A 57,671-nucleotide genomic window follows, 5' to 3' on the forward strand; every position below is an offset into this window, starting at 1 on the left:
GAAAACTCTCTTTAAGAGAAATTTTTAAACTTCTACTAGAAGAAAATAATCTTGCGTATGAATACACTAAAAATGTTCTAAAAATTTATGGAAGACAAGTAAAAACTTTTAAAATTCATTATATTAGCTCCATTCGCGAGGGGCAAAGCATCACCAAGGCTTCAGTGGATTCAAGGCCTAGACAAGGAGATTATGATAATGCAAAAGAGGCGGATAATTTAGTCATTAGTACTGATAGGTTTGATTTTTGGGAAAAAATTTCAGAAGAAATTCAAAGTTTACTTGATGAAAATTCAACCCGACCCATCATCAACACTAATGCAGGAATTATTACTTTAAATGCTACGCCATATGAGCTTGAAAGGGTTGAAAAATATCTTAGTGATTTAAACAAAAGGCTTAAAAAGCAAGTTTTAATTGATGTGAGTATAGTTGCAGTGCATTTAAATCACTCTCATTCAAGTGGGATTAATTGGCAAGAGCTGGCCTTTAGACTAAATGGTGATGAGGATGACTTTATAATCAATAAAGGCGGTGTAAGAAATATTAATCTAAAATCAAATATTGAAACTAAAGCTATTTTAAATTTATTACAAGAAAATGGTAAAACTACTGTGCTTTCTAATCCAAAACTTATGGCGCTTAATAATCAGCAAGCTATTATTTCTATAGGAGATACGATTAATTATCAAGTAAAAGAAAGTTCCAAAGGGACTGAAAATGGCACAACTATTAGTGAAACTTATAATAATTATTCTATTTTTGTCGGCATTTTACTTAATATTTTACCAGAAATTTCAGATGATCATAAAATTATGCTTAGGATTAACCCAAGTTTGAGTGATTTTAAATATAGCGTTGATAATCATCGTCAAAATAAGCCAAGAAATATTGCGCCTGATACTATACAAAAAAAGCTTTCAACCGTTGTTGAAGTTGATGATGGGCAAACTTTGATTTTGGGCGGATTAATTAGTAAAAATACCATTAGTAATCATAACGAAGTAAGCGCTTTGTCTAAAATTCCAATTTTTGGTGCTTTGTTTCAAGGAAAACAAAATTTAGAAGATACCAGTGAAATAGTGTTTATTATCAAACCAAGTTTGATAAAAGCAGATAAAAAAATACTTAGCTTGAAAGATTTGGGATTTACGCATGAAGATGATATGTTTTAGCCTTTTTATTTATTTGTCCTTTGTGAATGCAATGGATATTCAAAATGAAAGTTTTGAGCAAAATGTTTTTTATGAAAAATTTATTCATCATCCAAGTTATGAGAACGCTTTAAATTTGGCTAAGTTTTTCTATCAAAATAAAGATTATAATAAGGCTATTTTTTGGGCTATAGAGGCAAATGACTTTGAGCTTTTGGAAAAAGATGCATGGTTGATATTTATCAATGCTAAATTAAAACTAGGAAAACATCAAGATGCTCTAAAAGCTAAAAAAGAGTATGAAAAACTTCTAGGATATGAAAATTGAATTATGCTATAGTTGAACAAGATTTTAAACTTTTAGATGAATCTACTTTAAGGCAAATAGCACTAGAAAATCAAATGTCTTATCTAGATTTACATGAAAATATGGAATTAGAAAAATACCTTAACATCTTGCCTCTTTCATTAATAGAGCAATATCAAATATTATGCTTTAAAGAAGATGAAGAAAGTGTTAGTATAGCTTCTTTTAAGCCTTTGGAAGAAGAAGTTTTGGAAAAAATACAAAATTTACATCGTTTGAAAATTATCAAAATACATCTTTGTGTTTTTACACTTTTTCAATTTTTTCTAGAAAAAGTGAAATTTTTAATCAAATTTCAAAACTATCTTGATCGCTTAGAGCTTCATTTAAGCAAAGATGAAAATCAAGATGAGATTTTATTAGAGCAGTTTTTGGAACTAATTTTATCTTATGCGTGTTTTTTAAAAGCAAGTGATATTCATTTAGAGCCTTTAGAAAATAAAGCCTTAATAAGATATAGAATAGATGGAAATCTAGCCAAAATACTTGATTTTGATTTACGATCTTTTCAAGCTTTGTTGACTCATATAAAGATTGTTGCTTTGTTGAATGTAGCCGAACAAAGACAAGCACAAGATGGAAGCTTTAGTAAGATATTGTTAGAACAAAAGTATGATTTTAGAATTTCTATTATGCCTTTATTATATGGACAGGGGGTTGTTTTTAGGATTTTAAAGCAAGATGAACAACAATTTAAATTAGATCAGTTGTTGATCGCAAAAGATCGGTTGCTTCGATTAAAAACGTATATAAAAGCTCCTTATGGTTTGGTTTTATTTTGTGGACCTACAGGAAGTGGTAAAAGTACTTTTATGCATGCTATTTTAAATGAAATTGATCGCGATAAGAAAATTATCACTCTAGAAGATCCTATAGAGTATAAACTTCAGCACGCCCAGCAAATTCTTTTAAATTCTAAGGCGGATTTTGATTTTCATAAGGCATTAAGGGCGGTTTTAAGACAAGATCCTGATGTGATCATGGTGGGTGAAATCCGAGATGAGGAAAGTTTAGATATAGTTTTAAAAGCCTCTTTGAGTGGGCACTTGGTGTTAAGTACTTTGCATACTAACAGTGCTTTGGAAGCAGTTTATAGAATGAAACATATGGGTGCAAAAGAATACTTAATCGCTTATTCTCTTAATTTGATCATAGCACAGCGTTTACTTAGAAAGCTTTGTGAATGTAAAGAAGCTAGTTTTGAAACATTTTGCTTTCAAAATCAAACTATAAAAGGAATGTTTTATAGGCCAAAGGGATGTGCTAAATGCATGTATAGCGGCTATAAGGGTCGCTTAATGGTGGCAGAGTTTTTGTTTTTAGATCAAAATATCAAAAGTATGATAGAAAATAACTCAAGCTATGAAGGTATTTTGCAATATGCTTTAGAGAATGGTTTTGTTGGTTTAGGTTTTGATGCTTTAGAAAAGGCAAAATGCGGTTTAATAAGCATAGAAGAATTAAAAAAGACAAGTATTTGAAAAAATTTATTATTAATTATATTGTCAAAGAAAAGTCAAAACAACGCATTATTAAAGCAAATAATTTATATGAAGCTAGAATGATTGCTTTAAAATCACATTTTGAAATTATAAGTATTGAAGAGTATTTTGGTGCGGTAAAATATAAATTTAAAGATGAGGATTTGATTTTTATCTTAAAAGATTTAAATATGATGTTAAAAGCGGGATTGAGCCTGCAAGAAGCTATTTTAGAATTTTCACGCTCAAATTATGAAAAACAAGTGGCGCAAATTTTTAATATTATTTATCAAAAATTAAGCAATGGAAGCACTTATGATCAAGCCTTTGCCAATGTATTAAGTGTTAGAGAATGTGCTATTTTAAAAATTTGTGAAGGTAAGGGTGATTTACATCAAGCTTTTGGTATTATTATTGATTTAAAAGAAAAACATCTTCGTAACCTTAAACAATTTAAAAAAGCTATGGCTTATCCATCGTTTGTGTTTGCTTGTATCATTTTAGCTTTTGTTGTTTTGATGGTGTTGGTTTTACCTGAATTTAAAAACTTATTTGCACAGCTAGAGCTTGATTTGCCACAAATTACACAAATCCTTTTTCATATAGGGGATTTTTTTAATCAATACTACATTTATTTTGCAATACTTCTTTTATGCTTTATTTTTGCAGTGTATTTAAGTAGAAAGGCATTGTATTTTCATAAATTGCTTTTTTATTTGCCTATTTTTGGAAAAATCATGCTTTATCAGGAACAATTTTGCTTCTTTTTAGTCTTTTCTTATTTATTAAAATCAGGTGTTGATGTCAAAAGGGCTTTTGGATTAGCTTGCGAAAGTATAAGAAATTCATTTTTTAAAAATACTATGTATGCTGTAAAAACATCTTTTGAATCAGGTCTTAGTATGGATCAAGCTTTTTTTAAGACTAAATTTTTCGAGCCTTTTGTTATAAGAATGCTAAAGTTAGCTTTAAAAAGTTCAAAGTTAGATGAAAGCACTTATGAGCTTGCAGTATTTTATGAATACAAAAAAGAAAGTTATACTCAAAAATTTTTTTCTTTATTGGAACCTTTGATGACTGTTTTTATGGCGATTTTAATATTGATCTTGGCTTTAGGTGTTTTCTTGCCTATGTGGCAAATTAATCAAGCTTTTTAAGCAAGACAATCATAAGCAACTTTGATTATGGTTAGAGCAACTATAGTTAAAAAAAGCTTTTTGATAAAAGTTCCTTGAGTTTTTAAGACTAATTTTGATCCTATAAAAGCTCCTAGAATTTGACCTATACCCATTAAAATTCCAACTTTCCAAAGCACTTCATAAGAATATAAAAATACAGCTAAAGCTACGATATTGCTAGTGAAATTTAAAATTTTGGTATTAATACTAGCATTTTTCATGCTAAAACCAAGAAATATCACACAAGCAAAAATCCAAAAAGAACCAGTACCAGGACCTAAAAAACCATCATAAAAACCGAGCAATAAACCAAAGATGATTTGAAAACTTGTGGTACTCATTTTAGCTTTATTGTGAATATGTCCTAGATCGGGTTTGAAAATTGTATAAAAAAAGATCAAAATAAGACAGATTAAAACAACAATTTTTATAGCATCTTGATTAATAAGTAAAACTGCATAAGTTCCAATAGCAGCACCAATAGCAGTAAATAAAATTCCTAAAGCTATTTTTTCTATATGCATGGATTTTCTATAAGCTAGTACTGCGGTAAATGAACCAAAGGTACTTTGAAGTTTATTGGTAGCTAAGGCTAAATGCGGGGGAATGCCACAGGCAAATAAAGCCGGTATGGTAATAAGCCCACCACCACCTACGATAGCATCTACACAACCTGCAAAAGCAGCAACAAAAAATAAAATCACATAGTAAGTTAATTCAAGCTCCATAAGCTTTCCTTATTTTGTCCGATTCGATATAAAGCAAAATCATATTTAACAGGATCGGTAGGATCTAGTTTTCTAAGATTTTGCGTAAGTTCCATAACACTTTTGAAGTCATAAATCTTACGCTTTAAAAGCTTAAGTTTCAATGAAACTTTATGTGTGTGGGTATCTAAGGGTATAAGTAGGTCTTTTTTGTTGATATTTTTAAATAATCCTAAATCAAGCTCGTCTTTTCTCACCATCCATCTAAGATACATATTGTAGCGTTTTAGAGGTGATTTGGGGTAGTTAAATTCTTTAGAGAAGAAAAATTCATAGCCATAACTTCGGTAATAGTTGACTTTGTAAACTTTTTCCATAAAGGCTTGAATACCTTGAATAATATCATGTTCTTTTTGATAGCCTTGGGTAAAAATATTTTCAATGCTATCCTCATTTTTTATACGCTTGAGTGTGATAAAAATTTGTGCGATATCTTGAGAATTTTGAAAGCGATATTTTAATGCACTGCATTCTTTGATGATGTCAACATCGGCTTTTTGTAGTAAGGAAAAGTCAAGCTTTTTTAGAAAATTGACAATATTCTTGGCATTTCCATATGCAAATAAGGCACAAATTAAAGCAATACTTTCGTCTTTATAAATACTTGCAATTTGCAAAGGATCAGGATAAGAAAAAAGCTCTTTTTGAGTGTTTTTGCTTAAGATAGCCTCATCTAAAAGAGCTTTAATATGCATTAAGATTTTAAGCCAAGTAAGGTTTCAAGCATTTGATCAACAGTGGTTACGATTTTAGCTGCAGCACCGTAGCTTGCTTGGTATTGTATAAGTGCTGCTAATTCTTCGTTGGTATTTACTCCGCTTTTGGATTGATACTCTGCATATGCTGTGTTAAAAATGGTTGTGTTGGTTGCATGTGCAAAATTATTGCTTTCTGCATTTGAAGCAATTTGACCTGTAAATTTTCTATAATAACCATCTAAAGTCATGGTGTCTACAGTGCCATCTTTGTTGTAGAAATTAACTTTTTGGGTTTGTAGTTGCAACATTGCATTTGCTACATCGTTATTACCATCAACACCATTTGAGCTTGCTTTTAGGCTATTTGGATCGTTTCTAATGCTTGAGTTGACATTAATATCATTTGCATCTTGACCATTAAAAAACGAAGATACATTCAAAGCGCCAGGAAAATTAGTTCCATTGTCTTTAAAAGCTATTTTATAGCCTTCTTTTAAGCCATTGATTTGGAAATTTCCACTATCGCTTTGACCATCATAATGGTAAAAGGCTTTAAAATAATCATCTAAATCATTGCCTGGTTTACTATCTTTATTATCATCGATATCAGCATTGATTTGTTTGATCACATCTTCTATGGTGGTATTGACATCGATTTTTATGGTTCTTTTGGCTGCTTCTTTACCTTCATTGTCGTATATGATAATATCAAAACTACCTGCTTGAATGTTTTTATCATAACTCATCAAAGATGTATCAGGTTTTAGACCATTTAGATTGTCTGAGTTTACCTTGTCAGTTGCTGCTTGAGCGTAGACATTATTAGTTTGTGTGATGAGTGTTTTTGTAAAAGTATTTAACATATCTTTGTAATCTTGTAAAATTCCATCACTGTAAGTGTCATGATTGCCATCATAGTTTCTACCTCTAAGATCTAGTTGTGCTCCTAGTTGTCCACCTGAAATTTTACCTGTTAAATCATAGCGATTTTCATCATTGACTTCATAATAAATTTGGTAAAAACCATTAGGATTGTTGTTGTCTAGTTTTAAAGGGTGAAAACTAGATCCATTGACAATGCTAAAACCTTGAATACTTAAGTCATAATATCTTCCTGAATCTGTCATGGTTGATTCTAAGGTGCTATCTTGAGAGCTTTTTCCTTTCCAGGCGACCGCATTAACTAGTTTTGAAAGTCTAAGTTCAAGTTCATCTCTTTTATCTCTAAGTTGGTTGGCATTATCAGTTGGTAAAACTTCCTCGTTTTCAAGTTGTTTGTTGATATTTGCGATTTCTTGACCGATGTTGTTGATTTCATCTACAGTTTGTCTAATTTCTTCATTGACAGTTTGTTGCATTTTATTAAGATCTTGCAAGGTTTTTTGTATGTTTCTTGTGAGAACATTTGCACTTTCAACAAGATCAATTTTACTAGCACCATCACTTGGATTAGAAGCGAAGTTGTTCCAAGCATCATAATAGTTTTTATAATCTTGCAAAATACCAGTGCCTTGCATATCAGGAAATCTTTGACTTGCCTCTTGTAGAATTTGCCCCAAGTAATTGGTGTATTGTTGTTGAGTGGAGGCGTTTTTTAACTCATAATAAGAATGCTCATCGTGCAATCTTTTGATAGTGTCAATTTGCGTTCCTGTTCCTAAGTGTAAGCCACCTCTATCAATGGACATTCCAGAACTTTGTACAGCTCTTTGTCTAGTGTAAAAAACCGCATCTGCATTGGCGATGTTATTGCCTGTGGTGTTGATTTGAAGTTCAGCAGCTCTAATACCGCTAACTCCTGTATATAAACTGTCAAAAATTCCCATAATCTTAACCTTTAAACATTGATCTTAAATAGTGAATCTGGAATAGTTTTTTGATCTCCATAAGCATTATTTGTTCCACTTTGTTCAAACATCGTGTTTAAAAGATTGTCATAAAAGTTTTTAATGATGAGTACTAATTTAGCGTATTCTTTGTTTTTTTGGTGCAAGGTATTTAAATTTTGCTTTAAGAGTGCTAATTTTTCTTTATCCTCTTCATCTAAAAGTTCATCTAAGCCTTTGTTGTTACCTTGATTGCTAAGATCTACTAGGGCTTTATCAAGATTTTTTTTAGCAAGTTGAAAATCGCTCACAAGTTTAGTTTTATCTTCAATGCTTTGACTTACATGTTTGTGGTTAGCAGTTTGAATTTGAGCAATATCTTCTAGAGTAAGATTGATGAGTTTTTCTAAAATAGAATTTGTTTCGTCTAAGTATTGTTTAACCATTTTTTATCCTTTCTTAGGCACTAACCCAAAAAAGGATAAAAACTATAATAAAGAATCTGCTATTGCTTTAGAAGTAGCTTGTAGGTCTACTTTATACTCGCCATTTTTAATTTGAGAAGCAATGATAGATGCTTTACTTTCTTCTGCCTTTTGAGTTTCTTTTGCCTTGTTGTTTTCTTTGTTTTCTGTTTTGTTTATATCATTAGTAGCGACTTGAGCTACATAACTTTGATGTATAGGGTTTATCATTTTAAGCCTCCAGTTCTATTGAAAAACTCTAAGAACTATATCGACACTTAAAAAAATAAATTAACCCCTTTCTTTTAAATAATCAAATAATAATTTTGAAAAACCTAACCCCCCGCTTAATGCTTTACTCATAGTATCATTATACATAGATGAATAGATTTCATCGCTTGCATCTTTTCCAAATAAAGAATTTTCTTGTTTTAAAGAAATATCCAAAACACTTTTGATTAAAAAAGCTTCAAAAGCATCAGTTTGTTCTTTTAAAGCTTTATCTTCATCATTTAATGCTTGTATATGAGTTAAATCATTTTTAAAAGCACTATCTGCATAGTTTTTAGCAGCTTTGTAGCTATTGTTGTTTTTGGTAATGCTTTCATAAAGCTCACTGCTATAATTTTTACTCGCTAAGTAATTATCCACTCTCATTATATTACCTCTAATTCAGCGCTAATTGCACCAGCTCTTTTTAAATTTTGCATAATAGCTATGATATCATTTGGAGCTGCGCCAAGTTTATTAAGCATTCTTGCTATGTTTGCTACGGTTGTTTTGTTGTTTGTGATTTTTAAAGTATTAGATACAGGATCTAAAATTCCACCATCTTTCATATCGATTTCATTTTGTCCTAAAGCTACAGTATTATTGGGATCAATTTTTATCGTGATATCTTTATGGGTGATTAATATAGGTTCAACTTCTATATTTACACCAGCTACGATAGTTCCAGTTCTTTCATCAATAATCACTTTACTTTCAGGAGTATAAGCGATATCTTGCTCTAATACTCTTGCCATAAATTCAACATGAGAAAATTCTTCAGGCTTAGTAAGTTTAATGGTTCTTGAATCTAATGCTTTAGCAATATCTGCATCAAAGATTGTGTTTAAAACTCTTTCGATATTGTTTGCTGTTTTAAAATCAGCATCTTTTAAGCTTAAAATCAGATCATCTGTTTGACTGAAATTTTGAGGTATTTCTCTTTCAACTACTGCACCATTGATTACATTTGCTGAGGTTGAATGCGTCCCTGCAGCACCTGGTCTTGGGCTAAGTCCACCTATAGCTAAGGAGCCTTGAGCTACTGCATAAATTTCACCATCAACCCCTTTTAGAGCTGTCATTAACAAGGTGCCACCTTGTAAAGACTTTGCATCACCCAAAGAAGCTACACTTACATCAAGTTTATCCCCGCTTCTTGCAAAAGCAGGAAGTTTTGCTGTAACCATTACAGCTGCTGTGTTTTTTGATTTTATATCGCCTGGGCTAACTTTTACATTCATACCTTGAAGCATATTTGAGATTGATTGTAGGGTAAATTCACTACTTGTGCCGTCTCCGCTTCCATTTAAACCCACAACCAAACCATATCCTATAAGCTGGTTATCTCTAACACCTACTACATTGGTAAGTTCTTTAATAGTGGCAGCAAAAACACTTAAACTTAGTGCTAAGCTTAAAAATAATATTCTCATCGATTCTTCCTTTAATCTATGCTTTTACATAAGATTAAAGCAAAAAAAGTTCCAAAATCAAGTAAGATTATAAAAACTTAGGGTAGTTGAGCCAAATTTTCTTTCTTTATTTTTTTCAAAATTTTGTATAGCAGCAGGTGTTTTAAAAGTGCTATGGTGTTCTATGATGATGATTTTTACATTGGTGTTTGAGATGTTTTCTATTAACTGAAGTGTTTTTTGATAGATGTCAAAAAAACCTTCTCTAATATCAAAAGGTGGATCAAGGTATAAAATGATATCCTCTTGAGAATTTTGAATGATTTGAGGAGTTTTTTTGAAAGTATCATCGTGAAAACAAATGGTATTTTGATCAATACTAGAAGCGTTTTTGGAAGCAATCTCGTAAGCTTTTTTGTCTTTTTCTATAGCATAACTTTTTAAGCAACCATTACTTCTTGCTTCTAGTGCCATTAAAGCACTTCCGCCAAAAGCTTCTATAAAAACCTTATCTTGCAATGAAAAACGTAAGACATTGAAAACACAAGATTTTACTATACTTTTGGTGCTTCTTGTGGTATCTAAACTAGGAAGTAGAATTTTTTTACCCTTGTAAATTCCGCTTTCTATGCTAGTGTAAATTTTAGGTATTTTTTTGGTGTTAGATTTTTTCTTTTCTTTTTCTTTATAGGAATTTAAAAAATCTTTTACACTTTGATATTCTGGATTTTTACGCATTATTGCTTTCTTCTTTGATGAGATTTTTAAGTTCTGCTTTGTAAAGATCAAACAATGCATCGATTTTTTCGTGACTTTCTTGACGTAATTGTTCTAAGATAGCTTCGCATTTTTGATTCATGATTTTTTTCTCACGCATTGCTATTTTGTAGGCAATATTTTGCAAGCTTGCATTAAAATCATTTAAAGCATTGAGTAACTCTTCCATACTAAAAGGTAAGGTTAGGAAGTTGGATTTTTTATTGATGATAAATTGTGGCTTTTGTGTGTTAATTTTTTCATCACATACTAAAAAATCACAATCTTTCTTTAAAACTAAAAAATCTTTTAAAGCAACTTCTAGAGTTTTTTCTAAAATTAAATCTTTGCATTCAAGAGCGATTTTCATTGATTAAACTCACTTTTAATTTATGTTTTTTTAAAGTGTATGGTACTATACCTAGGGCTAAATTTGCAAGTTCTGCAAAGCTTAAAATATAAAAATCTTCAAAATTTCTATTTGAGCTTACTTGTAGTTCTTTTGCGCATTTATCAAACATATAAAAAGAGTAAAAGTCTTCCACTACTAAAAAATCACATCCGCTATCATATGCATCTAGCACAATAGAGGCGGCGCATTTATATGCTAGCTCTGTGTTTAAATTTAAAAAACTATAACCACAGCTTTTGTATTTTCTTTCAAAATCAATCGTATTAGCCTTGAGAATTTGGGCCAATTCCAAAGAGCACTCCGCGTCTGAAAATCCTTGATATACACCTATATTAAATTGATCAAAAAAGTGTTTAATATGCTCTTGTTTAAGATGATCTAAAAATATTCTTGGAGCATATTGAATTGGTTCGATTTTACTCATAATTTCATAAGATCCATACTCGCATGCTGCGATATTGTCTTCATTCATCATTCTAGAATATTCATCTAAGATATCTTTTGGATCATAATCAATAATAAAATAATTTTTTCCTAAGGGTTTTTCGCAAAGTGAACTTTCAACGCCGACTATATCTAAAGCATTTTTGATAATATCAAAATAACAAAACAAGTCATTGTTGTTATTGGTGTAGATTTTATACATTTTCATTCCTTAAAAAATACTTCTCGCAAGGCCTGTTTTTACAAGCATCATTTTTAGTTCATTGATGTAGGATTCATAATCTAACTCATTAGAAGAAATGAAATTTTTAAATTTTGTATGGTAGTAAATTCCTTTTTCTTCATCTGCTACAAGTTTAAGAAATTGTGGTGTTTTTTCTGGATATTTTAGTAGCATTTTGTATGCAAAGATAAAGAAACTATCACCTAAATACTCAGGTAAAAATTCTCTCACTTCGCTTGTATAATATAAAAAATCATACTGTTTGTATAACTCTACATCGTGAGTGTCAATTAGATCTTTAAAAAGCTCTAGCTTTTCTAAAAAATCGCTTTTATCCATGATCAAATCTTTTATAGCCCTTTTGGTATCTAGCGGTTCTATGATAAGTTCATTGCCAAATCTTTCGATGATATTGTTTAGGTTTCTTCTTTGTCTAATGGAAACTTGATTGACTTTAATGCAACTTTCTGGATTTTCTTCAAAGTCAAAATATATATCATCTTTTTTTACCTGTGTTAAGATATCAAAAACGCTGTTAAAGTTTTTGCTATCATAAACATAGGGTTTATAGTAGGCTAGATAATCACTGTTTTTATCAAAACGAAAAATTCTTAAAGTTATTTGCATAATTTATCCTTGCTATTATTTTCCATTATATACATTTTAAACTTATAAAAATTTGATTATTATATAAAATTAAATGCTTTTTGTATAAAATATTCACATGGATAAAGAAAAAAGAATCATAAGTGCTTTTGCAAATTCTATCAATGGTGATGATGGTGCTATTGTAGATGGATATTGTTATTCTAAGGATTTGTTTTGCGAAGATATTCATTTTAAGCGTTCTTGGATGAGTTTAGAGCAAATTGGTGCAAAAGCAATGCTAGTGAATATCTCTGATGCTATCGTGATGAATGCTACTCCAAAATACGCTCTTTTGGGTCTTTCTTTACCAAAGTGTTTAGATATGAAACAAATTAAGTCTTTACAAAAAGGCTTGTTGGATACTGCTAAAGAATTTGGAGTGCAAATCATAGGCGGTGATACAACTGCTAGCGATAAGATTAATATTAGTATTACTATCATTTCAAAAGTTAATCAAAAGGCAATTTTTAGGAAAGGTTTAAAACGAGGAGATTTGCTTGCTTTTAGTGGAAAATTAGGAGATAGTTTAAAAGGTTTAAATATTTTATTTCGAGGTGGAAAATTGCATTCAAAACACCGTTTTATAAAGCCTAAATTAAGACAAAATTTTTTTTATGATATTGCAAAAAAAGTAAGAGTAAGTATGGATATTTCAGATGGTTTAAATAAAGATCTTTCGAGAATGTTATTTTTAAATCATCTTGGTGTAAAATTTCTAAAAAAAATAGACCGACTAAGTTTAAATAGTGGGGAAGAATATGAAATTTTATTCGCATTTGATAAAAAACATAAAGCATTGATACAAAATTTAGCCAAAAAACATAGAGTTAAATTAAATATTTTTGCAAAAACAACCACAGGAAGGTATAAATTTTATGGAAGAGAACATCATTTTTAAACCCTTATATAGTTTAAAGCACACCCCAATTAATGTGCATTTTTCAAAAAATAGCAGTGATTTTGTGGTTAGAGAAAGACCGCTATATGAATTTAGTGGCAAAGGAGAGCATTTAGTACTGCATTTACAAAAAAAAGATCTTAGTACAAGTGAAGCTTTGAGAATTTTGAGTGAACATAGCGGTATTAAGATGAGGGATTTTGGCTATAGTGGTCTAAAAGACAAGCAGGGTTTGACCTTTCAATATATCTCTATGCCTAAAAAATACGAAGAGAGTTTGAAAAATTTTAAACATGATAAAATGAAAATTTTAGACAGTTTTTATCATGATAATAAGCTTAGAATAGGGCATTTAAAAGGAAATTCTTTTTTTATAAGATTAAAAAAAGTTTCCAAAGTAGATGCATTAAAAATTGATCAAGCTTTTAAAAATATCCAAGAGCAAGGCTATGCTAATTATTTTGGGTATCAGCGTTTTGGCAAATTTCAAGACAATTTCTTACAAGGATTAGAGATTTTAAAAGGTAAAAAAATCAAAAATAAAAAAATGCAAGAATTTTTAATTTCTGCTTTTCAAAGTGAACTTTTCAATAGATATTTAAGTAAAAGAATTGAACTTTCACATTTTGTCAATGATTTTAATGAAAAAGAATTGCAACAAATTTATGCATTAGGTAAGGATGAAATTAAAAGCTTAAAACAACAAAAACAATTTTTTAAACTTTTAAAGGGTGATGTTTTGGGGCATTATCCATTTGGCAAGTGCTTTATATGTGAAGATTTATCAAGTGAGTTGGAAAGATTTTACCGAAGAGATATTAGCGCAATGGGGTTGCTACTAGGATCAAAAGCGTTTGAAGCTGGTGATGGTTTAGTGAAAAAGCTAGAGAATGAAGTTTTTTCTTTTGCTTATGAATTTAAAGATAAAATGCAAGGATCAAGACGCTTTATGTGGTCTTATTTGCAAGATTGTAAAAGTTACTATGATGAGGAAAAAGCTCATTTTACTTTAGAGTTTTTCTTGCAAAAAGGCTCATATGCAACGGTGGTCTTGGAGGAAATTTTACACACGGATATCTTTGAGCAAACTCATAATATATAATTTTAAAATTGATATTGAGTATCAGTTAAAATTTATCTTTTATAAATTATAATAACAATTATCATTTTTATAAAAGGAAAACTCAATGTCAGTTTTGGTTATCGGTGCGGATGAAATCACTCCAATTAAGGCGGTTTTGACAAATTTAGGTGCAAAAAACATAGAGCATTGGGATGCTAGAAATGAAAATAGGGTTAATAGAAAGCCTATCCCTCAAAATACCGAATGCATAGTTATGCTGACTAGCTTTTTAAATCATAATACTATGAAAAAAATCAAAACAGAGGCAAAAAAGCGCAATATACCTTTAGTATGCGCCAAAAGAAGCGTGAGTTGTGTTTATTGTGAGTATTGTAAGGTATTTGGTTTAGATCAAAGCTATGAATGTATGAAAAAGGCTTGAGTATGTTTGGCTTTAATGCAAAAGGAGATCTTGTTCCTGTTATTTTTAAGGATTTAAAGCAAGAGTATATTAATGATATATTTTTAAATTTATACAATGCTTTGGTGGATAATGATTTAAAGGTGTCTTATTTTTATGCTAAAAAAGCTAGCAGTATAAGAAATATTTTTGAATTAAAAATTCAAAGCATGTGTAAAAGTTTTGCTATAAAAAGAACAAAGATAAAATACTTTTGTCCTTACTCACATAAAATCATCAAAGCTTTTATGGAAGGTAGTTTAGCGCAGTTAAATCTTGATGATAAAAGTCCAAAATATACTATGGCAAAGATGATTCAGCATGTATTTTTATCGTCAGAATTTATATTAAATCCACAAGTTGGCTTTGAAAGTTTTGTATATGAGAAAATATGTAGAAGCAATGTAAAAGCTAAAGTAGATATTTGGGGCAAGATGATTGTTATTGATAATAAAATGGCTATAATGCCTTTATTTTATGATGATAATAAAAAATATATTGAAATGGCTTTAAGTTTTATAAGAGAAAATTCTTTTGAGCGATTTTATATTGTGTATCCAAGAAATAAAAATTTCACTCAACATAAAGAAATCAGACATAATTTATGTGAAAATAACAAAACTTTGTTAAAATTAGTTCCCTATACTATTAATAATCAAATTTTAAGGAGATGTTAAATGTCAGTAGCAGTAATTTATGGTAGCTCTATGGGCAATACAGAAGGCGCAGCAAATATGATTGCACAAAAATTAGGAATTTCAGATGTATTTAATATCGCAGATATTGATGCAGATAAAATCAATTCTTATGATAAATTAATTTGTGGTACTTCAACTTGGGGAAGTGGAGATCTTCAAGATGATTGGGACGGATTTGATTTTTCATCACTAAGTCTTAGTGGTAAAACAGTTGCGGTTTTTGGTATGGGTGATAGCGAAAGTTATTCAGATACTTACTGCAGTGCTATGGGAAAATTAGCTCAGGCTTTAAAAACTGCGGGTGCAAATTTGGTAGGTGCTGTTTCTACAGGTGGTTATACTTTTGAATCAAGCGATGCAGTAGAAGGTGATAAATTTGTAGGATTAGCTTTAGATAATGATAACCATGAAGATCTAACTGAAAGCAGAATTGATACTTGGTTAGAGCAAATTAAACCTCACTTTTCTTAATACAAAGATGCCATAAGGCATCTTTTATAAATTTAAAACTTTCTTTTCTTTGTTTCACTGAGTATATCTTGTGCTAAAGAATCCACTTCATTTGCAATGTTATTGGTTTGTATTGCTGTTTGTGAATTTTGTTGAGTTAGTTTTTCTATGGTAGCAACAGATTCGTTGATTTGACTAATATCATCTGCTTCTTCTTTGATTGCTTCTCCCATATCACTAATAGATTGAGCCAAGATATTAGTATTTGCTTCGATTTCTCCTAAAGATTTTTGTGTTCTTTCAGCTAAATTTCTTACCTCTTCGGCAACTACAGCAAAACCTCTACCATGCTCTCCTGCTCTAGCAGCTTCAATAGCAGCATTTAAAGCTAGTAGGTTAATTTGCTCAGCAATATCTGAAATCACCGTGGTTACGCTTTTTATGTCGTTGCTTTGTTTTACTACATCTTGTGCTTTAATAGAAATTTCACTCATAGCCGAATTCATTTGTTCTAATGCTCTAGCGCTTTCTTGTAAAGAAGAGGTTTGGTGGGTGGCATCGTTGGTAAGTTCTTGCATACTTTGTTTTAATGCTTCAGCTTTTTGGTTGAGTAATTCGCCTTGATTGAGTGATTGTAAAAGCATGTTTTTGATCTCGTTTCCAAGACTGTTGATAGCTTTTTCAACATCACCTTTTGGAGTGTCAATGGTTGCGGTGAAATCTAAGTGTTGATAGCTATCAAATACAGCTTGAATATCATTTAAATTGCTACCAATTTTTCTTTGCAAGGTTGCAAGCATACTATTTAATACTTCTATTAATTCTTGAATTTGTGGATTGTTTGCATGGGAAGTGATGTGTAAATCAAGTTCACCTGTTTCTATTTTTTTAGCTACATTAACAGATTCTTCAATAGCTTTTGCATCTTTGGTAAGCGCTTCTTTAATGATCATGATATTTTCATTGATTTCATCTGCCATTTTCCCAAATTCATCTTGTGTTTTTAGTTTAATAGGGTGAGAATGTGCATCTTTGTGGTTTAAATAATTAAAGAAATCATGTAAACCTGAAGAAATGATCGTAATAGGTTTGAGATTATAAGAAATAATCATTCTAATAAACACTATAGTGATAAAAATAGCAATTAAAGAAATAATGATTTGCTCCATTAGTGTTGATCTTGCAGCATCACTATAAAAATCATAATCTGCTATACTACAAATAGTGTATTTTGGATTAATGCTACCATTGCAGATTAAAGCTTTGGTGCCTTCTTCTTGAGTTTGTATTTTAAAAATATCTTTTGAAAGGGTTTTGTTTACACCCTCAGGTGTTTTAAAATAACTTCCTATGATATCTTTACTAATTTGGGTTGAAGTAAGAATTTTTGATGAATCAGTATGAAATAAATATGTACCATCAGCTGCCAAAACTGCTGCATGCGAATAAGGTGTTTTTCCGATTGCTAAAACTTCTTCTGAGAATTTTTTCAAATCATAATCAGCTGCAACGACACCTATTACTTGACCATTTTCTATAATAGGGCTAGCATAAGAAATGGTAGGTTTTTGCATACTAGATGAAATATAAGATTCTGTTACGACAAGTTGTTTTTTCTCTTTGGCTTCTTGATACCAACCTCTAGATCTTGGATCATATCCGCTATCTGGTGTTTGATTGTTGCCATTTGATCTAAATATTCTTCCATCTTCAAACCCTACATATGTTAGATCAAAACCCAAAGAGTCGCCGATAGATTTTAACAAACTGGTATATTGTTCTGGTGTAAGGGAATTTTTGTTTTCTTTGAGATATTTTGTTAATGAGTGAATTACATTGCGTCTATCGCTTGCATATAGGTCAAATCTTTTACTTACATCAAAAGCAACTTTTTGTTGAAACTGAACTAATAAAGTATGACTATTAGACTTGGATTTAACATAGTTGAATGCACCTAAAACACATAGTAGTACCACAACGAAGATACAAACTAAAAAGGCTATTTTGTTTGAAAAATTACCTAATAGATACTTTTTTGCTGAAAAGAGCATATTTTCTCCTTGAAAAGTCAATACTGACTTTGTAATATTTTGGGTTAATTAATAAGATTTTATTCAAAAAATATTTAAAAAATTATAAATATTATTTAAATTTATTAATAAATATTATTTTTTGAGTCATTTTTTAAATAAAAAATTCTAATTTCTTGGAGAGTAAAATTTTATTATCGGTGTATTTTGCCCATTGTATCTTAAGAGTAAAAATAGAAGCTTTGGCTAATCTTGCAAAAGGAAAAGCGTGATAGTAAAGTGCTTCTTGTTCTTTGGATGCAGTTTGAAAATGTGCTTTAATTTGTACGCCTTTGATGAGGTTGATCACATCAGTATCCAAGGCTATGTTAACTCCAACATTGGGAGTTTTAAGAGCAAGTTGAATATGTTTAGTGTGTTCTTCACTAGCAAAAATTAAGGATAAATTTTTATCATCAAAAGCATAATAACAACTCGCGCAATATACCCCTCCATCATCATCAAGCATGCTGAGGGTGAGAAGTTTTTGAGATTGGATAAAAGTTTTTATTCTTTTATCCATTATTGTTGGCTTTTAAATTTAAGATTTTTTGATAGCTTAAATGTGTTAAAAATATTACATAAAATACTTGCAAAAATAATCCAAACAAAGGAATACTTGATAAAGTGAAAAATACCAATGTGCTTATTTTAAAATACAAAGGCGAAGAGTTTTTATAAAAACTATCAAAAGAAGATCGGTCTAAAACATTACTAAGGACATCTAGCAATAAGAGCTTATGAAATAAATAATAAAAAACAGCATAATAAATTACAATGCTAACAAAAGGTATAATCAGTAAAAAAGTTGCCACAGCAAGTAGCAAGCAAAAAATAAATAAAAATTTAAAGCTTTTAAGTAGAACTTCTAGAAAATGAACTTCTTTTTTGATGAGATGATTGTAGTATTTTTGATTGATTTTTTTGACAATATAAGGTGTTAAAAATGAAATAATTAGCATTGTTAAAAATACTGAAGCAAAAACTACAATAAAAAAACCTCCAATTGCACTTAAAAATGCAAGTGAAAATTGCACTATGGAGAAGCTAAAAAACCATGCCATAAAAGAGCCACTTAATGCACTATCGATATAAGAAAAAAAGACATCATAAGTATAAAAAACTAGCAAAGCTAAAACAAGCAAACTTAAAAGAAAAGGTAAAATGGAAAATTTTAAAAAAGGCTTGCTAAGAAAATCTTGCAAGCTTAGGTAAAAGATATTCATTTGATTTGATTGTAAGCTTCTTGAAGTTTTTGGTAAATAGCATTATACTCTAAAGTTTGTTTTAAAATTTGATTTAAAACTTCATTATCCTCTATGCCATTCCATGTTTTTTTATAGCTTCCATCTTTATAACCATTTTCTTGTCTAAATTGATTTAAGATATTTTTTCCAATATAGGTTTTATAAAGCTCGAAGAAATTTAAACCGCATTTTCTAGCTAATACAAAATACACGCTTAAAAGTTCGCCCAAATCATAATCAAAACCACTGCATTTATGGATAATAAGTTCAATATCATTTAATATTCCATAGACATCAGCCTCGTTTGGATTAGGAGTTTCTTTACAAAAATCATCAAAAAAAGTTACAGAAGAAACTTCTTCTGCGATAAAATTTTTATCAGTGATTTGTTTTTCTTTGTACTCTTCTAAGATTAAACTCAAGATAAAATGCCATATGTCAACAATCTCAATGCGTACATTATCCCAGTTTGCAGGCGTATGTATACTTTTCCAATGTTTCCAAGCAAAAGAATCTACAAGTTCGGCACACTCCATATAAATACATCTTCTAAAGCTGATTAATTTTCCTTCTTTGGTATAGCCATTTTCCCAACCTATACCGTTGGTATCATCATTAAGTTTTTGTTGGAGTTCGAGCATGCTTTTTAAAATATCTTTTACTTCCATTTGTTTTCCTTTTTTATGCATAAAATCCAAATTCTTTGTTTTCTTCCTCTTTTGCTTTCTCTTCTTGACTTTTATACTGTTCCCAAATTTCTTCTAATAATTTTGTGCTATCTTGGAAAATTTGTTTTTTAATGTCCGCAAGATCAGTTTTTTCCATTTCTTTATTTAAACTCTTATCCATGGTATTAAATAATTCGTGTAAGGTTGCTTTTTTATGTTCTTCATCTTTTGGTTCAGGTAAAGCGTTGCCAATCTTCATCGCAGTAGTTATAATTTCTTTTGGTTTTAAAGTTCCTACTCTTGAGTTTTTCATAAACTCATCGATTTGAGGTTGTACTTTTGCAACAGCTTCTTTGATTTCTTCAATTTCTTCTTCTGAAAGCTTGCTTCCACTATATGAAAATGAAAAGCCAAATTGATTTCTTAGGCTTAAAGTAGCAGAGTTACCATCTCTGTCAAATTTTGCCTCTTTTTTGTCATACATTGAAAAAGAAAGATGATTGCCGTTTTTTGTTTTTATATCCATGGAAAAATTTTGAGAATTGTAGCTAGAAATTTGCATATTATTCCTTTCAAATCATGATTAAAAGCTATATCGGCAATTTATTTTAAAATTAAACAAAAATTTGCAAAGTTTTAACTTTGCAAATTTCAAATATTAGGGAGATAAATATTTTAACATTAAGTCGTTAAATACTCGTTAAATCCCAAAATATTTTTAATAATTTTTCATGATGAGAGTGTATGAGAATTTGATCTTTTTGATGCTGGTTTTTACAGGCTTTTAAAGCTTGTTTTAAATGTTCTTTTAAAGAAAAAACCAATCCAAAAGCAATGGCTTCTTTATCTAAACCACCTAAGATGTAGATTAAAGGCATACGCAATGATTTAGATACATCAAGTTTTGCTTGATCGTTAATGGTGGTTTTGAAGTCAAACTTACTTGGGTGTTTAAATTTATAAGCTAAAGCAAGATCTAAAAATTCATCAATATTTTCTAGCTTTTTCCCACTGATAAATGGATATATAAAATAAAATAAGTCCAATACATTTGTGCTAGTGGTGCTTTCATCGCTATAATTTTCTTGTATGAAGTTATAATGTGACTGAAATTGTTCTTGAAAATTTTGCACTAAACTCATCGCTATTTTAGTTTTTGCAAATTGATTTAAAAAAACCTTAGGGTTAGCTTCAAAGCTAAAATCTAGAAAGTTATTTTTATTTTCATTATAATAAAAAATTCCACTGCTATCGCTACTTAAATCTAATAAGATATTTTTAGAATTAAGTTCGTTAATAGAAGCATTATGAACTACTTCTGTGGCGAGTATACTAGAAAAGTCATTATATGCAAATTCATTGCTCATGGGTTTTTCATAAAAACCAAAATCGTCCCAAAAATTTTCTTCACTGCAAGCAATACAACCATGTCCTGCAGCAACAGGCCAAGATGTTTTGGAGTTAAATTTAACTTTAGGACAATTATTGTAAGCATAAGGTCCTTTGCAGCCTACTTTAAAAAGGCAATAGCCTTGTTTGATATTCTCATCATCAAAACTTTGAGCGAAATTTCCTGCTTCGAATTTTGCTTTTCTTTCGCATAAGTCATGGAGGCATTTTCCATATAAAGCCAAAGGCCTATTTTGATCATCTAAACTCATATCTTGTTCAAACAGTATATAAAAACAAAGTGCAGCAATAATGTTAACATCACTTGGAGGACAACCCGGGATATTGATCACTTTTTCCTCTAATACTTTAGAAATTCCTATGCTTTTAGTAGGGTTTGGATGTGCTGCTTGAATTCCTCCATAGCTTGAGCAAGTTCCCATAGCAAAAATAGTTTTAGCGTTTTTAGCACATTTTTGTAAAATTTCATAACCATTTTCACCATGTGCTCCTATGGTTAAATAAAAAGGATCTATAGCACAAACTCCACCTTCGACGGCCAAAAGAAAATCTTTTTTTTCTAAAATTGTTTCTAGGTGAGCTTCTGCTTGATGCCCGCTTGCACTCATAAAAGTTTCATGATATTCTAAGGAAATGAAGTCAAAAATTAGATCTAAAAAATCAGGCAATGAAGTCCTAAGTAAACTTTCACTACATCCTGTGCACTCACTTAAATGAAGCCAAATAAGACTAGGCGGAGTGTGAAGTTGAAAATATCTATGTGCTAAAGCACTAAAATCATTTGGTAAGCCTAAAATTTTAACGATAGAACTAACCGCTTCTAGTGAGATATTTTTTTCTTCTTTGTGTGAGTTTTCCAATAGAGCAATTTTATGCTCTAAAATACTTTTTAATTCTTCATTGCTTAAAGACATTTTTAACCTTTGGCTATTTGTATCATATTGAAAAATTCATCCGCTTTTAATGCAGCTGAACCTACTAACACTCCATCGCAATTTTTTAAAGCACAAATGGCCTTAATGTTGTTTTGATTTACGCTTCCACCGTATAAAAGTTTAGCTTGAGTTGATTGTCTTAAAAAATCAAGCACGGTGTTGATATCATCAAGATCTGCACTTACTCCTGTGCCTATTGAGTAAATTGGCTCATATGCAATAATCAGTTTTTCATAAGTTAAATCAATATTGCCAATTTGTTTTTTTAGAAAATCCAAGCTTTGTTTGGAATTTTTAGTTTCTAAACTCTCGCCTATGCAATAAATGATGTTAAAGTCAAGATTTTTTGCAAAGTCGAATTTGGCCTTTAAAAAGCTTTCATCTTCATTTAACGCTCGTCTTTCAGAATGGCCTATTAAAACACTTTTGATATTAAATTCTTCTAAGTGAATTCTACCTATTTCCCCTGTATAAGCTCCATTTTCGCAAGGGTAAAAATTCTGTGCACCTTGTTGAAAGATAAAATTGTTTTTTAAAAAAGCTACATTAGGAGGGAAGATGAAAACTTCATCTTCTTGGTTGAGTTTTTGATTTAATTCTTGAGCGTAAAGTTCAAAGCTTGATCTTGTATGATTGCACTTTAAATTTGCTGCAAAAATCATTCATTGTCCTTTATCGTTAAAGGTTTTACGCCAGGAAGTTCTTTGCCTTCTATAAGCTCTAATGAAGCACCTCCACCAGTTGAAATGAAAGTCATTTCATCAGCATCACCTGCTCTTGCTACAACATCAGCAGTATCGCCACCGCCTATTACGGTAGTTGCGTGAGATTCGCTGATATAGTGACTCATTTTTATACTACCTTTTGAAAATTTATCAATTTCAAAAACCCCCATAGGTCCATTCCACCATATAGTTTGAGCATCAGAAAGTGCTTCTTTAAACAATCTTACACTAGCAGGGCCTATATCAAGTCCCATCCAACCTGCTGGAATTTCTTGCACAGGAGTATATTTCATCACTGCTTCTTGGGAGCAAGTTTGCGCTGCTGTAACATCTACAGGAAGATAAATTTTTACTCCTAGATTTTTACCTTTTAAGAGAATTTTATTTGCTTCTTCAATTAGGTCTTCTTCTAAAAGTGAATTTCCTATATCATAACCTTGAGCTTTTAAGAAAGTAAAGGCCATACCTCCACCTATGATGAGTTTATCTACTTTTGGAAGTAAATTAGTTAAAGCTTGTAGTTTTCCGCTTACTTTAGAGCCACCTACTACTGCCACAAAAGGACGCGCAGGATGTTTGATGAGATTGCTTGCAAATTCTATTTCTTTTTGAAGTAAAAAGCCTGCACCTTTGTGTGTATTGTCAAAGTATTTTGTAATCGCTTCAACACTTGCATGGGCTCTATGGCAAACTCCAAAAGCATCGTTGATATAAACTTCAGCCATAGAGGCAAGTTCTTTAGCTAGGTTTTCATCGTTTTTGGTTTCGCCTTTTTCAAAGCGTAAATTTTCTAAAAGTAAAATTTCACTCGGCTTTAACTCGCTTGCTTTTTTCTTTGCATCTTCGCCTATAACATCTTTAGCCATGATGACTTCTTTGGCCATTAAGCGTGCAAGTCTTTTTGCAACTGGTTCTAAGGAGTATTTAGAAGCTATTTCTTTTGGGCGTCCTAGGTGTGAAGCTAAAATAACTGCACAACCATTATCTAGACAATACCTTATAGTAGGGATAGCTGAACGAATACGACGATCATCGGTGATGTTTAAAAATTCATCTTGAGGCACATTAAAGTCACATCTAATAAATACTTTTTTCTTTGCAAGATCAATATCTTTAATCGATAAAATACTACTCATCTTAAGCCTTTGCTATAAATACTGCCATATCTACTAAACGAGAAGAATAACCCCACTCATTATCATACCAAGCAACCACTTTTACAAAGTCATCGCAAATCACTTGAGTAAGATCGCTTGCTACGATCGCACCATAAGAACAAGTAATAAAATCACTTGAAACTCTTTCTTCATCATCTACTAATAATATGCCTTTTAAGTTGCTTTTTGCTGCTATTCTAAAGGCTTCGTTGATTTCTTCTTTGCTTACTTTTTTCTTTAAAGTTGCAGTTAGGTCTACGGTTGACACATCAGCTACTGGTACACGCATGCTTTGACCGTGTAATTTTCCATCAAGCTCAGGCATAACAAGTTTCATAGCTTTTGCAGCACCGGTTGAAGTTGGAATGATATTTTGAGCAGCTGCACGTGATCTTCTTTTATCTCTTGCTTTTGCATCGATAATGCTTTGACCATTTGTATAAGCATGGATAGTTGTCATTAAACCTTTTTCTATGCCGAAATTATCTTGTAAAACTCTACAAATTGGGCCCAAGCAGTTAGTTGTACAACTTGCATTTGAGATAATACTTTCGCCTTTGTATTCGTGAGCATTTACCCCTAAAACATAAGTTGGAGTTTTATCTTTTGCTGGAGCGCTCATGATAACTTTTTGCACCCCATGGTCTAAAAATCCTTGACATTTTTCTATGGTTAAATGTGCGCCAGTGCACTCTAGTACAATTTGCGCGCCATATTTTGCAAAGTCTAAATCCGCTACATTTCTACTTTTTAAAACTTTTATTTTTTTATTATCAATTATTAAATCATCACCATCATTTTCAACACTACCATCATATACCCCATGAACAGTGTCGTATTTGAAAAGATATTTTGTGAGTTCAATATCAGTGGTATCATTAATCGCTACAAGTTCGATATCATCGCGCTTCATGATAATTCTTGCAACACATCTTCCAATGCGTCCAAAACCATTTATTGCAACTTTTACAGCCATTTTCATTTCCTTTTTATGATTAAGTGGATAAAATTCTACTAAAAAAAGGTTAAACTTTAATGAAAATCGCACTTTTTGGTGGTAGTTTTGATCCACCTCATTTAGGACATAATGCTATAGTCTTAAATGTCTTAGAAAATTTAGAACTTGATCGACTTATAATCATGCCTACTTTTATCAGTCCTTTTAAGCAAGAATTTACCGCAGATGAGCAAAGACGCTTAAAATGGTGCAATGCGATTTGGGGGAGTTTAGAAAGGGTTCAAATCAGTGATTTTGAAATCACTAAAAAAAGACCAGTACCTAGCATAGAAAGCGTTGATTTTTTATATAATCATTATGAAATTTCTCAATTTTATCTTATTTTGGGAGCTGATCATTTGCAAAGTCTTGAAAAATGGCACGAATTTGAAAGATTGCAAAATTTGGTAGAATTTGTGATAGCTAAAAGAGATGGTATTTTTATACCAAGTCACTTTAAGACTTTGGACACCAAGGTGGATATTTCTTCTTCTTTTATAAGGCAAACCTTACAAACAACACAAGTTTGCGAGCAAATCAAAGAAGAAGTTAAGCTTTATTATTCTAAATTTAAAAATATTTAACAAAAGGAAAAAAATGCAAGAAAGAATTAATAGTATTGTTCAAATTTTAGATGATAAAAAAGCAGATTTGATAGAAACTTTTGATATGCAAGATAAGGATTATTTTGTTAAATTTGTAGTGATTGCTACTACTATGGGAGAAAGACATGCGCTTTCTTTGATTGATGATTTAAAAACTAATCTTAAAAGCAAGGGTGAAGAGTTTTTAAATATAGAAAGTAGTGAAGAATGGACTGTACTTGATTTAGGTGATATTTTGATTCACTTAATGAGTGAAACTTATAGAACAAAATACAACATAGAAGAATTTCTAAAAAGCTTAAATAAAGAAAAATAAAACTAGGTTTGAAATTGGATAGTTTAATCACCGAGTTATCAGAATTAGCAAAAGAGCATTTTGAAAATTCAGAATTTGAAAAATGTGATACAATTTTAAGCGAACTTATTGCTTTTTGCAAGGGTGAAATTACGCTTGCGCAAGATGGTAAGATGATTTTTATAGATGATGCAGATAAAGAGCGTTTACTTTTGGAAGCTTACCACAACAGAGCACTTTGTAGATTTAATTGCTTGAAATTTCAAGAAGCACTTGAAGATGTAACTATAGCTATAGAATTTGATCCTAGTAATGTATTTTTATTTAATCTTTTGGGCTTGTGTAATTTTAAGTTAGATTTATTACAAGAAGCACTTTTAGCCTTTAATAAAACCATAGCCTTAGATAATGCATATCATTTAGCATATTTTAATAGAGCCAGGGTTTATATACTTTTAGATGAACATACAAAAGCTTTAAAAGATTTGCAAATTTGTATTGATTTAGCTCCAGAGTATCACATTGCCTATTATACTAGAGCTATTGCCTTGCTTAGTGTTGATCCAAAGCAAGCTTTGCTTGATTTTAAAAAATGTCAAGATTTAGGCTTTGATTCCTCGCAGATTTTTTATTATCAAGGGGTAGCATATGAGAATTTAGAAAATTACTCCAAGGCTATAGAATTTTTTACTAAGACGATTGAGCAAGATGAGAGTTTTGCTGATGCATATTATAAAAGGGCTAACAATAAGCGTAAAGTTGATGATTTAGAAGGGGCTTTGCAAGATTGTTTAAAATCCATTGAACTAGATAATGAAAATGCTATGGCGTATTTGATTTTAGGGCATATTTATAAAGATTTAGAAAAGATAGAATTATCAATAGATGCCTTTAAAAAATCAATCGATTTAGATGAAAATTTACAGTATCCATGTTTTGCATTGGCTAGGGTTTTATATGATATACAAGATTATGAGCAAGCTTTGAAATATTATGATAAAACAATCGAACTTTATGAAGAATATGCCCAAGCTTACATTAATAGAGGTAATACTAAAATCAATCTAAAAATGATTGAAGAAGCGATAGAAGATTTTGATTTAGCAGCTAAATATTATCAAGAAAGAGCAAAAAAGCATGATTTTACTCCATCAGAATTAGTAGAGCTTGAACACGCAGTTCCTTATGGTTTTTACCATTTGGGCAATAGTTTGTACGAGATAGACAAATATGATGAAGCTTTGATAAGTTATGAAAAAGCTTTAAAATATCAAAAAGAATATCCCGATGTATTTTTTAATAGGGCTTATTTAAAATCAGATCTTGAAAAATACGAGGAAGCTTTGGAAGATAGTGAGTTAGCTATAAAGTACTATAAAAAAGAAAATAGCACTCAAGATTATGTTAATTCTCTTTCACAAAGGGCTTGGATTAAAAGTAGACTTGAAAGATTTCAAGAAGCTATGGATGAATATAATGAGCTTATCAAATCATATAAAGATTATATTGATTTAAAAGATGTATTATTTGAAAGGGCATATTGTGCAAAAGAGCTTGAATCTTATGAAGAGCTGATAGCTTATTGTGATGTGGCGCTCAAGGTGGATAAAAATAATTTTAAACTTTATTTTTGGCGAGGAATTGCTAAATATAATTTAAGCTTAGAAGAAGAGGCTATAGAAGATCTAAATAAGGCTTTAAAAATTGATAAGAACCATAATGGTGCAAAGTATTATAAAGGGCTTTGTTATGAAGATCTTTATATGTTTGAAGAAGCTATAAAATGTTATGATAGCGTGGTTTTAAGTAACGAAGAAGATGATGAGTCGTATTTTCATAGAGCAAAATGCAAAAGAAATCTTGAAAAATACAATGAAGCTTTAAAAGATATCGACGAGTGTTTAAAAATAATCGATGATGTTGCGGAGTACTGGATAGAAAAAGCACAAATTTTAAGCTTTTTAGGAAAATATGATGAAAGCTTTGAAGCGGCAAAAAAAGCAAGTGAGCTTGAACCAAAATCATATGAGTGCTATCATTTTATGGGTGCGGTTAAAGTGTATTCGCAAGATTTTAAAGAGGCTATAAAATATCTTAATATGGCTTTAAATTTAGATGAAAATCAAAATTGGACACATTATTATAAGGCAGAGTGTTTAAGAAATTTAGGTGATTTTCATGATGCATTGCAGTGTTATGAAGATTGTTTAAAGATAGTAAATGAAAACACCGATGCCTTGGTGGGAAAAATTCAATGCTTAGAGCAGTTAAAAGAATACGAGCAGGCTTTAGAATGCACAAAGGAGCTATTAAAACTTGATGAGGAAAATGAGTTTGCATTAAAAAATCAAGATATTTTAATGCAAAAATTAAAGCAGCAAAATAAAAAATGGTGGCAAATTTGGAATTAAACTAGAGTTTGTTGATATATTCTTCAATCTCTTTTTTGATTTTATCTTTTTTGTCTTTTAAAGCTTGTTTTTTGTTTTTATATTCTGTTTTACTCATATAATCTTTTTGTTTTTTTAATGCTTTTAATTCTTGTTCGATTTTTTCTATCTCTTGCTCTTTAAGTTTTTTAGCCTCTAATTTTTTATCATAAAAAAGAGGATCTTTTGCACAATCTGCTTGAACTTCTTTTAAGGCTAATTCTAAGCTTAAAGCTTTTTCTTGATGATTGTAATTTTTAGCATAAGCTATTTCTTTTTGAATTTGCTCTATTTTAACCTCACATTGTGTGGAAAATGCAAATGAGCAAAGTGTAAATAAAAATAGCAGTTGTTTCATATGTTAACCTTCCTATTGTTTTTTTGATATTTTAGTTAAATAGAATAAATAATTTGGTTTTTATACAATTTTGACAAATCATTCATTTTTGAAATAAAAATGCTAAATTTATAAAATAAACAGTATTATAAAATTAACTTGACTCAATTTTATAAATATAGTTTGACTTAAATTTGAATATTTTTTATTTTTTCAAGTAAAATAGAAATAAATCCATCAAAATCAGGTAAATTTAAATCCTTGATTTCTCTTTGTTGTTTCCCCCACATGCATTCAGGAAAAAAAGCATCTTCTTTAAAACGTGCCATAATGTGAAAATGTACTCTTGGTACATAGTTTGCAAAAGAAGCTATGTTGATTTTTTCTGGATTGTAGTATTCTCTAAAGCTTGTTTCGCATGCTAGAGTGTACTGAAAGAGTATATTTTGCAAAAAAGTAGGGCAGTCACTAAGTTCTTTGTAGCATTCTTTGGTAAAAATTTTTACCCAAGGAATTTGAGAGTCTTCTTTTTCTATCCATATATAATCATTTTCATAAATCATAGCTATACCTTTAAAAGACTAGGGAAACCCTAGTCTTTGGATTATTTTTTTGGGCCTATCATTTTTGTTGGATCTACAAATTTAGCAAAATCCTCCTCGCTAACTAAGCCAAGTTCCATAGCGCTTTCTTTTAAAGAAATACCTTTTTTGTGAGCGTTTTTTGCAACTTTTGCTGCATTTTCATAACCAATGTGTGGGTTTAATGCAGTTACTAGCATTAAAGAATTGTGTAGGTTATAGTCTATTTTTTCTTTATTTGGCTCTATGCCAACTGCGCAATGGATATTGAATGAATGCATTGCATCAGCTAGTAAGTCAAGACTTTGTAAGAAGTTGTAAATAATAACAGGTTTGAATACATTAAGCTCAAAATTTCCCTGACTTGCCGCAAAACCAATTGCTGCATCATTTCCCATAACTTGCACTGCAACCATAGTTAAAGCTTCGCATTGTGTTGGGTTGACCTTACCCGGCATGATGGAGCTACCTGGTTCATTTTCTGGTATATTGATCTCTCCTAGGCCACATCTTGGTCCTGAAGCTAGCCATCTAATATCATTGGCTATTTTCATTAAATTTGCGGCTAAGCCTTTCATAGCACCATGTGTGAAATTGATTGCATCGTGACTGGTGAGTGCATGAAATTTATTTGGACTAGATACGAATTGAGTGCCAATGATTTGACTTAAGACTTCACTTACTTTTTCGCTTAATTCAGGGTGAGCATTTAACCCCGTTCCAACGGCGGTGCCGCCTATTGCAAGTTCTCTTAATGTTGGCAGTGAAGCAATGATTTGTTCTTTTGAGTGCAAAAGCATAGAAAGATATCCACTAAATTCTTGTGCTAAGGTAAGAGGGGTTGCATCTTGAAGATGGGTTCTTCCTATTTTAATAATACCTTCAAATTCTTTTACTTTTTTTTCAAAAGTTGCAATAAGCTCATCAAGAGCGGGAATGAGTTTTTTTTCAACTTGTTCTACTGAAACAATACTCATGGCAGTTGGAAAAGTATCGTTTGAGCTTTGCGACATATTCACATGGTCATTAGGGTGAACGAGTTTTTCTTTTCTAAAATCTCCACCCATGATTTCAGTTGCACGATTAGCTATAACTTCATTCATATTCATATTGCTTTGCGTGCCAGAGCCAGTTTGCCATATTGCGAGTGGAAAATTATCATCAAATTTACCCGCTACAATCTCTTCACAAGCTTGGACAATTGCATCTTTTTTTGCATCATCTAATTTACCAAGTTTATTATTAACTAAAGCTAAAGATTTTTTAAGGTTTGCAAAAGCATAGATTAAAACTTTTGGCATTTTTTCACAACCGATTTTGAAATTTTCAAAACTTCTTTCAGTTTGTGCTCCCCAGTATTTGTCGTTAGGGACTTTGATTTCTCCCATAGTATCATGTTCTATTCTATATTCCATGATTTTTCCTTGTGTTGAAATTAAGATGTAATATTTAAACCAAATAAACCCTAAAGTTTGCTTATAATTTAAGAAGTATTTATGGAAATTAAAAAAGAAAGTGTAGTTTTTTCAAAACTACACAAAAATTATTCTACGGTAACGCTTTTTGCTAAATTTCTTGGCATATCTACATCATTACCAAGCCTAATTGAAACTTCTAGAGCTAGTAGTTGCAAGATTATCATCATTTCAAAAAATTCACACATATAGTGTTCTTGTTTTGATGTTTTAATAAAGTCATCACTCAAGTCAAAGTCAAGTGGAGAGATGGCAAGCAAAGTAGAATCTCTTGCGGCAAGTTCTTCGACATTGGATTTGGTTTTTTCATAAAGACAATTTTGTGGCATTAAAGCAACGGTAAAAAGTTCACTATCTGCTAGAGCAATAGGTCCGTGTTTCATCTCTCCTGCAGGATAGCCTTCAGCATGTAAATACGAAATTTCTTTTAATTTTAAAGCCCCTTCGAGTGCTAATGGGTAAAACACATCTCTTCCTATAAAGAAAAAGCCATGGCCATGCAAGTATCTTTTTGAAATTCTATGTACTTTTTCATGTAGACTTTGTTCAACCTTAACGATATTAGGTAGGCTTCTTAGGGCTTTGATTTCTTTACTCATATCTAAGCTTGCCTTTTGTGCAAGATAGATCGCAAGCATCCATAAAGTAGCAACTTGAGTAGCAAAAGCTTTGGTTGAAGCTACACCTTTTTCAATGCCTGCTCTAGTAAGTAAAGATATATCAGCTAAGCGCACTATATTGGAGTTGTCCACGTTGCATATTGCTAGAGTTTTAACTCCTTGTGCTTTAGCTATTTTTAGGGCTTCTAGTGTGTCTGCTGTTTCTCCACTTTGAGAGATCACTACAAAAAGAGTGTTTTTACCTATAATGGCTTCTCTGTATCTAAATTCGCTCGCAACTTCTACTTTGGTTTTAACCTTTGCAAGTCTTTCAAGTAAGTAAGCACCGCTTAATGCTGCATGATAGCTTGTACCACAAGCGCAAAGTGTGATTTCATCTATATTTTGCAGCAGTGATGCATTTATATCTTCAAATACAATTTGATCACCTTGTAAGCGACCCATAAGCACTTCACCTAAAACTCTACTTTGCTCGTAAATTTCTTTTTCCATGAAAAATCTATAACCATCTTTTTGCGCAAAGCTTTTATCTTGGCTAAGTGGTACAAAAGTAGGTTGAATACAAATTTGACCGCTACAGATTTTGCATTCTTTTGGATTAACATAGCCATATTCCCCATCTTCAAGATAAGCTACCTTATCCACCAAAGAAACTAAAGGCGCATCACTAGAAGCAAAATAGTATTCATTTTCATCGCTATTTTTACCAATGATGAGTGGCACAGCATTTTTAGCAAAATAAATTGTATTAGGATCTTTTTTACTCACAAGTAATATAGCAAAAGCACCTCTTAATTCAGCTATAGTTTTTTGAAATGCTTCAAAAGGTTCTAGCTTACTTGCGTGATATTCAAACAAATGCACAATAACTTCAGTGTCAGTCTGACTTAAAAAACTAACTCCTTCTTGTGAGAGTTTTGTTTTTAATTCTTGGTAGTTTTCTATGATTCCATTGTGGATTACACAAGAGTATTGACCTAAGTGTGGATGTGCATTGATTTCAGTAGGTTTACCATGGGTTGCCCAACGTGTATGACCTATGGCAAGTCCAAAACCATCACTACTAAAATTAGCTGTTTTGTTAGCTAAATTTTCTAATTTTCCAACCGCTTTAAAAAAATCTAACTCCCCATCTTTCATCACTGCTATACCAGCACTGTCATAGCCTCTATATTCAAGTTCTTTTAGACCTTCTAGTATGATTTGTTTTTTTTCTTTTGTTCCGATGTAGCCTACTATTCCACACATGTTTTACTCGCTTATTAAGGATTTAAGAATTTGATCTTTATGATCTTGCAAACTTTCATTTTTATGCAAAATCAAAACATTTCGCGTTCTTTCTTTTATTGTTTGAATTTTTGCCGCACTTAAGATGATATCATATCTTGCAAGTACGTCCATCACATAAGCCATTAAACCTTTTTGATCTTTGGTGTTTAGGGTTATTTTGGCATAGCTTTTGGAATAATTCATATCTAATTTTAATTCATCTTTTTTAATGTTTGGTTTTTTTGCTTTTTTTTGCACTTTTAAATGTAATTTGGCATTGAGTAAATTTTCTAAACTTTGTTTTTGATTATCGCTTACTATATCTGAATATTCAAATTTAAGATAAACTTTTTCATCAAATAGCTCAAAAAAGCTCATAAAGATTAGGTTTAAAGAGCTTAGAGCATTCAATATATTTTCAATATTATTTTTTCTATTCATGATTAGTTCTAAAGTAAAATTGTCTTGATTGTCAAGCCAAAAAATGAAATTTTCTTTTTGTGCTATTTGTGTAACTTTGATGATTTTTTCAAAGCTATTTTTAATAAAAAAGAGATTGGATTTAATATGCGTAATATTGTTTTGCGTATGCTCATCAAGCTCTATAAAAGCTTTACTTCTTTTTAAAGTTTGTTCTTTTTTAACTCTTCTTTGACTCTCATCAATCAAATTTTCATCTTCAAAGCCTTCTAGAGCATTTTGAAATAATCGTTCTAAACTTTTATAATAAAAATGATTTTCTATGTTTAATGCTTTGGCATTACAAAATGATAAAAGATGTAGGATTTTTAAGGTTTTAATGTCGCTTAGTTTAGAGATAAAATTTAAAACAATAGTAGAATTATAAATATCTTCTTTTTCTATGATGTCTTTAAAAGTGTTAAAGTTTTTAAATAATCTTAGTCCAAAATCTAAAAGTTCATTTTCTACTTGAAATTTCCCCACATAAGCTCTGTAGATATTAGCTAGAGAAATTTCATTTTCTTCATGAATAGCACTTAAAATTATAGTGAGTTTGATGATTAAAAGTGTATTTTTCTCAAAATCATAATTTTTTGCTTCAAAGTATTTTAGGCAAAGCAAGGCCCTATCTAATGCACTATAAATTCCTTCTTCTTCGAGTAAAAATTTGCTTTGAGTAAGAGGCTTGCAAAAATCTTTTAAGATATTTGCATCAGCAAGAAGCTTTAAGATGCTATAAGAATGATTTCTTTCTAAAATTCTTTTAAATAATTCTAAATTTTCTCCATTATTTTGTGCTCTTTTTAAAGCAAAAACAAATTTAATGTCAAAGTTGTAAGGTTTATCATCTAGCTGCAAAAGTTCGTTTAAAATCAAATCTAGTTGATCTTTTTGTTCTAAGATGTCCAATGTATCATCTTGATCTTTGTAAAAATTATATTCTTTATAGTGTTTTTCTTGGATACACCTTGCTAAAAAATGTGTGTAAATTCCACATGTTTGCATGCTTTGCATGGCTTTTTGGATAAGTATGGATTTAAGATCTAAATTTTTCTTTTCTTTTTTTTGCATTAAACTAGCAAGTTCTTGTGAGTTTTGTATTAAGAACAAATTAGTATTTTTACCTTCTAAAAGATTCATAGCGCATTTGAGGGAAAACAAAAAATCACTCGCAAGCTTAAATTCGCTTAACTCTTTTTCGTTGATAAAATTTAACATGTAGTTTTTAGGTGAGTCTTTAAATAAAATATTTAAATTTTCTATATCTAGTTGTTCGTCTAAACCGCCAAAATTTTTATTGATATCAAATTCTTGTTTGATTAGAGGTTGAATAAATGGGTTAAACTCTTGCAATATTTTTAATGCAAAATCTTCTTTAAGTTCATCTTGTGCTTGATTGATTTTTTCTTTGATTTGCTTAAATAAAATTTTAGATCCGCATATATAACGGTGTTGTAAGATATTTTGTTTGAGTTCATTTTTGGCGATATTATAAAGCCCATTGATCTCGCAAATTTGGTAGTTAATGTTAAGATTGATATCGTTTAATGAAGCAATAAATGCTTTCATTAAGGGCTTGATATTATATGCTTTAATGTCTTTATATATAAGTAGTAATTCTACATTTTCTTTTATGCTTAAGTTCATTCTGGCGTATTGTTTTATAGCAATAATACAAAATGGAACTTTATCATTGTGCGGAAAAAAATCATCAAAAAAATCACTTAATGTTAATTCATAAACATCTTCTATAAAGCGATCAATTTCCTTAGAATGGTAAAAGCTAAAGGAGCCTTGTTTTAAAAAAAGCCTCGAGCAATACGCCTCATAGTCTTTTAAAGAATTTTTGAGTTTTTGAATTTTTTGCATTTGCATATGTGAAAAATTTTCCTTATTTTTGTTTTTTATATCATACCAAAAATACTTTGTATTAAATTTTAAGTAAGTAGAAATTATAATTGTAGTTTTAAATTTAAAATATGGTAAAAATATGCAAACAATTATAGAAAAACTTGAAAATCAAGAAAGATTGAATGAAGAAGAGGCAAATAAGCTTTGGGATCTTGAGCTTTTTACTTTGGGTAAATACGCACAAAGAATTCGCACAAACTTACACGGAAAAAAGGTTTATTTTAATATCAATCGCCATATTAATCCTACCAATATATGTGCAGATACTTGTAAATTTTGTGCTTTTTCAGCGCATAGAAAAAATCCTAATCCTTATACTATGACACATGAAGAAATTATGAAAATTGTTGATGAAACGGTTCAAAGAGATACCAAAGAAATTCATATTGTTTCAGCACACAATAAAAATACATCGTGGCAGTGGTATTTAGAAATTTTCAAAATGATTAAAGAAAAATATCCATTTTTACATATTAAGGCTTTGACTGCTGCAGAGGTAGATTTTTTAAGTAGAGCCTTTGGTATGAGTTATGAAGAAGTAATCGAAAAAATGCTTGAATATGGCGTAGATTCTATGCCAGGTGGTGGAGCTGAAATATTTGATGAGGAAGTTCGAAAAAAAATTTGCCACGGTAAAGTAAGTAGCGAAAATTGGCTAAAAATTCACAAACTTTGGCATGAAAAAGGCAAGCAGAGTAATGCAACTATGTTGTTTGGGCATATAGAAAGTAGAGAAAATAGAATTAACCATATGATTAGATTAAGAGAGCTTCAAGACCAAACGGGTGGATTTAATGCTTTTATTCCTTTGGTTTGGCAGCAAGATAATAGTTTTATCACAGGAAAAAAACCTCTAGGTTCAGTAGAAATTTTAAAAACTTTAGCTATTGCAAGGATAGTGCTTGATAATATCAAAAACATCAAAGCTTATTGGGCGACTATGGGTATAAATTTAGCTATGGTGGCTCAAGATTTTGGCGCAAATGACTTAGATGGTACTATAGAAAAAGAAAGCATACAAAGCGCAGGTGGTGCAAAAAGTTCAAATGGACTTAGCATGAAAACCTTTGTGGAGATGATTCAAAGTTCAGGTTATATTGCTGTAGAGCGTGATAGTTTGTATAATGAGTTAAAAACATATTAGGGATAAAAATGGATTTTTTTAAACTTAAAGAGCATAAAACCGATGTAAAAACTGAAATTTATGCAGGTATTGCTACTTTTTTGGCTATGATTTATATCATACCAGTAAATGCAAATATTATGAGTCATTCAGGTATGCCATTAGAAGCTTTGATTGTTGCAACAGCTTTGGTGACCATTATAGCAACGACTTTTAGTGCTTTGTTTTCTAACACTCCTGTGGCTATGAGTGTGGGTATGGGTTTAAATGCATACTTTACATTTAGTGTTTGTAATACCTATCAAGTTCCTTGGCAAAGTGCTTTGGGTGCGGTATTTTTATCAGGTGTTATTTTTACTTTATTATCTTTTACTAATTTTAGAATTTGGGTTATTAAAAGTATACCAAATGACTTAAGAAAAGCAATATCAGCAGGTATTGGGACTTTTATTGCTTTTATGGGTCTTGTGCAAATGGGAATTATCACTAAAAACGAAGCGACTTTGGTGGGCTTGGGAGATTTTTCCAGTACTAAGGTGCTTTTTGGTCTATTTGGCTTGTTTTTGGTTTTTGTTTTTTGGGCATGGAAAATTAAAGCAGCATTTATTTTAGCTGTTTTTGTGAGTGCTTTGTGTGCTTGGATTTTTGGTATTGATGGAGCGCAGTTTCCAGAACAAATTTTATCTTTACCCGTAATCAGTGGAGATAATGGCTTAAGTGCAATTTTTGGTAAGCTTGATATCCAAGGTGCTTTGGAACTTAGTATGATACCAGTAGTATTGACATTTTTTGTGACACAATTATTTGATAGCGTAGGTACTATTACTGGTGTAGGTTCAAGAGGGAAAATTTTTGATGATCCAAAACAAGGTGAGAAAAAACTAGGTAAGACCTTGGGAGCTGATGCGGCAAGTTCGGCTATGGGCGCAGTAGTTGGAACTTCTACTGTAACTGCTTTTGTGGAAAGTTCAGCAGGGGTAGAAGCAGGAGGTAGAACAGGTCTTACAGCTTTAGTTACTGCTATATGTTTTGTTTTTACTTTATTTTTATTGCCTGTGTTTAAGGCTATTCCTGCAAATTCGATTTATCCTATTTTAGTGCTTGTTGGGGTTTTGATGTTTATGGAAGTTGCAAGTATTAATTTTAAAGACAAAGCGATTGCAGTGAGTGCGTTTTTTATTATTATTATGATGCCATTGACTTATTCTATTACTACGGGTTTTGCATTTGGTTTTATTGCGTATTTATTGATGCGTCTTATGCAAAAAGAATTTGATAAAATTAATCTTGGTATTATTGTTTTAAGTGCGATTTCGTTGCTAGTATTTTTATTACAATTTTTATAGGAAGTGATTATGTATTATTATGCTTATGAAGAATTTCAAAAAGAAATTATCCCTTTTACACGTAAAATTAAAGAAGAATTTAATCCAGATGTTTTGCTTGCTATAGCAAGAGGTGGTATGACTTTAGGGCATTTTTTAGCTGAAGGTATGGGAAATAGAAATTTATTTTCTTTAAATTCAATCCATTATGAAGATACGCAAAAATTAGATACGATTAAAATTTTTAATATTCCTGATCTTAGTACATATAAGAAAATTCTTTTAGTAGATGATATTATTGATAGCGGTGAAACAATGATAGAAATCAAAAGAGTTTTAATGGAAAAATACCCTCACTTAGAACTTAAAGTTGCAAGTGTTTTTTATAAACCATCGGCATTGTTAATTCCTGAATTTTACATCAAAGAAGCTAAAGAATGGATAGACTTTTTTTGGAGTATTAAAATTTAGCTTTAAATAAAATATAAATGTTATAATATTATTTTAATTTTATTTTATTAAAGAAAGGATGTCTTATGAGTTTAACTAGAAGAAAGTTTTTAAAAGGACTTGCTGCTACTTCGGCAGTTGCTTCAGTAAATCCTTTGTTAGCTGCGAGCGAAGGAACTAAATTTTATGATACTAAAAAAATTCCTCACGCAACACATTTTGGGGCTATTTGGGCTGAAGTAAATTCAGAGGGCAAACTTGTAAAAGTTACACCACAACAATCTGACAAACATCCTTCTATTATCACTGATGCGATCATTGATAGAACTTATTCTGATACTAGGGTGAAATATCCTTGTGTAAGAAAAAGTTTTTTAGAAGGTAAAAAAAGACCTAAATTAAGAGGTAAAGAGCCTTTTGTAAGAGTTAGTTGGGAGAAAGCTTTAGAGCTTGTATTGCAAAAATTAAAAGAAACTCCTATTGAAAATTTATTCAACGCAAGTTATGGTGCTTGGGGACATGTAGGCTTATTGCACAATTGTAACTCTGTTGCAGGAAGATTTTTCAATACCGCTTTAGGTGGACATATTGGTACTGATGGTGAGTATAGTAATGGTGCTGCTGGTAAAGTAAATGCTAGTATAGTAGGGGATTTGGAAGTTTATTCATTACAAACTTCACATGAGGTTATTTTGGAAAATACCCAAGTGTATGTTTTATGGGGTGCTGATCTTTATAAATGTAATCAAATTGATTTTAAAGTTGCAAATCGTGGCAATGATGATTATTATAAAAAATACAGCAAATCAAAAATCAAATTTATCACAATTGATCCTCAATATACTCAAACAGCAGAAATTTTAAATGCAGAGTGGATTAAAATTCGTCCAAATACCGATGTTGCTTTAATGCTTGGTATGATGAATTATCTATACAAAAGTGGAAAGTATGATAAAAAATTTATAGAAAAATATACTGATGGTTTTGATAAATTCTTGCCTTATTTACTTGGAAAATCAGATGGCATTGATAAAACTCCGGCTTGGGCTGCAAATATCACTGGTGTAGAAGAAAAAGTAATCACAGCTTTAGCAGATACTTTTGTTAAAAACAGAACTTTCTTAGCAGGTAACTGGGCAATGCAAAGAGCACACCATGGAGAGCAAGCAGACTGGACTTTAATGGTGTTAGCTTCAATGATAGGTCAAGTGGGCTTACCTGGTGGTGGATTTGGTTTTTCTATGCATTATTCAGGTGGTGGACAAGCATTCTCTGGTGTAAGATTGCCAGTAGGTTTACCACAAGGTAAAAATAATCTTGATACAAATATTCCTGCAAGTAGGGTTTCAGAAGCGATTTTAAATCCAGGTAAAACTGTGAAATTTAAAGGTAAAGAAATTACCTATCCAAAAATCAAAATGATGTATGTAGTTGGTGCTTCTGTATTGGGTCACCACCCAGATACTAATGAGCTTATTAAAGCGCTAAGAACATTGGATACATTGATTGTACATGAGCCTTGGTGGACACCTATGGCAAAAATGGCAGATATTGTACTACCATCAACTACGACTTTAGAAAGAGACGATATCAGCTTTGGTGGTTCTTATTCGCAAGATTATGTTTATGCTATGAAAAAAGTAATCGAACCTTATTTTGAAAGTAGAAATGATTATGATATTTTTGAAGAATTAGCAAAAAGAATAGGCGAAAGAGAACATAAAAAATTTACCGGTGGTAAAACTAAACAACAATGGCTTGAAGGTTTTTACGGTAGAAGTGATTGTCCTTATTATATGGAATTTGCTGATTTTTGGAAGCAAGGTTTTATTCACTTTGAAACGCCAAAAGAGGCATACAACTTTGTAAGACACTCTGAATTTAGAGCAGATCCGGTAGCGAATAAACTTGCTACAGAAAGTGGAAAAATTCAAATCTACTCTCCAAAATTTGAAAAATACAACCTAGAAGATTTTAAAGCACATCCAACTTGGTTTGAACCTGCTGAATGGCTAGGTAATGAAAAATTAGTAAAAAAACATCCTTTCCATTTAGTAAGTCCACACCCAAGATACAGAGTACACTCTCAGCTTGATAATACTTGGGTAAGAGATTTGTATAAAATTCAAGGTAGAGAACCTGTAATGATTAATACAAACGATGCAAAAAAACTTGGTATTACTCATGGAGAGGTTGTAGAAGTATATAATGATCGTGGATCGCTTTTAGCAGGTGCCTTTGTAACTGATAATATCATGGAAGGTGTGATTAGTATCCAAGAAGGCGCATGGTATGATCCTGAAGATGTAAGTGATAGTAAGCCAAGATGTAATGCAGGCCATGTAAATGTTTTAACTAGTTCAAGACCAACTTCAACCATGGCGCAAGCAACTAGTGTAAATACTTGTCTTGTTGGTATTAAGAAATTAAAAGAAGTTATAAAACCTTATAACTCAACTACACCACCTGAAATCATAGGAGCTTAATAATGAAGAAAATCATTCTAACTTTAACTTTTTTAGCCAGCGCTTTATTTGCTAAAGATATGTTTGTTTTCAATGAAAAAGTAGATCTTTTAGATACTGCTAGTAAAAAAGTCGTAGGACAAATTTATGAAGGATCTAAAGTAGAGCTTATCAAAGAAGAAGGTGAGTATTCTTTGATAAAAGTAAAAGGAGAAGTAGTTGAGTCTAACCCAAAAAGCTTAGCCTTTACTAAAGAAGGTATTTATCTTTTACTTACTTTGAATACTAAAAATGCAAGCAATGAAATGGAATTTTTAGTTAAGAGCAAGGATCTAACCGATCAAGAAATTCTTGCTTGGGATGAAATAGAACTAACCTATTATGATACTTGTACAAGTTGCCATGCAGCACACAAACCAAAAGAGCATTTAATGGAAGAGTGGGATGCGTATTTATCTGCTATGCAAGGATTTGCAAAAATCACCGATGAGGAAAAAAATAGAATTTTAAGATTTTTACAATCGCACGCAAGCAATGGTCCTGTAAAACTTGACTAATAAAAATGAAAAGGTATTTAACTGCCATTTTATTTTTTGATTTTTGCGCTTTATTATATGGAGTAAACACCCTCTCCATAAGCTATAATGAGGCGCAAATTTATTTTTATGATCATAGCTTTATTGCTATGATCGCTAAAATAGGTACAGTTCTTTTTGGTCAAAATGATTTTGGCTTGAGAATCCCTTTTATTTTTCTACACTCTTTAAGTTGTGTTTTGCTTTATATACTAGCTTTAAAATATACCAAAACTTCTTTTGACGCATTGATATCTGTTGTACTTTTTATATTGCTTCCAGGTACTGTAGCTAGTGCTTTACTGGTGAATGAATCTAGCATAGTGATTTTTTTTACTTTGTTGATTTTGGTTTTATTTGAATACAAAAAAAACCTTATGTTTTATTTTTTACTCGTTTTGGTATTATTTATAGATGGTAATTTTGCAATTTTATATTTATCTTTTTTCTTTTATGCAATTTATACAAAAGACAAATTGCTCATAGCCTGTTCACTAATTTTATTTGCGGTTGCAATGAGTTTTTATGGCTTTGATGCAAGTGGTAAGCCTAAGGGGTATTTTTTAGATACCTTAGGTATTTTTGCAGCATGCTTTTCGCCTTTGATATTTCTTTATTTTTTTTATGTTGTTTATAGGATACTTTTACAAGGCCATAAACCACTTTTGTGGTTTATTAGTGCAACGACATTTATTTTTTGCCTAGTATTTTCGATAAGACAAAGATTGTTTTTAGAGGATTTTTTACCATTTTGTGTGGTATGTACCCCATTGCTAATTCGCTATTTAATGTCCTCATATCGCTCTAGAATGCCGCAATTGCGTTTAAAACATAAAATTTTTATCGAATGTTCTTTGGTGTTTTTGTTGTTTTTTTATGTGGGCATTATTTTCAATCAAGTGTTTTATTATCTACTAAAAGATCCAAAAAAACATTTTGCATATGATTATCATATTGCAAAAAATTTAGCATCTTCTTTAAAAGAACAAAACATAACAAAAATTTCCACCCAAGATAAAGAACTAGCACTTAGACTTCAATTTTATGGCATTAATGAAGGGAAATTAGAGCTTTATTCTGATAAAAATCCTAGTGATTTATATGTTGATTTGGGTAGGTATAGAATTTATTATCATATTAAATGAAAACAGCATTTACTCTGGTGGAATTAGTCTTTGTCTGTGTTATACTTTCGATTTTATTTTCAATATCATATTTTTATTTTAAGCCTAATTATCTACGTTTGGGTGCTGAACAAATTTTAAATGATATTAAATACACAAGACATCTAGCATTAATACAAAATGATTTTAGAGCAAAAGAATTTAATATCGCAAAAAGAGAATGGTATAAAGCAAAATGGCAGTTGTATTTTATACGTTCTAAATCAGCCACTAATAATGAGCAAACCTATACGATTTTTTTAGACAAAAATGGCGATGGAAATGCAAATATCGGAAAACATATGATCAATAAAGATAGAGAAATAGCGGTGGATTTGATTAATCCAAATATCTTAATGAATTCAGGTCAAAGTGGTGTCATTAATCAGAATGATTTCAAAGCAAATATAAAGTACAATATCGAAAAAAGCTATGGTATCGTTAAAGTTTTGTTTGAAGGTGCTTGCAAAGGAACTACACGTTTGATTTTTGATGATTATGGTCGTTTATATACTCCTTTAAAAAATGCAAACCGAAGTTATGATAAATTAAGCTCTTTGGATAATGATTGCATTATTAAGTTGTCTAATTACCAAGATCAGCATTTGTGTATCGTGATCGATCCTTTTAGTGGTTATGCTTATATACCAAAATTTTCTACATCAAAAAATCAAAATATTTTTTTAAATGGTAAGCAAATAACTTGCTCGCAGCTTTAATTTAATGTCTTTACGAAAATACTTTGATGGTTAAGCATAATTAAAAGATATATAATCAATAAAATTTAAGCTAAATCATCATAAATGTGGTGTTATTTTGATTATATTTTTATTAGATTTATTTTTTATTTTTTGTTTCAGTTTCCAAACATTAACTATCAAGGAGCATAATTACACTTGTAAAAGCAAACATTCATAGATAACTCCTTAGTTTTTAAAGATCTAGTTTTAAGCTAGATCTTTAAAGATATATTATCATCTTACAAACTCTTAAATACTTTATGCATTTTTTTATTTACTTTAAGAATTCTTATATAAAACTATGTTATAATACAAGTCATAGTTTTAATTTTAATAAGGAGAATTCTCATGAAACTAGTTAAACTTAGTTTAGTAGCAGCTTTAGCTGCAGGCGCTTTTTCAGCAGCTAACGCTGTTTCACTTGAAGAAGCTATAAAAGATGTTGATGTATCAGGAATGATGAGATACAGATTCCAATCTGACAGAAGAGATGTTGGAAACAGAACAGTAATGGTTGATAATAAAGAGGCTAGTGGTACTGTTAACGGTTACAATAGCTCTAAAAACAATGAACACAAATTCAAATCACAATTAAATTTTAAAGCAGCTTTAGATGATAACTTCAAAGCTTTCGTTCAATTTGAATACAACTCAACTGATCTTGGTTTTGGTGGAGCTAACACTCAAACAAACAAAACTTTCAATGTTAAACAAGCAAATTTAGAATACACTAACGAAGCTTATGCTACAAGCGTAACTTTTGGTAAATTAACTGTTGGTTCTATTTGGACTGATGATGCTGTAGGTACAGGAGCTAAAGTAGTAAACAACTCTATCGAAGGTTTAACTTTTGCTGGTTATTGGTTTGATGCACTAAATTGGCAAGATGATGGTGACTTCACAGATTTAAGTATCGCTAAATCTTCACTATATGGTGCTGCTGTATTAGGTGACTTTGATCCATTTGCATTCCAAGTATGGGCTGCTTATTCAGCTAACTGGGCATTCTTATATGCAGTAGATGCTAGCTATAAATTTGCATTCAATGACATGAATTTCAAAATCCAAGGTCAATACCTAGGAAACAGCTTAGACAGCGACAAAGAAAAACTAGGTCTTGCTGACAACAATTTCTACGCTGCTAAATTCAGCGGACAAATCTCTGCTTTTGATTTCCAAGCAGGTATCGTTGGTTATGGTGATAAAGAAAAATCAACTATCGTTACTTTAGAAGACACAGGTAGAGTAATCGCTCCAGGTCAACAAATTTTCTACTCTAACGAAGGAAGTAAATTAGTTGGTAGCCATGGTGAAAACTTCTTCTACTTTGCAGGTTTAGGCTATACTTTTGCTGAAACTTTAAGAGTAGGATTTGACTATATCGGTGGTAAAACTGAAAGAGCAAATGAAAAAGACATTGATAAAAACGAATTTGTAGCAAGTGTGTCTTATGCTTATAGTCCAAAACTTACATTTAGTGGATTCTATTCTTACCTAAATGAAGACTTCAACACAGCTGGTCAAGACGATACTAAAGATCAATTCATCAGACTTGAAGCTCTATACAAATTCTAATTATAAAAGCTAAGCCAAATGGCTTAGCTTACCATATCCAAAATAACCTCTTCTTTTAATCCTTGTATTTTTATATCTTTAACCTTTAATTCACTTGGCAATTTTTCCAATAAACTTGCTTTATCTTGTATATTTTCCTTTGCAAGTAATCTTAAAATCTTACCCCTATAAGCCTTTGCAAAATGACTTAATGCTTTGGAATTTTTTAAAAAAGTAAAACTTAAAAAAGGTTTATTGACAATATAAAATTTTTCATAAAATTTAGCTCTAAGATCAACGACTAATTCATCTTCTAAAAAATTATCAAGTGCATTGGAAAAATTATCCTTGTAGAATTTTTCTATATTAAAATTTTTAATTTTCTCTCCTTGCTTTAGCTTATAATAAGGTATAAGATCTTTGGCTAAAATAGGACCAAAAAGATTAGAAAAAATTAAAACATTTTCATCAATGTAATCTTGTGCATTTGAATTTAAGCTTTTATAATCTAAATGATCAAAAGCAACACCAGAATATCTTTCAATAGCCTTCGTGGTATTTTTATTTAACATATTACCGCAAAGCTCTTTTATTTCACTATCATCTTTAATTCCAAAAAACTTTTTCAAATCATCTTGTGAGCTATGTGCGATATAATCTTGATAATACTGAATAACTTCAAGTCTTTTTGAGTATAAGTTAGAAAAAACAAACGAGTGTTCATTCATGCTAGCATGAGTGTCTAGCTTGCTTTTTCCTTCACTGGGTGAAAATAGAATTTTCATAATACATCCTTTGGTTTTTTATAAAAATTATACAAAATTATGTAAAATACTTGACATTGTTTTAAAAATACACTATAATTCAATTTTATTTTTGCTGGTTTAGCTCAGTTGGTAGAGCAGCTGCCTTGTAAGCAGCAGGTCGGGGGTTCAAGTCCCTTAACCAGCTCCATTGTTAATAGCAGTGTTTGACCAGAAATAAAAAGCATTTTAATTCATGGTGAGTTACTCAAGTGGCCAACGAGGGCAGACTGTAAATCTGCTGGCTTTCGCCTTCCGTGGTTCGAATCCACGACTCACCACCATTGCTTTGCGGGAGTAGCTCAGTTGGCTAGAGCATCAGCCTTCCAAGCTGAGGGTCGCGGGTTCGAGTCCCGTTTCCCGCTCCAACCTGATTTTGGTAGAGTGAAACTGGGAGCTGTTTTTGTATTCAAAATTTCTAGCAGTTTCAAAAATCCAAAATTTATATATAATTTATGTTTTTAATTTTTCTGAGCGCTCGTATGGCTCAGAGGTAGAGCACTCCCTTGGTAAGGGAGAGGTCGCGGGTTCAAGTCCCGCTATGAGCTCCATTGATTTCAAAAGATTATAAAACATAAATTGGTATTTGTTTGTAAATTTTATATGGAGGAAAAAGATGGCTAAAGAAAAATTTTCACGTAATAAGCCTCACGTAAACATTGGTACTATTGGTCACGTTGACCACGGTAAAACTACTTTAACAGCTGCTATCTCTGCGGTTCTTTCAAGAAGAGGTTTGGCTGAGCTTAAAGATTATGATAATATCGATAATGCTCCTGAAGAAAAAGAGCGTGGTATTACTATTGCAACTTCTCACATTGAGTATGAAACAGAAAATCGTCACTATGCACACGTTGACTGTCCAGGTCACGCTGACTATGTTAAAAACATGATTACTGGTGCTGCTCAAATGGATGGTGCTATTCTTGTTGTTTCTGCTGCAGATGGTCCAATGCCACAAACTAGAGAGCACATCTTACTTTCTCGCCAAGTAGGTGTACCTTATATCGTTGTTTTCATGAACAAAGCAGATATGGTTGATGATGCTGAGTTGTTAGAATTAGTTGAAATGGAAATTAGAGAATTATTAAGTTCTTATGACTTCCCAGGAGATGACACTCCAATTATTTCAGGTTCTGCATTACAAGCTCTTGAAGAAGCAAAAGCTGGACAAGATGGTGAATGGTCTAAAAAAATCTTAGATCTTATGGCAGCAGTTGATGAGTATATCCCAACTCCAGCTCGTGATACAGATAAAGATTTCTTAATGCCAATCGAAGACGTATTCTCTATTTCAGGTCGTGGTACCGTTGTTACTGGTAGAATTGAAAAAGGTGTTGTTAAGGTTGGTGATACTATCGAAATCGTTGGTATTAGAGAGACTCAAAGCACTACAGTAACTGGTGTTGAAATGTTTAGAAAAGAAATGGATCAAGGTGAAGCAGGTGATAACGTAGGTGTTCTTCTACGTGGTACTAAAAAAGAAGATGTTCTTCGTGGTATGGTACTTGCTAAACCAAAATCAATCACTCCTCATACAGATTTTGAAGCAGAAGTTTATATCTTAAATAAAGACGAAGGTGGACGTCATACTCCATTCTTTAATAACTATAGACCACAGTTCTATGTAAGAACTACAGATGTTACTGGTTCTATTCAACTTGCAGAAGGTGTAGAAATGGTTATGCCAGGTGAGAATGTTAGAATTTCTGTAAGTCTAATTGCTCCAGTTGCACTTGAAGAAGGTACACGCTTTGCTATCCGTGAAGGTGGACGTACTGTTGGTTCAGGTGTTGTTTCTAAAATTATTAAATAATTATAAGCGAGATTTTTTCTCGCTTTTTTAAGGAATAAAAATGAGAATTAAAGTTGGCTTAAAATGTGAAGAGTGTGGTGATATTAACTACAGTACTTTTAAAAATAGTAAAAATACAACTGAAAAATTAGAATTAAAAAAATATTGCCCAAGATTAAAAAAACATACAATTCATAAAGAAGTTAAATTAAAAAGTTAAGGCTTTTATATAAAAGCCCTTAGGGCAATAGCTCCAACGGTAGAGCGCCGGATTCCAAATCCGATGGTTGGGGGTTCGAATCCCTCTTGCCCTGCCACAAAATAAGGTTAAAAATGGAAAAACTAATAACTTATTTTAAATTATCAAAAGCTGAACTAGGAAAAGTAATTTGGCCTTTAAAAGAGCAAGTTAGAAATGCTTATATTACAGTTTTTGTAGTTGTTACTGTTGTTTCATTATTTTTGGCATTAGTTGATTTAATTATGTCATTTTCATTATCTAAGATTATAGGGTAGAATGATGAATCATAAATGGTATGCAATTCAAACTTATGCAGGTAGCGAAATGGCGGTAAAAAGAGCCATAGAAAATTTAGTTAGAGATCACGGTATTCAAGAACAATTATTAGAGGTAATTGTTCCAACTGAAGATGTGATTGAATTTAAAAATGGTAAAGAGAAAATAAGCGAAAGAAGTTTATATTCAGGTTATGTTTTTGCTAATATAGACTTATCAACTGAGCTTTGGCATAAAATTCAGTCTTTACCAAAAGTGGGACGTTTTATTGGTGAAAGTAAAAAACCAACCCCATTAAGTGAAAAAGATATCAATCTTATTTTAGAAAAGGTGAAAAATAAAGCAGCACCTAAACCTAAAATTTCATTTGATAAAGAAGAAAGTGTAAGAATTACCGAAGGACCTTTTGCAAACTTTGTTGGTATTGTAGAAGAATACGATATGGTAAGAGGTGTTTTGAAGTTGAATGTTTCGATATTTGGCAGATCAACTCCAGTAGAGATCTTATACTCTCAAGTTGAAAAAATAGTTTGATAATATAGCAAGTAAAGGAGAAAGGTTATGGCTAAAAAAGTCGTAGGTGAAATTAAATTACAAATAGCTGCTACTAAGGCTAATCCATCGCCTCCAGTTGGTCCTGCTTTGGGTCAGCAAGGTGTTAATATCATGGAATTTTGTAAGGCGTTCAATGAAAGAACAAAAGATATGGCTGGTTTTAATATTCCAGTTGTTATCACTGTATATGCTGATAAAAGCTTTACATTTATCACAAAACAACCACCAGCAACTGATTTGATCAAAAAAGCTGCGGGTATTTCTAAAGGTGCTGATAATCCTTTAAAAAATAAAGTTGGAAAACTAACTAAAGCACAAGTATTAGAAATTGTTGATAAAAAAATTGCAGATATGAACACTAAAGACAGAGAACAAGCTGCTAAGATTATTATGGGTTCGGCTCGTTCTATGGGTGTTGAAATCGTAGATTAATACTCTTTACCGCCAAGAGTTAAAAAAGGCGGTAGCACTTTATATAAAATGCGGAGAAAAATTTATGTCTAAAAATACTAAAAGATTTACAGAATTACTAAAAAAAATAGATTCAAATAAAAACTATCTAATGGATGAAGCAATAAGTACAGTTAAAACACTTGCTTCTGCTAAATTTGATGAAACAGTAGAAATTGCCTTAAAATTAAATGTTGATCCAAGACATGCAGATCAAATGGTAAGGGGTAGTGTTGTTTTACCTTGTGGTACTGGTAAAAAAGTACGTGTTGCTGTTATTGCAAAAGATGCAAAAGCAGATGAGGCTAAAAATGCAGGTGCTGATATAGTTGGTAGTGATGATTTGGTAGAAGAAATTCAAAAAGGAAATATGAATTTTGATGTTTTAATTGCTACACCAAATTTAATGGGTTTGGTTGGTAAAGTAGGTCGTATTTTAGGACCTAAAGGATTAATGCCAAATCCTAAAACTGGAACTGTTACAATGGATGTTGCACAAGCTGTTAATAATGCTAAAAATGGTCAAGTTAATTTCCGTGTTGACAAACAAGGAAACATTCATGCAGGTTTAGGTAAAGTTAGTTTCACTCAAGAACAATTAAAAGAAAACATGACTGCATTTGTAAAAGCTATAAATAAACACAAGCCAGCGGCAGCTAAAGGAAGATATATTAAAAATGCTAGTCTTTCTTTAACTATGAGTCCTTCTCTTTCTCTTGATACCCAAGAATTACTTGATACAAAATAAAATTAATGAGAGTTTTACTCTCATTAATAAAAATTAGATAAGATAATACCTTTTATTTTATCTAATTTTTATCTTAGATTGGAGATAGCCGAGGTCGTAGACTTAATTAGATTTTTCTACTCTGCTTGAAATCACCGGTCGGAAAGGAGTAAAGATGACTAAAAGCCAAAAAGTTGAACTTGTTTCTAAATTAGAAGAAAGTTTTAAAGCTAGTGAAGCTGTTGTGGTTTGTAACTACAAAGGTCTAGGTACTAAAAAACTTGAAGAATTAAGAAACAATGCAAGAGAAATGGATGTTAAAGTTCAAATTATCAAAAATACTTTAGCAAGTATCGCTCTTAAAAATGCCGGCAAAGATGGAATGGAACTTAAAGATACTAATATTTATCTTTGGGGTGAAGACCAATTAAATGTTTCAAAAGTTGCTGATAAATTCAGCGAAGCTAATCAAGCATTTGAAATTAAAACCGCATTTATTGAAGGCGAAGTTGCTTCAGTGGATAAAGTTAAAGCTTTAGCTAAAATGCCTTCTCGCAATGAATTACTTGCTATGCTTTTGCAAGTTTGGAATGCACCAATTACCAATTTCACAATTGGATTAAATGCATTAAAAGAAAAAAAAGAAGCTGAATAAAAATATAAAAAGGATAAAATATGGCAATTTCTAAAGAAGATGTATTAGAATTTATTTCTAACCTAAGTGTTCTTGAACTTTCAGAATTAGTAAAAGAATTCGAAGAAAAATTTGGTGTTTCTGCTGCTCCAGTTATGGTTGCAGGTGCTGCTGTTGCAGGTGCTGCTGGTGGTGCTGCTGAGGAAAAAACTGAATTTGATATCGTTTTACAAGATGGTGGCGATAAAAAAATTAACGTAATTAAAGTTGTACGTGCTTTAACTGGTCTTGGACTAAAAGAAGCAAAAGATGCAGTTGAGCAAACTCCTTCAGTTCTTAAAGAAGGTGTTAGCAAAGCTGAAGCAGAAGAAGCTAAAAAACAACTTGAAGAAGCTGGCGCTAAGGTTGAACTTAAATAATTTTTTTGTTTTAAAAGAAAGGATCTTGTATCCTTTCTTGTTTTCCTTTAATTAGGATTCTTTCTTTCAATACTTTTACCACGGGGTATAATAATATGTTAAATTCACAATCAGGAAATCGTTTAAGAATAGACTTCTCGAATGTTCCACAACAAATAGACATTCCAAATTTATTACAACTACAAAAGAAGAGTTTTGATTATTTTCTTAATATAGATGCAAAAAATTCAGAAAGCGGAATTGAAAAAGTATTTAAATCGATTTTTCCAATTCACGATCCGCAAAATAGATTAAGCTTAGAATATGTTAGTAGTGAGGTAGGTAAACCTAAGTATACTATTAGAGAGTGTATGGAAAGAGGTTTGACTTACTCTGTAAATTTAAAGATGAAAATTCGTTTAACTTTACATGAAAAAGATGAAAAAACAGGCGAAAAAATCGGTATAAAAGATATCAAAGAACAAGAAATATACATTAGAGAAATTCCTTTAATGACAGATAGAATTTCCTTTATTATTAATGGGGTTGAAAGAGTTGTTGTAAATCAACTACATAGAAGCCCAGGTGTTATTTTTAAAGAAGAGGAAAGCTCTACTGTTGCAAATAAATTAGTATATACAGCTCAAATTATTCCAGATCGTGGCTCTTGGCTTTACTTTGAGTATGATGCTAAAGACGTGCTTTATGTGCGTATTAATAAAAGAAGAAAAGTGCCTATTACAATTTTATTTAGAGCACTTGGTTATAAAAAACAAGATATTATCAAATTATTTTACCCTATACAAACTATCCATGTAAAAAAAGATAAATTTTTAACTGAATTTAATCCAAATGACTTTTTAGATAGAGTTGAATATGATTTGAAAGATGAAAAAGGAAATGTCATCCACCAAGCTGGTAAAAGAATGACAAAGAAAAAAGCAGAACAGCTTGTAAAAGATGGTGTTAAATGGGTTGAATATCCAGTTGAAATTTTAACTAATAGATATTTAGCTAATCCAATTATAAATAAAGAAACAGGTGAAGTGTTATTTGACTCTTTAACATTGCTTGATGAAGGAAAATTAGCTAAAATCAAAGAAGAAAAGCAGTTTGATATTGCAAATGATTTAGCTAATGGTGTTGATGCTGCTATTATTAATTCTTTTATTCAAGATAATGAGACTTTAAAATTATTAAAGCAAACAGAAAATATTGAAGATGAAAACGATTTAGCAGCAATTAGAATTTACAAGGTAATGAGACCAGGTGAACCTGTGGTTAAAGATGCTGCAAAAGCTTTTGTAAATGATTTATTCTTTAATCCTGAAAGATATGATTTAACTAAAGTTGGTCGTATGAAGATGAATCATAAATTAGGTCTTGAAACACCTGAATATGTTACGGTTTTAACTAATGAGGATATAGTCAAAACTGCAAAATATTTGATTAAAGTTAAAAACGGTAGAGGTCATATTGATGATAGAGATCACTTGGGCAATCGTCGTATCAGATCTATCGGTGAACTTTTAGCCAATGAACTTCATGTTGGTCTTGCAAAAATGCAAAAATCAATTAGGGATAAATTCACAGCTTTAAATGCAGATATTGATAAGGTTATGCCTTATGATTTAATTAACCCTAAAACCATTACTGTAACGATTATGGAATTTTTCACCGGTGGTCAGCTGTCTCAATTTATGGATCAAACAAACCCACTAAGTGAGGTTACGCACAAACGTCGTTTATCAGCTCTTGGTGAAGGCGGTTTAGTAAAAGAAAGAGCCGGTTTTGAAGTGCGTGATGTGCACGCAACACATTATGGAAGAATTTGTCCTGTTGAAACGCCAGAAGGACAAAACATCGGTTTGATTAATACGCTTTCAACTTATGCTAAAGTAAATGATTTAGGTTTTGTTGAGGCCCCTTATAAAAAAGTAGAAAATGGAAAAGTAAGCAATGAAATTGTTTATTTAACAGCAACTCAAGAAGAAGGACTAGTAATCGCAGCAGCTTCAACTAAAATCGATGATAAAGGTAATATTATCGAAGAATTTGTTGAAGCTAGACAAGATGGTGAAACTATCCTAGCAAGAAGAGAAGAGGTGCATTTGATTGACCTTTGTTCGGGTATGATAGTGGGGGTTGCAGCTTCTCTTATTCCATTTTTGGAACATGATGATGCAAATAGGGCTTTGATGGGTTCAAACATGCAACGTCAAGCGGTACCTTTATTAACTGCACAGGCTCCTATAGTTGGTACGGGTATGGAAAAAATTATTGCCCGTGATGCATGGGAAGCGATCAAGGCTAAAAGAGCGGGTATTGTAGAAAAGGTTGATAATAAAAATATCTTTATTTTAGGTGAAGATGAAAATGGTCCATTTATTGATCACTATAAAATGGAAAAAAATTTAAGAACCAACCAAAATACAACTTTTATACAACATCCAATTGTTAAAAAAGGAGAATTTGTTCAAGCAGGACAAATCATTGCTGATGGTCCAAGTATGGATCAAGGTGAGCTTGCTATCGGTAAAAATGCCCTAATTGCATTTATGCCATGGCATGGTTATAACTACGAAGATGCGATTGTTATTAGTGAAAAAATCTTACGTGAAGATACTTTTACTAGTGTGCATATTTATGAAAAAGAAGTGGAAGCTAGAGAGCTTAAAGATGGTGTTGAAGAAATCACTAAAGATATTCCAAATGTAAAAGAAGAAGATTTAGCACATCTTGATGAAAGTGGTATCGCAAAAATAGGTACTCACATTAAGCCAGGTATGATTTTAGTAGGTAAGGTTTCACCTAAAGGTGAGGTAAAACCTACCCCTGAAGAGAGATTATTAAGAGCGATTTTTGGTGAAAAAGCAGGACATGTAGTAAATAAATCTTTATATGCAACTGCATCACTAGAAGGAGTTGTAGTTGATGTAAAAATCTTTACTAAAAAAGGCTATGAAAAAGATGCTCGTGCCATCAAAGCATATGATGATGAAAAATTAAATCTTGAAAAAGAACATCATGATAGACTTTTGATGATGGATAGAGAAGAAACTTTAAGAGTATGCTCTTTACTTTCTAAATCGCCTTTAAATTCAGATGAAGAGATTAATGGGGTTAAATACAAAAAAGGTGCTAAAGTAGAAATAAGTGAATTAGAAAAAATTAATCGTTTTGCTTTAAATTCCTTAGTGAAAGCTTACTCTAAAGAAGTACAAAAAGAATATGATGATTTGAAAAATCATTTCCAAAATGAGAAGAAAAAACTCAAAACTGAACATGATGAAAAATTAGAAATTTTAGAAAAAGATGATATTTTACCAAGTGGAGTGGTAAAACTTGTAAAAGTATATATTGCTACCAAAAGAAAGCTTAAAGTTGGAGATAAAATGGCAGGACGCCACGGTAATAAAGGTATCGTGTCTAATATCGTTCCTGAAGTTGATATGCCTTATCTACCTGATGGAAGACCAATTGACATAGCTTTAAATCCACTAGGGGTTCCAAGCCGTATGAATATCGGTCAGATTCTAGAGAGTCATTTAGGTATTGTTGGGATGAAACTAGGTGATCAAATCCAAGAAATTTTTGACAGAAAACAAAAAGATTTTGTAAAAGAATTACGTGAGAAAATTCTTGAAATTTGTAGTGTATCTAGACTTGAATTAGAAAAGAAATTTGTAGAAAGTCTTAATGATGAGCAACTTATTTCTTATGCTAGAGATTGGGCTAAAGGAGTGAAATTTGCAACTCCTGTATTTGAAGGTGTAACGGTTGAAGAATTTAGTAAACTTTTTGAAATGGCTAAGGTAGCCATGGATGGTAAAAGCGAGCTTTATGATGGAAGAACCGGTGAGAAAATGGCAGAGCGTGTTCATGTTGGTTGTATGTATATGCTTAAGCTACACCACTTGGTAGATGAAAAAGTTCACGCAAGAAGTACCGGACCTTACAGCCTTGTAACACAACAGCCAGTTGGTGGTAAAGCATTATTTGGTGGACAAAGATTTGGTGAGATGGAAGTTTGGGCTCTTGAAGCTTATGGAGCAGCTCACACTCTAAGAGAAATGCTAACCATAAAATCTGATGATGTTGAGGGTAGATTTAGTGCTTATAAAGCTTTAACAAAAGGCGAGAATGTTCCAGCAACAGGTATTCCAGAGACATTCTTTGTACTTACAAATGAATTAAAATCTCTTGCTTTAGATGTTGAGATTTTTGATAAGGATGAGAATAATGAGTAAATTTAAACCTATCGAAATAAAAGAAGATGGCAGACCTAGAGACTTTGAAGCATTTCAGTTAAGACTTGCAAGTCCTGAAAAGATCAAGTCATGGTCTTATGGTGAAGTAAAAAAGCCTGAAACGATTAATTATAGAACTTTAAAGCCTGAAAGAGATGGGCTTTTTTGTGCTAAAATTTTTGGACCAGTAAGAGATTATGAGTGTCTTTGTGGTAAATACAAAAAAATGCGCTTTAAGGGCATTAAATGTGAAAAATGTGGCGTCGAAGTTACTAGCTCTAAAGTTCGCCGTTCTAGAATGGGGCATATTGAACTAGTTACCCCTGTTGCGCATATTTGGTATGTAAATTCACTACCAAGCCGTATAGGTACTTTACTTGGTGTGAAAATGAAAGACCTTGAGCGTGTGTTGTATTATGAAGCATATATTGTTGAAAATCCAGGCGATGCTTACTATGATAATGAAAATAGTAAAAAAGTTGAATTTTGTGATGTATTAAACGAAGAGCAATATTTAAATTTAATGCAACGTTATGAAACTAGCGGTTTTAAAGCTAGAATGGGTGGTGAGGTTGTTAGAGATTTGCTAGCAAATTTAGATCTTGTTGAGCTTTTGAATAAACTTAAAGAAGATATTGCAGCAACTAATTCAGAGGCAAAGAAAAAAACTATTATCAAGCGTTTAAAAGTCGTAGAAAATTTCTTAAATAGCAATCTAAACAGCAATACTAATATTGATGAAGTGGTGCCAAATCGTCCTGAATGGATGATGATTACCAACCTACCTGTATTGCCACCTGATTTAAGACCTTTGGTTGCTTTAGATGGTGGTAAATTTGCAGTTTCTGATGTGAATGATTTATATAGAAGAGTAATTAATAGAAACACTCGTTTAAAAAGACTTATGGAGCTTGATGCACCTGAGATTATTATCAGAAATGAAAAAAGAATGCTTCAAGAGGCAGTTGATGCATTGTTTGATAATGGTAGAAGAGCTAATGCGGTTAAAGGTGCAAATAAGCGTCCATTGAAGTCACTTAGTGAAATTATCAAAGGTAAACAAGGTCGTTTTAGACAAAACTTGCTTGGTAAAAGGGTTGACTTTTCTGGTCGTAGTGTTATTGTTGTTGGTCCAAAACTTAGAATGGATCAGTGTGGTTTACCTAAGAAAATGGCTTTGGAGTTATTTAAACCACATTTGTTGGCTAAACTTGAAGAAAAAGGCTATGCGACTACTGTAAAGCAAGCTAAAAAAATGATAGAAAATAAAACCAATGAAGTTTGGGAATGCTTAGAAGAGGTTGTTAAGGGTCATCCTGTAATGCTTAACCGTGCACCAACTTTACATAAGCTTTCTATTCAAGCATTTCACCCTGTACTTGTAGAAGGTAAGGCGATCCAATTACATCCATTGGTGTGTGCGGCATTTAATGCTGACTTTGACGGTGACCAAATGGCTGTGCATGTGCCATTATCTCAAGAAGCAATCGCAGAATGTAAAGTATTAATGCTCTCATCTATGAATATCTTGCTTCCAGCAAGCGGTCGTTCTGTAACTGTTCCATCTCAAGATATGGTTTTGGGAATTTATTACCTTTCTTTGGAAAAAGATGGTGCTAAAGGTGAGCATAAAATTTGTACAGGTATTGAAGAGGTTATGATCGCTTTAGAAGCAAAATCTTTAGATATTCATGCAAGTATAAGAAGTGTGGTTGATGGAAGAAAAATTACAACAACTGCAGGTAGATTGATTATCAAATCTATTTTGCCTGATTTTGTTCCAGAAAATATGTGGAATAAAGTTATGAAGAAAAAAGATATTGCAGCCTTGGTTGACTATGTTTATAAAGAAGGTGGACTTGAAGTAAGTGCCAGTTTCTTAGATAAATTAAAAGATCTTGGCTTTGAATATGCAACTAAAGCAGGTATTTCAATTTCGATTGCTGATATTATCGTGCCAGAACAAAAGCAAAAAAATATTGAAGAAGCTAAAAAGCAAGTGAGAGAAATCCAAAATTCATATAATTTAGGTCTAATTACTTCAGGTGAAAGATATAATAAAATCATTGATATTTGGAAAAGCACCAATAATATCTTATCAAAAGACATGATGGATTTAATCAAGAAAGATAAAGAAGGCTTTAATTCCATTTACATGATGGCTGACTCTGGTGCTAGAGGTTCTGCAGCTCAAATTTCACAGCTTGCTGCGATGAGGGGTCTTATGGCTAAGCCTGATGGCTCGATTATTGAAACACCGATTATTTCAAACTTCCGTGAAGGGCTTAACGTTCTTGAGTACTTTATTTCAACCCACGGTGCTAGAAAAGGTCTTGCAGATACAGCGCTTAAAACAGCAAATGCGGGTTATTTAACAAGAAAACTTATTGACGTGGCACAAAATGTGAAGGTCACAATGGAAGATTGTGGTGCACATGAAGGGGTTGAAATCAACGAAATCACTGCAGATGGGGTTGTAATTGAAACCTTAGAAGAAAGAATTTTAGGAAGAGTTTTAGCGGAAAATATTATTGATTCTATCACTAATGAAATATTATTTTCAGAAGGCACTTTGATTGATGAAGAAAAAGCTAGAACGATTGTTGAAAGCGGAATTAAGAGTGTAAGTATTAGAACTCCTATTACTTGTAAAGCTAAAAAAGGCGTATGCTCTAAATGCTATGGTATTAACTTGGGTGAAGGTAAATTAGTGAAACCAGGTGAGGCTGTGGGTATTATTTCGGCACAATCAATTGGTGAGCCAGGAACTCAGCTTACGCTAAGAACATTCCATAGTGGTGGTACTGCGAGTACAGATTTACAAGATCGTCAAGTAGTGGCACATAAGGAAGGTTTTGTAAGATTTTATAATCTTAATACATATGAAGATAGACAGGGTAAAACCATTGTTGCTAATCACCGTAATGCTGCTATTTTGCTTGTTGAGCCAAAAATTAAAGCTCCGTTTAAAGGTACTATCCATATTGAGCATGCGTATGAAGATGTAGTGGTTAGTGTTAAAGCGAAAAATAATGAGGCTAAATTTATACTTAGAAAATATGACTTAGCAAAAGCTAATGAGCTTGCAGGTGTAAGTGGTAATATCGAAGGTAAATTATATATTCCATATAGTGATGGTGATGAAGTAGCTGAGAATGAAAGCATTGTGGAAGTGATTAAAGAAGGTTGGAATATACCAAATCGTATTCCTTATGCGAGTGAGTTATTAGTAAAAGATGGCGATCCTATTACACAAGATATTATCGCGGGTGCAAAAGGTACTTTG

Annotated in this window: 55 protein-coding genes, 5 tRNA genes and 2 pseudogenes (2 of these 62 cut by a window edge); 35 read left to right on the top strand and 27 right to left on the bottom strand. The window is 31.5% G+C overall.

Going from position 1 to position 57,671, the window contains the following annotated elements:
• The 4 genes in view from mshL to A0083_RS02095 are tightly spaced (each overlapping or abutting the next) and all read left to right on the top strand, a layout consistent with a single transcriptional unit that may run on beyond the window.
• Window positions 1-1,175, top strand: partial view of a pilus (MSHA type) biogenesis protein MshL gene (gene mshL / locus A0083_RS02080; protein WP_120759634.1) — the 3' portion only. The gene continues 217 nt to the left of window position 1, outside the view; 1,175 of the gene's 1,392 nt are visible here — the last part of the coding sequence; its start codon lies off the left edge, out of view; the stop codon is at window positions 1,173-1,175.
• Complete coding sequence (locus tag A0083_RS02085; protein WP_120759632.1) at window positions 1,156-1,482, top strand: CDC27 family protein; 327 nt, start codon at window positions 1,156-1,158, stop codon at window positions 1,480-1,482. The genes mshL and A0083_RS02085 overlap by 20 nt, the downstream gene beginning before the upstream one ends.
• On the top strand, window positions 1,479-3,002 hold the full coding sequence (locus tag A0083_RS02090; protein ID WP_197553855.1) for a GspE/PulE family protein: 1,524 nt from the start codon (window positions 1,479-1,481) through the stop codon (window positions 3,000-3,002). The genes A0083_RS02085 and A0083_RS02090 overlap by 4 nt, the downstream gene beginning before the upstream one ends.
• Window positions 2,999-4,159 carry a type II secretion system F family protein gene (locus A0083_RS02095; protein WP_197553856.1) on the top strand — a complete coding sequence of 387 codons (1,161 nt, stop codon included), beginning with the start codon at window positions 2,999-3,001 and terminating at the stop codon, window positions 4,157-4,159. Before A0083_RS02090 ends, A0083_RS02095 begins: the two co-directional genes overlap by 4 nt.
• Here the strand turns inward: A0083_RS02095 and A0083_RS02100 are convergent.
• From A0083_RS02100 to A0083_RS02150, 11 genes are read right to left on the bottom strand one after another with little or no spacing between them, the layout of a single operon-like run.
• The gene (locus A0083_RS02100; RefSeq protein WP_197553859.1) at window positions 4,156-4,908 is read right to left on the bottom strand and encodes a TSUP family transporter; all 753 of its coding nucleotides are present in this window, start codon (window positions 4,906-4,908) and stop codon (window positions 4,156-4,158) included. The genes A0083_RS02095 and A0083_RS02100 overlap by 4 nt on opposite strands.
• The gene (locus A0083_RS02105; protein WP_197553861.1) at window positions 4,893-5,642 is read right to left on the bottom strand and encodes a TIGR02757 family protein; all 750 of its coding nucleotides are present in this window, start codon (window positions 5,640-5,642) and stop codon (window positions 4,893-4,895) included. The genes A0083_RS02100 and A0083_RS02105 overlap by 16 nt, the downstream gene beginning before the upstream one ends.
• Window positions 5,642-7,471 carry a flagellar hook-associated protein FlgK gene (gene flgK, locus A0083_RS02110; protein WP_120759623.1) on the bottom strand — a complete coding sequence of 610 codons (1,830 nt, stop codon included), beginning with the start codon at window positions 7,469-7,471 and terminating at the stop codon, window positions 5,642-5,644. Before flgK ends, A0083_RS02105 begins: the two co-directional genes overlap by 1 nt.
• Window positions 7,472-7,482: 11 nt before the next feature.
• Window positions 7,483-7,917 carry a flagellar export chaperone FlgN gene (gene flgN, locus A0083_RS02115; RefSeq protein ID WP_039662981.1) on the bottom strand — a complete coding sequence of 145 codons (435 nt, stop codon included), beginning with the start codon at window positions 7,915-7,917 and terminating at the stop codon, window positions 7,483-7,485.
• 42 nt (window positions 7,918-7,959) lie between these two features.
• Entirely contained in the window at window positions 7,960-8,166 is a 207-nt protein-coding gene (locus A0083_RS02120; RefSeq protein ID WP_047208039.1) for a hypothetical protein, read from the bottom strand.
• 60 nt (window positions 8,167-8,226) lie between these two features.
• Entirely contained in the window at window positions 8,227-8,592 is a 366-nt protein-coding gene (locus A0083_RS02125; RefSeq protein WP_120759621.1) for a rod-binding protein, read from the bottom strand.
• The gene (locus tag A0083_RS02130) at window positions 8,592-9,638 is read right to left on the bottom strand and encodes a flagellar basal body P-ring protein FlgI (RefSeq protein WP_197553863.1); all 1,047 of its coding nucleotides are present in this window, start codon (window positions 9,636-9,638) and stop codon (window positions 8,592-8,594) included. Before A0083_RS02130 ends, A0083_RS02125 begins: the two co-directional genes overlap by 1 nt.
• A 57-nt stretch (window positions 9,639-9,695) precedes the next feature.
• Window positions 9,696-10,355, bottom strand: coding sequence for an RsmD family RNA methyltransferase (locus A0083_RS02135; RefSeq protein WP_197553865.1), 660 nt, complete (start codon window positions 10,353-10,355; stop codon window positions 9,696-9,698).
• Entirely contained in the window at window positions 10,348-10,743 is a 396-nt protein-coding gene (locus tag A0083_RS02140) for an ornithine carbamoyltransferase (RefSeq protein WP_120759616.1), read from the bottom strand. Before A0083_RS02140 ends, A0083_RS02135 begins: the two co-directional genes overlap by 8 nt.
• Complete coding sequence (locus tag A0083_RS02145) at window positions 10,727-11,431, bottom strand: HdrB C-terminal domain-containing protein (RefSeq protein ID WP_120759615.1); 705 nt, start codon at window positions 11,429-11,431, stop codon at window positions 10,727-10,729. Before A0083_RS02145 ends, A0083_RS02140 begins: the two co-directional genes overlap by 17 nt.
• A gap of 9 nt (window positions 11,432-11,440) precedes the next feature.
• On the bottom strand, window positions 11,441-12,079 hold the full coding sequence (locus tag A0083_RS02150; RefSeq protein WP_120759613.1) for a DUF5644 domain-containing protein: 639 nt from the start codon (window positions 12,077-12,079) through the stop codon (window positions 11,441-11,443).
• Between the two features lie 97 nt (window positions 12,080-12,176).
• Between A0083_RS02150 and A0083_RS02155 the strand changes: the two genes are divergently transcribed.
• The 5 genes from A0083_RS02155 to fldA all read left to right on the top strand — a co-directional run bounded on the left by A0083_RS02155 (window position 12,177) and on the right by fldA (window position 15,690).
• Entirely contained in the window at window positions 12,177-12,998 is an 822-nt protein-coding gene (locus tag A0083_RS02155) for a thiamine-phosphate kinase (RefSeq protein ID WP_197553868.1), read from the top strand.
• Window positions 12,967-14,100, top strand: coding sequence for a tRNA pseudouridine(13) synthase TruD (gene truD / locus A0083_RS02160; RefSeq protein ID WP_197554512.1), 1,134 nt, complete (start codon window positions 12,967-12,969; stop codon window positions 14,098-14,100). The genes A0083_RS02155 and truD overlap by 32 nt, the downstream gene beginning before the upstream one ends.
• A gap of 85 nt (window positions 14,101-14,185) precedes the next feature.
• The gene (locus A0083_RS02165; protein ID WP_120759610.1) at window positions 14,186-14,503 is read left to right on the top strand and encodes a DUF2325 domain-containing protein; all 318 of its coding nucleotides are present in this window, start codon (window positions 14,186-14,188) and stop codon (window positions 14,501-14,503) included.
• On the top strand, window positions 14,485-15,198 hold the full coding sequence (locus A0083_RS02170) for a hypothetical protein (protein WP_197553871.1): 714 nt from the start codon (window positions 14,485-14,487) through the stop codon (window positions 15,196-15,198). The genes A0083_RS02165 and A0083_RS02170 overlap by 19 nt, the downstream gene beginning before the upstream one ends.
• Window positions 15,199-15,690, top strand: a complete 492-nt coding sequence (gene fldA / locus A0083_RS02175; protein ID WP_197553874.1) for a flavodoxin FldA — start codon at window positions 15,199-15,201, stop codon at window positions 15,688-15,690.
• A gap of 32 nt (window positions 15,691-15,722) precedes the next feature.
• Here fldA and A0083_RS08285 read toward each other — a convergent pair.
• The 10 genes and pseudogenes from A0083_RS08285 to gap all read right to left on the bottom strand — a co-directional run.
• Window positions 15,723-16,124 (bottom strand): annotated as a pseudogene (locus A0083_RS08285) (methyl-accepting chemotaxis protein); the annotation flags it as partial.
• Between the two features lie 972 nt (window positions 16,125-17,096).
• Window positions 17,097-17,720: pseudogene (locus A0083_RS08290) on the bottom strand (cache domain-containing protein); the annotation flags it as partial.
• A gap of 133 nt (window positions 17,721-17,853) precedes the next feature.
• Window positions 17,854-18,261: a pyridoxamine 5'-phosphate oxidase family protein gene (locus A0083_RS02185; protein WP_120759603.1), complete on the bottom strand. Its 408-nt coding sequence runs from the start codon at window positions 18,259-18,261 to the stop codon at window positions 17,854-17,856.
• Window positions 18,254-18,964, bottom strand: a complete 711-nt coding sequence (locus tag A0083_RS02190) for an EI24 domain-containing protein (protein WP_120759601.1) — start codon at window positions 18,962-18,964, stop codon at window positions 18,254-18,256. Before A0083_RS02190 ends, A0083_RS02185 begins: the two co-directional genes overlap by 8 nt.
• Window positions 18,961-19,653: a dUTPase gene (gene dut / locus A0083_RS02195; protein ID WP_120759599.1), complete on the bottom strand. Its 693-nt coding sequence runs from the start codon at window positions 19,651-19,653 to the stop codon at window positions 18,961-18,963. The genes A0083_RS02190 and dut overlap by 4 nt, the downstream gene beginning before the upstream one ends.
• A gap of 13 nt (window positions 19,654-19,666) precedes the next feature.
• Entirely contained in the window at window positions 19,667-20,215 is a 549-nt protein-coding gene (locus tag A0083_RS02200) for an ATP-binding protein (RefSeq protein ID WP_120759597.1), read from the bottom strand.
• A 127-nt stretch (window positions 20,216-20,342) separates the two neighbouring features.
• On the bottom strand, window positions 20,343-21,977 hold the full coding sequence (locus A0083_RS02205) for a hydrogenase small subunit (protein ID WP_197553880.1): 1,635 nt from the start codon (window positions 21,975-21,977) through the stop codon (window positions 20,343-20,345).
• Between the two features lie 2 nt (window positions 21,978-21,979).
• Complete coding sequence (locus A0083_RS02210; RefSeq protein ID WP_120759594.1) at window positions 21,980-22,660, bottom strand: triose-phosphate isomerase; 681 nt, start codon at window positions 22,658-22,660, stop codon at window positions 21,980-21,982.
• Window positions 22,657-23,859 carry a phosphoglycerate kinase gene (locus A0083_RS02215; protein ID WP_120759592.1) on the bottom strand — a complete coding sequence of 401 codons (1,203 nt, stop codon included), beginning with the start codon at window positions 23,857-23,859 and terminating at the stop codon, window positions 22,657-22,659. The genes A0083_RS02210 and A0083_RS02215 overlap by 4 nt, the downstream gene beginning before the upstream one ends.
• A 1-nt stretch (window position 23,860) precedes the next feature.
• Window positions 23,861-24,856: a type I glyceraldehyde-3-phosphate dehydrogenase gene (gene gap, locus A0083_RS02220; protein ID WP_043019482.1), complete on the bottom strand. Its 996-nt coding sequence runs from the start codon at window positions 24,854-24,856 to the stop codon at window positions 23,861-23,863.
• Window positions 24,857-24,915: 59 nt separating this feature from the next.
• On the opposite strand from gap, the gene nadD reads away from it, so the two are divergent.
• From nadD to A0083_RS02235, 3 genes are read left to right on the top strand one after another with little or no spacing between them, the layout of a single operon-like run.
• A complete protein-coding gene (nadD, locus tag A0083_RS02225; protein WP_197553883.1) occupies window positions 24,916-25,461 on the top strand; it encodes a nicotinate (nicotinamide) nucleotide adenylyltransferase in 546 nt (181 codons plus the stop codon).
• 13 nt (window positions 25,462-25,474) lie between these two features.
• On the top strand, window positions 25,475-25,798 hold the full coding sequence (gene rsfS, locus A0083_RS02230) for a ribosome silencing factor (protein WP_120759588.1): 324 nt from the start codon (window positions 25,475-25,477) through the stop codon (window positions 25,796-25,798).
• A gap of 14 nt (window positions 25,799-25,812) precedes the next feature.
• Complete coding sequence (locus tag A0083_RS02235; protein ID WP_197553885.1) at window positions 25,813-28,188, top strand: tetratricopeptide repeat protein; 2,376 nt, start codon at window positions 25,813-25,815, stop codon at window positions 28,186-28,188.
• 1 nt (window position 28,189) lies between these two features.
• On the opposite strand, the gene A0083_RS02240 is transcribed toward A0083_RS02235, so the two are convergent.
• The 5 genes from A0083_RS02240 to A0083_RS02260 form a co-directional block, all read right to left on the bottom strand.
• Window positions 28,190-28,564 carry a DUF1090 family protein gene (locus A0083_RS02240; protein WP_120759584.1) on the bottom strand — a complete coding sequence of 125 codons (375 nt, stop codon included), beginning with the start codon at window positions 28,562-28,564 and terminating at the stop codon, window positions 28,190-28,192.
• A 167-nt stretch (window positions 28,565-28,731) separates the two neighbouring features.
• The gene (locus A0083_RS02245) at window positions 28,732-29,106 is read right to left on the bottom strand and encodes an HIT domain-containing protein (protein ID WP_197553887.1); all 375 of its coding nucleotides are present in this window, start codon (window positions 29,104-29,106) and stop codon (window positions 28,732-28,734) included.
• A 41-nt stretch (window positions 29,107-29,147) separates the two neighbouring features.
• Window positions 29,148-30,539 carry a class II fumarate hydratase gene (gene fumC / locus A0083_RS02250; protein ID WP_120759580.1) on the bottom strand — a complete coding sequence of 464 codons (1,392 nt, stop codon included), beginning with the start codon at window positions 30,537-30,539 and terminating at the stop codon, window positions 29,148-29,150.
• Window positions 30,540-30,667: 128 nt separating this feature from the next.
• Window positions 30,668-32,467, bottom strand: a complete 1,800-nt coding sequence (gene glmS / locus A0083_RS02255; RefSeq protein WP_197553889.1) for a glutamine--fructose-6-phosphate transaminase (isomerizing) — start codon at window positions 32,465-32,467, stop codon at window positions 30,668-30,670.
• A gap of 3 nt (window positions 32,468-32,470) precedes the next feature.
• Window positions 32,471-34,825 carry a nucleotidyltransferase gene (locus A0083_RS02260; protein ID WP_197553891.1) on the bottom strand — a complete coding sequence of 785 codons (2,355 nt, stop codon included), beginning with the start codon at window positions 34,823-34,825 and terminating at the stop codon, window positions 32,471-32,473.
• A gap of 115 nt (window positions 34,826-34,940) precedes the next feature.
• Between A0083_RS02260 and mqnE the strand changes: the two genes are divergently transcribed.
• The 8 genes from mqnE (at window position 34,941) to A0083_RS02300 (ending at window position 44,277) form a co-directional block, all read left to right on the top strand.
• Window positions 34,941-36,005, top strand: coding sequence for an aminofutalosine synthase MqnE (gene mqnE, locus A0083_RS02265; protein WP_197553893.1), 1,065 nt, complete (start codon window positions 34,941-34,943; stop codon window positions 36,003-36,005).
• An 8-nt stretch (window positions 36,006-36,013) separates the two neighbouring features.
• A complete protein-coding gene (locus A0083_RS02270) occupies window positions 36,014-37,330 on the top strand; it encodes an NCS2 family permease (protein WP_197553895.1) in 1,317 nt (438 codons plus the stop codon).
• 9 nt (window positions 37,331-37,339) lie between these two features.
• On the top strand, window positions 37,340-37,780 hold the full coding sequence (locus tag A0083_RS02275) for a phosphoribosyltransferase (RefSeq protein WP_120759571.1): 441 nt from the start codon (window positions 37,340-37,342) through the stop codon (window positions 37,778-37,780).
• A gap of 65 nt (window positions 37,781-37,845) precedes the next feature.
• Window positions 37,846-40,245, top strand: coding sequence for a molybdopterin guanine dinucleotide-containing S/N-oxide reductase (locus A0083_RS02280; protein ID WP_120759569.1), 2,400 nt, complete (start codon window positions 37,846-37,848; stop codon window positions 40,243-40,245).
• Between the two features lie 2 nt (window positions 40,246-40,247).
• Entirely contained in the window at window positions 40,248-40,781 is a 534-nt protein-coding gene (locus A0083_RS02285) for a hypothetical protein (RefSeq protein WP_120759567.1), read from the top strand.
• A 5-nt stretch (window positions 40,782-40,786) separates the two neighbouring features.
• The gene (locus A0083_RS02290) at window positions 40,787-41,944 is read left to right on the top strand and encodes a phospholipid carrier-dependent glycosyltransferase (protein WP_120759565.1); all 1,158 of its coding nucleotides are present in this window, start codon (window positions 40,787-40,789) and stop codon (window positions 41,942-41,944) included.
• Window positions 41,941-42,681, top strand: coding sequence for a pilus assembly FimT family protein (locus A0083_RS02295; RefSeq protein ID WP_197553897.1), 741 nt, complete (start codon window positions 41,941-41,943; stop codon window positions 42,679-42,681). The genes A0083_RS02290 and A0083_RS02295 overlap by 4 nt, the downstream gene beginning before the upstream one ends.
• Before the next feature lie 369 nt (window positions 42,682-43,050).
• Complete coding sequence (locus A0083_RS02300) at window positions 43,051-44,277, top strand: major outer membrane protein (RefSeq protein ID WP_197552735.1); 1,227 nt, start codon at window positions 43,051-43,053, stop codon at window positions 44,275-44,277.
• Window positions 44,278-44,300: 23 nt separating this feature from the next.
• Here A0083_RS02300 and A0083_RS02305 read toward each other — a convergent pair whose 3' ends face one another.
• Window positions 44,301-45,041 carry a YaaA family protein gene (locus A0083_RS02305; protein ID WP_197553899.1) on the bottom strand — a complete coding sequence of 247 codons (741 nt, stop codon included), beginning with the start codon at window positions 45,039-45,041 and terminating at the stop codon, window positions 44,301-44,303.
• Between the two features lie 93 nt (window positions 45,042-45,134).
• Between A0083_RS02305 and A0083_RS02310 the strand changes: the two genes are divergently transcribed.
• The 15 genes from A0083_RS02310 to rpoC all read left to right on the top strand — a co-directional run.
• Window positions 45,135-45,210: transfer RNA gene (locus A0083_RS02310), tRNA-Thr, on the top strand.
• A 47-nt stretch (window positions 45,211-45,257) separates the two neighbouring features.
• Window positions 45,258-45,343: transfer RNA gene (locus A0083_RS02315), tRNA-Tyr, on the top strand.
• A 7-nt stretch (window positions 45,344-45,350) separates the two neighbouring features.
• Window positions 45,351-45,427, top strand: a tRNA-Gly gene (locus A0083_RS02320).
• Window positions 45,428-45,535: 108 nt separating this feature from the next.
• Window positions 45,536-45,610: transfer RNA gene (locus A0083_RS02325), tRNA-Thr, on the top strand.
• A 65-nt stretch (window positions 45,611-45,675) separates the two neighbouring features.
• Window positions 45,676-46,875: an elongation factor Tu gene (gene tuf, locus A0083_RS02330; RefSeq protein ID WP_120760852.1), complete on the top strand. Its 1,200-nt coding sequence runs from the start codon at window positions 45,676-45,678 to the stop codon at window positions 46,873-46,875.
• Between the two features lie 40 nt (window positions 46,876-46,915).
• Window positions 46,916-47,074, top strand: a complete 159-nt coding sequence (gene rpmG, locus A0083_RS02335) for a 50S ribosomal protein L33 (protein ID WP_012661178.1) — start codon at window positions 46,916-46,918, stop codon at window positions 47,072-47,074.
• Window positions 47,075-47,095: 21 nt separating this feature from the next.
• Window positions 47,096-47,171 (top strand) — tRNA-Trp (locus A0083_RS02340).
• 16 nt (window positions 47,172-47,187) lie between these two features.
• On the top strand, window positions 47,188-47,370 hold the full coding sequence (gene secE / locus A0083_RS02345; RefSeq protein WP_012661179.1) for a preprotein translocase subunit SecE: 183 nt from the start codon (window positions 47,188-47,190) through the stop codon (window positions 47,368-47,370).
• Window position 47,371: 1 nt separating this feature from the next.
• A complete protein-coding gene (gene nusG / locus A0083_RS02350) occupies window positions 47,372-47,905 on the top strand; it encodes a transcription termination/antitermination protein NusG (RefSeq protein ID WP_087684660.1) in 534 nt (177 codons plus the stop codon).
• Window positions 47,906-47,932: 27 nt separating this feature from the next.
• Window positions 47,933-48,358: a 50S ribosomal protein L11 gene (gene rplK / locus A0083_RS02355; protein ID WP_012661181.1), complete on the top strand. Its 426-nt coding sequence runs from the start codon at window positions 47,933-47,935 to the stop codon at window positions 48,356-48,358.
• 64 nt (window positions 48,359-48,422) lie between these two features.
• The gene (gene rplA / locus A0083_RS02360) at window positions 48,423-49,124 is read left to right on the top strand and encodes a 50S ribosomal protein L1 (protein WP_039617747.1); all 702 of its coding nucleotides are present in this window, start codon (window positions 48,423-48,425) and stop codon (window positions 49,122-49,124) included.
• A gap of 154 nt (window positions 49,125-49,278) precedes the next feature.
• Window positions 49,279-49,758, top strand: a complete 480-nt coding sequence (gene rplJ / locus A0083_RS02365; protein WP_120760853.1) for a 50S ribosomal protein L10 — start codon at window positions 49,279-49,281, stop codon at window positions 49,756-49,758.
• Window positions 49,759-49,778: 20 nt separating this feature from the next.
• Entirely contained in the window at window positions 49,779-50,156 is a 378-nt protein-coding gene (gene rplL, locus A0083_RS02370) for a 50S ribosomal protein L7/L12 (RefSeq protein WP_120760854.1), read from the top strand.
• Between the two features lie 95 nt (window positions 50,157-50,251).
• The gene (gene rpoB / locus A0083_RS02375; protein WP_197553902.1) at window positions 50,252-54,385 is read left to right on the top strand and encodes a DNA-directed RNA polymerase subunit beta; all 4,134 of its coding nucleotides are present in this window, start codon (window positions 50,252-50,254) and stop codon (window positions 54,383-54,385) included.
• Window positions 54,378-57,671, top strand: partial view of a DNA-directed RNA polymerase subunit beta' gene (gene rpoC, locus A0083_RS02380; protein ID WP_197553905.1) — the 5' portion only. It continues 1,260 nt past the right edge of the window; 3,294 of the gene's 4,554 nt are visible here — the first part of the coding sequence; the start codon lies at window positions 54,378-54,380; the stop codon falls past the right edge of the window. Before rpoB ends, rpoC begins: the two co-directional genes overlap by 8 nt.

It is taken from the genome of Campylobacter sp. 2014D-0216 (genome assembly GCF_014931215.1).
In the GTDB taxonomy this organism is placed as follows: Bacteria; Campylobacterota; Campylobacteria; order Campylobacterales; family Campylobacteraceae; genus Campylobacter_D.

Excerpts from the sequence above, each read along its gene's own strand:
- A0083_RS02085 (WP_120759632.1), top strand. The coding sequence starts at position 1,156 with ATGAAGATGATATGTTTTAGCCTTTTTATTTATTTGTCCTTTGTGAAT.
- A0083_RS02100 (WP_197553859.1), bottom strand. The coding sequence starts at position 4,908 with ATGGAGCTTGAATTAACTTACTATGTGATTTTATTTTTTGTTGCTGCT.
- A0083_RS02105 (WP_197553861.1), bottom strand. The coding sequence starts at position 5,642 with ATGCATATTAAAGCTCTTTTAGATGAGGCTATCTTAAGCAAAAACACT.
- flgK (WP_120759623.1), bottom strand. The coding sequence starts at position 7,471 with ATGGGAATTTTTGACAGTTTATATACAGGAGTTAGCGGTATTAGAGCT.
- flgN (WP_039662981.1), bottom strand. The coding sequence starts at position 7,917 with ATGGTTAAACAATACTTAGACGAAACAAATTCTATTTTAGAAAAACTC.
- A0083_RS02120 (WP_047208039.1), bottom strand. The coding sequence starts at position 8,166 with ATGATAAACCCTATACATCAAAGTTATGTAGCTCAAGTCGCTACTAAT.
- A0083_RS02125 (WP_120759621.1), bottom strand. The coding sequence starts at position 8,592 with ATGAGAGTGGATAATTACTTAGCGAGTAAAAATTATAGCAGTGAGCTT.
- A0083_RS02130 (WP_197553863.1), bottom strand. The coding sequence starts at position 9,638 with ATGAGAATATTATTTTTAAGCTTAGCACTAAGTTTAAGTGTTTTTGCT.
- A0083_RS02135 (WP_197553865.1), bottom strand. The coding sequence starts at position 10,355 with ATGCGTAAAAATCCAGAATATCAAAGTGTAAAAGATTTTTTAAATTCC.
- A0083_RS02140 (WP_120759616.1), bottom strand. The coding sequence starts at position 10,743 with ATGAAAATCGCTCTTGAATGCAAAGATTTAATTTTAGAAAAAACTCTA.
- A0083_RS02145 (WP_120759615.1), bottom strand. The coding sequence starts at position 11,431 with ATGTATAAAATCTACACCAATAACAACAATGACTTGTTTTGTTATTTT.
- A0083_RS02150 (WP_120759613.1), bottom strand. The coding sequence starts at position 12,079 with ATGCAAATAACTTTAAGAATTTTTCGTTTTGATAAAAACAGTGATTAT.
- A0083_RS02155 (WP_197553868.1), top strand. The coding sequence starts at position 12,177 with ATGGATAAAGAAAAAAGAATCATAAGTGCTTTTGCAAATTCTATCAAT.
- A0083_RS02165 (WP_120759610.1), top strand. The coding sequence starts at position 14,186 with ATGTCAGTTTTGGTTATCGGTGCGGATGAAATCACTCCAATTAAGGCG.
- A0083_RS02170 (WP_197553871.1), top strand. The coding sequence starts at position 14,485 with ATGTATGAAAAAGGCTTGAGTATGTTTGGCTTTAATGCAAAAGGAGAT.
- fldA (WP_197553874.1), top strand. The coding sequence starts at position 15,199 with ATGTCAGTAGCAGTAATTTATGGTAGCTCTATGGGCAATACAGAAGGC.
- A0083_RS02185 (WP_120759603.1), bottom strand. The coding sequence starts at position 18,261 with ATGGATAAAAGAATAAAAACTTTTATCCAATCTCAAAAACTTCTCACC.
- A0083_RS02190 (WP_120759601.1), bottom strand. The coding sequence starts at position 18,964 with ATGAATATCTTTTACCTAAGCTTGCAAGATTTTCTTAGCAAGCCTTTT.
- dut (WP_120759599.1), bottom strand. The coding sequence starts at position 19,653 with ATGGAAGTAAAAGATATTTTAAAAAGCATGCTCGAACTCCAACAAAAA.
- A0083_RS02200 (WP_120759597.1), bottom strand. The coding sequence starts at position 20,215 with ATGCAAATTTCTAGCTACAATTCTCAAAATTTTTCCATGGATATAAAA.
- A0083_RS02205 (WP_197553880.1), bottom strand. The coding sequence starts at position 21,977 with ATGTCTTTAAGCAATGAAGAATTAAAAAGTATTTTAGAGCATAAAATT.
- A0083_RS02210 (WP_120759594.1), bottom strand. The coding sequence starts at position 22,660 with ATGATTTTTGCAGCAAATTTAAAGTGCAATCATACAAGATCAAGCTTT.
- A0083_RS02215 (WP_120759592.1), bottom strand. The coding sequence starts at position 23,859 with ATGAGTAGTATTTTATCGATTAAAGATATTGATCTTGCAAAGAAAAAA.
- gap (WP_043019482.1), bottom strand. The coding sequence starts at position 24,856 with ATGGCTGTAAAAGTTGCAATAAATGGTTTTGGACGCATTGGAAGATGT.
- nadD (WP_197553883.1), top strand. The coding sequence starts at position 24,916 with ATGAAAATCGCACTTTTTGGTGGTAGTTTTGATCCACCTCATTTAGGA.
- rsfS (WP_120759588.1), top strand. The coding sequence starts at position 25,475 with ATGCAAGAAAGAATTAATAGTATTGTTCAAATTTTAGATGATAAAAAA.
- A0083_RS02240 (WP_120759584.1), bottom strand. The coding sequence starts at position 28,564 with ATGAAACAACTGCTATTTTTATTTACACTTTGCTCATTTGCATTTTCC.
- A0083_RS02245 (WP_197553887.1), bottom strand. The coding sequence starts at position 29,106 with ATGATTTATGAAAATGATTATATATGGATAGAAAAAGAAGACTCTCAA.
- fumC (WP_120759580.1), bottom strand. The coding sequence starts at position 30,539 with ATGGAATATAGAATAGAACATGATACTATGGGAGAAATCAAAGTCCCT.
- glmS (WP_197553889.1), bottom strand. The coding sequence starts at position 32,467 with ATGTGTGGAATAGTAGGCTACATCGGAACAAAAGAAAAAAAACAAATC.
- A0083_RS02260 (WP_197553891.1), bottom strand. The coding sequence starts at position 34,825 with ATGCAAATGCAAAAAATTCAAAAACTCAAAAATTCTTTAAAAGACTAT.
- mqnE (WP_197553893.1), top strand. The coding sequence starts at position 34,941 with ATGCAAACAATTATAGAAAAACTTGAAAATCAAGAAAGATTGAATGAA.
- A0083_RS02270 (WP_197553895.1), top strand. The coding sequence starts at position 36,014 with ATGGATTTTTTTAAACTTAAAGAGCATAAAACCGATGTAAAAACTGAA.
- A0083_RS02275 (WP_120759571.1), top strand. The coding sequence starts at position 37,340 with ATGTATTATTATGCTTATGAAGAATTTCAAAAAGAAATTATCCCTTTT.
- A0083_RS02280 (WP_120759569.1), top strand. The coding sequence starts at position 37,846 with ATGAGTTTAACTAGAAGAAAGTTTTTAAAAGGACTTGCTGCTACTTCG.
- A0083_RS02285 (WP_120759567.1), top strand. The coding sequence starts at position 40,248 with ATGAAGAAAATCATTCTAACTTTAACTTTTTTAGCCAGCGCTTTATTT.
- A0083_RS02290 (WP_120759565.1), top strand. The coding sequence starts at position 40,787 with ATGAAAAGGTATTTAACTGCCATTTTATTTTTTGATTTTTGCGCTTTA.
- A0083_RS02295 (WP_197553897.1), top strand. The coding sequence starts at position 41,941 with ATGAAAACAGCATTTACTCTGGTGGAATTAGTCTTTGTCTGTGTTATA.
- A0083_RS02300 (WP_197552735.1), top strand. The coding sequence starts at position 43,051 with ATGAAACTAGTTAAACTTAGTTTAGTAGCAGCTTTAGCTGCAGGCGCT.
- A0083_RS02305 (WP_197553899.1), bottom strand. The coding sequence starts at position 45,041 with ATGAAAATTCTATTTTCACCCAGTGAAGGAAAAAGCAAGCTAGACACT.
- tuf (WP_120760852.1), top strand. The coding sequence starts at position 45,676 with ATGGCTAAAGAAAAATTTTCACGTAATAAGCCTCACGTAAACATTGGT.
- rpmG (WP_012661178.1), top strand. The coding sequence starts at position 46,916 with ATGAGAATTAAAGTTGGCTTAAAATGTGAAGAGTGTGGTGATATTAAC.
- secE (WP_012661179.1), top strand. The coding sequence starts at position 47,188 with ATGGAAAAACTAATAACTTATTTTAAATTATCAAAAGCTGAACTAGGA.
- nusG (WP_087684660.1), top strand. The coding sequence starts at position 47,372 with ATGATGAATCATAAATGGTATGCAATTCAAACTTATGCAGGTAGCGAA.
- rplK (WP_012661181.1), top strand. The coding sequence starts at position 47,933 with ATGGCTAAAAAAGTCGTAGGTGAAATTAAATTACAAATAGCTGCTACT.
- rplA (WP_039617747.1), top strand. The coding sequence starts at position 48,423 with ATGTCTAAAAATACTAAAAGATTTACAGAATTACTAAAAAAAATAGAT.
- rplJ (WP_120760853.1), top strand. The coding sequence starts at position 49,279 with ATGACTAAAAGCCAAAAAGTTGAACTTGTTTCTAAATTAGAAGAAAGT.
- rplL (WP_120760854.1), top strand. The coding sequence starts at position 49,779 with ATGGCAATTTCTAAAGAAGATGTATTAGAATTTATTTCTAACCTAAGT.
- rpoB (WP_197553902.1), top strand. The coding sequence starts at position 50,252 with ATGTTAAATTCACAATCAGGAAATCGTTTAAGAATAGACTTCTCGAAT.